The organism is Rathayibacter sp. AY1B4 (genome assembly GCF_002932815.1).
GTDB lineage: Bacteria > Actinomycetota > Actinomycetes > Actinomycetales > Microbacteriaceae > Rathayibacter.
The window spans coordinates 43,971-101,641 of the sequence record NZ_PSWN01000011.1 but is presented as its reverse complement, the minus strand read 5'-3'; the positions used below and the strand labels follow the sequence as shown (position 1 = coordinate 101,641).

Below are 57,671 nucleotides of genomic sequence, written 5' to 3'. Positions count from 1 at the left end.
AGGAGAAGGGCGCGCTCCTCCCGCGCCCGGCGGAGGGCCGCCACGGCGAGGAGGAAGTCCTCCGCGGGCGCGGCGGGCAGCGGGGAGACGTGGACCGCGGTCTCGTCGGCCAGCGCGGCGGCGAGCTGCGAGCGCGCGGGCTCCGTCATGCCGTGGCGCTGACGGAGGAACTGCGCCAGTCGGCGCGCCAGTGCGTCGGGGAGGCGCGCGGTGTCCGCCGTGACGGCCCAGCCCCGCAGCGGCTCCGGGATCTCGACGACCAGCGGCTCCGCGCGGGGAACGCGCTCGAGCTGGCTGTGCGTGCCCGCGAGGACGTCGCCGAGACGGCGCGATCGGCGCGAGAGGAGGCCGACGACCGCGGCGAGCCCGCCGAAGGTCATCAGGATCTCGAGGACGCCGGTGAGGCCGCGCACGAGGGCGTGCCGGAAGCCGATGGAACCGCCGTCGTCGCGGACGACGCGAGCGCCGACGGTGAGCTTCCCGAGCGAGCGGCCGCGACTGGCCGTCTCGACGGTGACCGGCACGATCACCACGGCGATGACGAGGGCCGCGATCGCCATGGCGGCCGAGGCGGCGGGGTCCAGGCCGCCGTCCCCGGAGAGGGAGGAGACCAGCAGGAACAGGCCCAGCGCGAGCAGGAGCTCCGCGATCAGGTCGATGATCGCGCCGACCGCGCGGAGCACGAACGAGGTGACGGGCACCTCGAGCGCGATCGCCTCGCCGGTGATCAGGTCGGCGTCGTCGAACTCGGTGCGCTGCTCCTCCACGGTGCTCCTCCCGGATGCTCGGCCTCGGCGGCGTGCCTGGCTATCCTGTCAGGAGATGGACATCGACGCTCTCTCGGCCGCCCGCACTGCGCAGTGGACCCGCCTCGACGAGCTCTCGCGCAGGCGCCGCCTGACCGGAGCCGAGGCGGACGAGCTGATCGAGCGCTACCAGGCGGCATCCGCGGACCTCGCCACGATCTCCTCCACCGCCGGATCGACAGCCGTCGGCACTCGGCTCGCCGTCTCGCTCTCGCGGGCTCGGGGACGCCTGACCGGCACGCGAGACGAGCCGCTCGCCGCGGTCTCCCGCTTCGTCGTCCTCTCGCTCCCGGCCGCTCTGCACCGGCTGCGCTGGCTGACGCTCGCCGTCGCCCTCGCGACCGCGGTGGTGGCGACGCTCTACGCGCTCTGGATCCTCGGCGACCCGCGCCTGCTCGCCGCGCTGGGCGACGACGAGGAGCTGCGGCGCTTCGCCCGAGGCGACTTCATCGACTACTACTCCGAGAACCCCGCCGCCTCGTTCGCCGGGCAGGTCTGGACCAACAACGCCTGGATCGCGGCGCAGTGCGTGGCCTTCGGGATCGTCGGCGTCTACGTGCCGTACATCCTGCTGCAGAACGCGCAGAACCTCGGCACGTCGATCGCGGTGATGTTCCACGTCGGAGAGGGCGACACGTTCTTCCTCTACATCGCGCCGCACGGCCAGCTCGAGCTGACGGCCGTGTTCGTCGCCGCGGCCGCGGGCCTGCGGATCTTCTGGGCCTGGATCGCTCCCGGCGCGCGCACCCGCGGCCAGGCGCTCGCCGAGGACGCGCGGAGCCTGTTCACGGTGGCGATCGGCCTGGTCTTCGTGCTGCTCGTCTCGGGCGTGATCGAGGGGTTCGTCACTCCGGCGCCCTGGCCCTGGTGGCTCAAGATCGGGATCGGGGCGCTCGCCCTCGGCGCGTTCCTCTTCTACATGATCGTCGTCGGCGGGCGCGCGGTGCGGGCGGGGGAGACGGGCGACCTCGACCGGTTCGAGGCGGGGTCGCGCAGCATCGCGGCCGGCTGAGCCGAGCCGGACGAGCGCGGCCGTCGGAGCGGGGCCGTCGATCAGCGCTCCCGGGACCGACGACGGCCCCTCTCGCAGGTCAGAGCCGTCCGGCCGCCTTGAGCGCGAGGTAGCGGTCCGCGAGCGCCGGCGGGAGCGCGGAGGGGCTGCCGAGCACGACGTCCCCGCCGAGACGGCGGACGGCGGCCGAGAGCCGGTCGACGTCCGCGAGCGAGCGCTCCGCGGCGGCGGCGGAGTAGACCGCGGCCCGGTCGCTCCGGTCCTCCGCCATCCGCTGCAGCTCGGGGTCGAGCGCGCAGGCGACCACGACCGTGTGCACGCGGGTGAGCTGCGGGAGCACCGCGAGGAGCCCCTCCGCCGAGCCGACCGAGTCGAGCGCGGTGAGGAGGACCACCAGCGAGCGCTGGGAGGCCAGGGTGCGCACCTGCGCGGGGACCGCCGCCCAGTCGGTCTCGATGAGCTGGGGCTGCACGGGGGCGAGGGCGTCCACGACGCGGGTCAGCACCTCCGTGCCGGTCGCGCCGTGCACGCGGGCTCGCCGGGTGCGGTCGAACGCGAGCACGTCGACCCGGTCGCCGGCCGAGGCCGCGAGGGCCGCCAGGAGGAGCGACGCCTCGATCGCCGTGTCCAGGCGCGGCTCGTCCTCGATCCGGGCGGCGGACGTGCGGCCCGTGTCGAGCACGACGATCACGCGCCGGTCGCGCTCCGGGCGCCAGGTGCGGACGACCGGCTCCCGGCGCCGCGCGGTCGCCCGCCAGTCGAGCGAGCGGACGTCGTCGCCGCGGACGTACTCGCGCAGGCTGTCGAACTCCGTTCCCTGCCCGCGGATCATCACGCTGGTCCGCCCCTCCAGCTCGCGCAGCCGCGCCAGGCGCGAGGGCAGGTGGCGGCGGGAGCGGAAGGCGGGCAGCACCCGGACGACGGCCGGCGCGGCCCGCGTCGCCTGGCGGCCGGCCAGCCCGAGCGGCCCGCGGGAGCGGATGGTGACGTGGAGTGCCCGGCGCTCGCCGCGGCGGAGCGGCTCCAGGACCGTGGTCACCGCGCGGCGCTCGCCCGGCGGCAGACGCAGGGACGACCGGGTCTCGAGGGCGCCGGCCGAGGGCTCCCAGGCGTCGCGGAGGACCCCCGTGATCCTCCTGCGGCCGGTGCTCGTGACCAGAAGGGTCGCCTCGGTCCGCTCGCCGAGCCGCACCCGGTCCGGCACCCGCCGCTCGAGCACGACGGCCCGGGGCGAGCCCGCGACCGCGACGTCGATCCCGACGAGGACCGCCCAGGCCAGGAGCCAGAGGCCGAGCACGGCGAAGGCGACCTCGGGGCGGCCGCCCAGGAGGACGACCGGCACCAGGCCGACGAGGAGGACGAGGACGCTGCGTCCGGTGAGGTGCACGGCTCAGACCGGGACGCGGACCTGCTGCAGGATCCCGCCCAGGACGGCCTCGGTGCGGACGCCCTCGAGCTCCGCCTCCGGCTCCAGCTGGATGCGGTGGCGCAGCACGGGCAGGACCATCGCCTGCACGTGGTCGGGGGTGATCGAGCCGTAGCCGTTGAGCCAGGCCCAGGCGCGGGACGCCGCGAGCAGGGCGGTCGAGCCGCGGGGGCTGGTGCCGAGCTTGACGCTCGGGCTCTCGCGGGTGGCTCGGGCGAGGTCGACGATGTAGCCGAGGACGTCGGGGCCGGCTCCGACGCGCCGGGCCGACGCCTGGGCGGCGCGCAGACGAGCGGCGTCGAGCACGGGGCGCACGCCCGCGGCGTCGAGATCGCGCGGGTCGAAGCCCGCGGCGTGGCGCGAGAGCACCTCCACCTCGACGTCGCGCGGCGGGATGTCGAGCACGAGCTTGAGCAGGAACCGGTCCAGCTGGGCCTCCGGGAGCACGTAGGTCCCCTCGTACTCCACCGGGTTCTGGGTGGCGGCGACGAGGAACGGGTCCGGCAGAGGCAGGGTGCGCCCGTCGACGCTGACCTGGCGCTCCTCCATCGCCTCGAGGAGCGCGGCCTGGGTCTTCGGCGGCGTGCGGTTGATCTCGTCCGCCAGCAGGAGGTTCGTGAAGACCGGGCCCTCGCGGAAGGCGAAGCCGGAGGTGGAGGCGTCGTAGACGAGGGAGCCGGTGATGTCGCCGGGCATCAGGTCCGGCGTGAACTGCACCCGGCGGGTGTCGAGGCCGAGCGAGACGGACAGGGCGCGCACGAGCAGCGTCTTCGCGACTCCGGGGACGCCCTCGAGCAGGACGTGGCCGCCCGCGAGGAGGGCGATCAGAAGCCCGGAGACGGCGCCGTCCTGGCCGACGACCGCGCGGCCGACTTCGGAGCGGACCCGGTCGAGCTCGGCGCGCAGGTCGTCGTCGGAGACCGGCGCTCCGTCGCGGGCGGAGGGGGTGGTGTCGCTCATCGGGAGGGGCCTTCCGGTCGTCGGGCGGTCGTCGGGGAGAGGGCGGCGCGGAGCGCGCTCTCGAAGCGGAGGAGGTCGTCGGATGCGGCGACGAGGGCGGCGTCGTCGCCCGGCAGGTCATCGACGAGCAGACGGCGCAGCGCGGCCTGATCGCGGCCGAGGCGCTCGGCGGCGACGGCGACGATCTCGTCGACCCCGGTCGCCGGAGCGAGTCCCAGGAGCGCGGCCGTCCGCCGGAGGGTGCCGATGCGCAGTGCGTCGAGGGCGCGGGGCCGCAGGGCTCCGCGCGCGTAGAGCCGCGCGCGGCCGCGGGCCGTCTCGCTCGCATGCACGACGACCGGCAGCGGCTCGACCGCGAGCGGGCCGAGCCGGCGGCCGCGCCAGACGGCGGAGGCGACGAACACGGCCACCAGCAGCAGGAGAGCCGGTGTCACCCAGCCGGGGGCGAGGTCGGCGGGTGCAGGGGTGGTGCTCGCCGAGTCGGCGGCTCCGGCGCGGTACCAGACCAGCCGGTCCTCACCGCCGAGCAGTCCGAGCGCGAGAGCGGCGCGGCCGTCCTGGCCGATGGTGCCGTTGCGGAGGAGGTCGGCGTCGCCGATCGCGGTGACCTCGGCGCCCTGTGGGAATCCGGTGCTCACGAGCAGGAAGCCGTCGTCGCCCGAGGGGAAGCAGCCGACGGCGTCGCCGTCGTCGAGGATCCGGTACGTGCTCCCTCCGGCGGGGAGCGTCCCGGCGCGCTCGGCCGCCGGGAGCGGGCACTCGGGGCGGAAGGGGCCGTCGCCGGCCGGGGAGCCGGCGAAGCGGACGTCCGGCAGCAGGGCGTCGAGCGCGGCTCCTCCCGGGGTCACCAGGACGAGCGAGGTCGAGGCGCGGGCGAGCCGGCGGTACTGGGCCTCGTCGAGGGCCACGTCCGGGTCGTCGACGAGCAGTGTCGCGTCGGGGGAGGAGGCGGCGAGAGCGGAGTCCAGGTCGTCGGCGCGGACGACCTCGACGCCCTGATCGCGCAGCACCTGGGCGAGCGCGCGGGCGCCGTCCGGGGTCGCGCTGTCGACGTCCAGGTCCGGGGCGGCCACCCGGGTCCCGGTCGCGACGGTGAGCAGCAGAGTGCCGACCGCGACGATCACGAGGAGGAGCACCCACACCCGTCCGCGGCGCAGCAGTGCGCCGAGGGTCGGGCTCGAGACCGTGTCGGCGCTCACCGGGGCGCCGCCAGGGCGTCCAGGACCGGCGAGGCCGCGGCGAGCTCGCGGTCCAGAGCCGCGACCCGCTCGTACTCGGCCGGGCCGCAGGGCTGCCCGAGGTAGCGCACGCGGTCGAAGTCGTCGGCCGTGCGGCGCAGCGCGGCGGCGGAGGAGGGGAAGGCCGCAGAGGCGCGCGACGCCAGGCCGAGCGCGGTCGTGCCGGGCGAGACCCGCAGGACGGTCCGCTCGTCGAGGGAGCGCACCAGGGCGCGGAAGCGCTCGACGAGCGCCTCGTCCCAGTCCCCGCGGGCGGCCGCGGCCTCGGCGAGCGAGCGGAGGGTCGCGGCCGAGCGGGTGTCGTCGTCGGCGAGCACCGCTCCCGTGACGGTGCTGCGGCGACCGGCGCGGGGCCGTCCCGCGATGACGAGCGCGGCGACCACGAGCGCCACCAGCACCAGCACACCGATCACGGCGGCGATCGGAACCGGCGGGCCGTCGCCCTGCAGCGTGAGGGAGGCGAACCAGTCGCGCACCGCCTGCACCACCCGGTCGAAGAGGGTCGGCTCGGCCGCCCGGTAGCGCGGGTCGGCGAGCTCCTCGAGGAGGAGTCGGCGCGCCTGCTCCGCGTCGGGCTCGAGAGGGGCCGCGGCGAGGATCACGGGCGCTCCGGCACGGGGAAGGGATCGGGGGAGGGGCGGCCCGCCGCGCGCTCCTCGACGTGGCGCATCAGCACCAGGTCGAAGCCCTCGCGGCGCATCCGTCGGTCGAGGTAGACGAGGCCCGTCACGGCCGACTGGAGCACGGTGCCGACGGCGCCGATCACGAAGCCCACGGCGACGGAGGCGATCGTCACCACGAGCGAGGTGACGAGCTGCGCGTCCGGGTCGGTCGGGGCGATCAGGGCGCCGGCGATCGGGATGAGCAGGCTGAACGGCGTGGCCACGATCTGGCCGGCGACCTGGATGATCACGGTCATCAGCGCGAGCGCGCCGAAGGTGCGCCAGAAGCCGCCCGCCACCAGCCGCCAGGAGCGCGCAACCGCACGGCGCAGCGGCAGCCGCTCGACGACGATCAAGCTCGGAACCAGGGCGAGCTTCGTCGACAGCCAGACTGCCAGCGCGAGGGCGACCAGGCCGGAGCCGACGAGCACCAGGATCCCGCCGACGATCGCGCTCGACGTCCCGTCCATCGCTCCGATGACGAACAGCGGCACGGCGAGCGCCACGGCGAGGAGCACCAGGAGGAGGTAGCCGACGCCCTGCAGGACCGTCCAGCCGATCAGCGCCCAGAAGCGGCCCCGCAGCCGGGCGAGCAGCTGTCGGAAGGTCGCCCGCTCGCCGAGGACGCCGCGGGTGACCTCGAGCACGACCACGCCCTGCACGAGGGCGCCGCTGGCGAGCGAGACGGCGAGGGGGATGAGGGCGGCCAGGACCACGACCGCGAGGGAGCCCGCGCCGACGGCGTCGCGGTCGGCGGACTCCGCCTGCGCGATGCGCCCGACGGCGAGCACCGCGATCAGGCCGTAGACCGCCAGGGCGAGCACCGACCCGAGGCCCTGCACCAGCAGGGCGACGCCCAGGGTCGTGCGGGGGCTGCGGCGGAGGACCTGGAACGGGGCGCCGAGCAGGGTGCCGAAGCCGAGCGGGCGCAGCGGCACGAGACCGGGCTTGGGCGGGGGAGTCCAGCCGGGCGCTGGGCGTCCGGGCGACCAGGGGCCGGCGCCGGCGGGCGACCAGGAGCCCCCGGCGGGACCGGGTGGTACGGGGCCTGCGCTCGGCGGCGCGGGCGACCAGGCCGGGGCGACGGGAGCGGGCAGCGGCCTGCGCCGGTCGCCGTCCTGCGCCGGGACGGCCGCGTCGTCCGGACGCCCTGCGGGCGGGGGCCACTGAGCTGCGTCGGTCATCCCCTCCATGCTGTCACAGGCGTGCGGGCGGGGTCCTCCCCCGAGCGGACCCCCTTCTCCCGCAGAGCCCGCTCCCCGCCCACGGAGAGGTGCGTCGGTTAGCCTGGGTCGGGTCACCGTGCGCGCCGTGGGCGGGCGCGACCCGAGACGAGGAAGAGCAGACCGATGAGCGCGCGCATTCTGGTGGTCGACGACGACGCCGCCCTGGCCGAGATGATCGGCATCGTCCTGCGCGCCGACGGGTACGACGTCTCCTTCTGCGCGGACGGCTCAGGCGCCCTCGAGGCCTTCCGGCGGGCCCGGCCGGACCTGGTCCTGCTCGACCTGATGCTGCCCGGGATCGACGGGATCGAGGTGTGCCGCGCGATCCGCGCCGAATCCGGTGTCCCCGTCATCATGCTGACGGCCAAGTCCGACACCTCCGACGTCGTGCAGGGCCTCGAGTCCGGCGCCGACGACTACATGGTCAAGCCGTTCGACCCCAAGGAGCTCGTCGCGCGGATCAGGACGCGCCTGCGTCCCGCCACCGCCGCCGCGAACGCGGTGCTGCAGGTCGGGGACCTGAGCCTCGACGTCGCCGGCCACGAGGTCCGCCGCGGCGAGACGCGCATCGGCCTGACCCCGCTCGAGTTCGACCTCCTCCTCGCCCTCGCCTCCAAGCCCCAGCAGGTCTTCACCCGCGAGATGCTGCTCGAGCAGGTCTGGGGCTACCACTACAAGGCCGACACCCGCCTCGTGAACGTGCACGTCCAGCGCCTGCGCGCCAAGGTCGAGAAGGACCCGGACGACCCCCGCATCGTGATGACCGTGCGCGGCGTCGGCTACCGCGCCGGCGCCGTCCTCCCGGGCTGACCGTGCCCCGCCTCGCCGCTCCCGACGTGCGCCGGTGGCCCCGCCGCGTGCTCGGGGTGTGGCGCACGTCGCTGCAGTTCCGCGCGGTCGCGATCACGGTCCTGCTCAGCGGCATCGCCATCGGCTCGACCGGCGTCTACCTCTCGTACAGCATCAGCGACAACCTGTTCCAGTCGCGGCTGACGCAGGTCACGGGCGACACGTCGCGCGCGACCCGGGCCGCGCAGGGCTACCTCGACGCCGCCACCGTCTCCACCCGCCAGGACATGGAGGAGGTGATGAGCTCGGTGCGCACCGCCGTCCGGGACGCCTCCTCCTCCGCGCTGATCGCCGTCGTGCGCTCGCCCGACCAGGAGGCGTCCTCGCTGGCGCCTCAGGACATCTACAACCGCGAGCTGCAGAACGGCGTGATCAGCGACGCGCTGCGCGAGCGGGTGCAGGCGGGCTCCGACGGGCAGTACTGGCAGTCGGTGACGCTCGACGCCTCCGGTCAGCAGCAGCCCGGCATCCTCGTCGGCTCGACCCTCGAGCTGCCGAGCTCGGCCGGGCGCTACGAGCTGTACATCGGCTACTCCCTCGCGGACGCGGAGCGCACGCTCCAGTTCGTGCAGCAGGTGCTCAACGTGGCGGGGATCCTGCTCATCCTGCTGATCGGAGCGGTCAGCTGGGTCGTCGTGCGGATCGTCGTCGCCCCGGTCCGGGTCGCGGCCGAGACGAGCCAGCGCCTCGCCGCCGGCGACTTCGACGTGCGGATCCCCGAGCGGGGCCAGGACGTGATCGCGACCCTCGCCCGGTCCTTCAACGGCATGGCCGACAGCCTGCAGGACCGGATCAGCGAGCTCGCGACGCTCAGCCAGGTCCAGCAGCGCTTCGTCTCGGACGTCTCGCACGAGCTCCGGACGCCGCTGACGACGATGAAGCTGGCCGGGGACGTGCTGTACGACCAGCGCGAGGACTTCGCCCCGGTCGCCGAGCGCACGGTCGAGCTGCTGCACAGCCAGATCGACCGCTTCGAGAGCCTCCTCGCCGACCTGCTCGAGATCTCCCGCCACGACGCGGGATCGGCCGAGCTCGAGCTCGAGCCGGTCAACCTGGTGAAGCTGGCCGGCGACGAGATCGAGGCGATGCGCGGGATCGCGGAGGCGAACGGTTCCCGGCTCACTCTCTCCGCCCCGGGCGGCTACTTCGACGCCGACCTCGATCCGCGCCGCATCCGCCGGATCGTCCGCAACCTGCTGGGCAACGCGATCGAGCACGGCGACGGCCGCGAGGTCGTCGTCACCGTCGACAGCAACGCCAGCGCGGTCGCCCTCGCGGTGCGCGACTACGGGCACGGCATGAGCAGCGAGGAGGTGGTGCGCGTCTTCGACCGCTTCTGGCGCGCCGACCCGTCCCGCCGCCGCACGCTCGGCGGCACCGGCCTCGGCCTCTCCATCGCGCAGGAGGACACCGCCCTGCACCACGGCTGGCTGCAGGTCTGGTCCGTGCCCGATCGCGGCGCCTGCTTCCGCCTGACCGTGCCCCGGCACCGCGGCGAGCGGATCGAGGCCTCGCCGCTCCCGCTGCCCCCGGTCGACGCGGGCGAGCAGGCCTACAGCGGCCCGATCGTCCTCCCGCCGCTGCAGGCTCCTCCGGTCGGGGCCGCGGGGGTGCTCCCGTGAGGCGCGGCGTCCTCCGCGCCGTCGCGGCCGCCGCGCTGCTCGCGTTCGGGCTGGCCGGGTGCGCCGGCATCCCGCGGGACGGCGACGTCGGAGTCGGACGGCCCGACACCGCGCCGCAGGACCTCCAGTACGACTTCCTCCCGTCGGGACCCGCCGTCGGTGCGTCGCAGCGCGACATCCTGACCGGCTTCATCGACGCCGCGTCGAGCCCGCAGAACAACTACAAGATCGCCCGCGAGTTCCTCTCCACCGGAGCCGACTGGACGCCGGGCGAGCACGTGACGGTCGACGAGGGCCAGCGCTCCGCCTCGCCGCAGTCGGGATCCACGCTCTCGCTGACGATCACGCCCGTCGCCGAGGTCGACGCGACCGGCGTCTACACCGACGTCGCCACCACGGCCGGCCTGACCCTCGACTACGGCTTCGTCCAGGAGAACGGCGAGTGGCGCATCAGCGCGCCGCCGAGCGGCGTGGTGATCGACCGCACCACCTTCGAGCAGGTCTTCTCGACGCACGCGCTCTACTTCTTCGACCCCGGATACCAGTACCTCGTGCCGGACCTGCGCTGGTTCGCCTCGCGCGCCGACAGCTCCACCAGCACCACGATCGTCACCGAGCTGCTGCGCGGCCCCACGCCGTGGCTGCGGGACTCCGCCGCCGTCGTGTCGGCCTTCCCGACCGGGACGACGCTGGCGGCCGAGACCGTCCCGGTCGAGTCGCAGCGCGCCGTGGTCGACCTGAACCCGGCCGCTCTCGAGGCCGATCCGGCGCAGTGGCGGCTGATGGCCCTGCAGCTGAACCGGAGCCTCGCGAACGTCTCGAACGTCACCGGAGTCGCGCTCTCGGTCGAGCAGAACCCGATCGACGTCCCCTCCGAGGTCACCGGCCTGCCGACCTCGCCCCGCGTCGACACCCGGCCGCTCGTGCTGACCGACGACGCCTTCGGATTCCTCGGCTCCTCCGGGCTGGCCGGCCTCGGGATCTCGGATCGGATCGAGGCGCTGCAGCCGCGGGCCGCGGTCCTCGGCGAGCAGCGCGGGGCCGACTCGGACGCGTCGGCCGCCGTGCTCACCGCCGCGGGCGTGAGCCTCGTGGAGCCCGACGGCGCCGACGTCCTCCTCGACGCGCGGTCGGGCCTCGTCGCGCCGACGATCGATCCGCTCGGGTACGTGTGGTCCGTGCCGTCGGCCTCGCCCGGGCAGCTGGTGGCGTACTCCGCGGACGGCTCGCGCTCGATGCAGGTCGCGACGGCCTGGAGCGAGGTCGAGTCGCTCGCCTCGATCGCCGTGTCGCGCGACGGCACCCGGATGCTGGCGCTCGCCCAGGACGGGCAGCAGGCCACGGTGCTGGTGGCCGGCATCACCCGCTCACGGGACGGCGACCCGGTGGCGGTCGGCGAGCCGGTCGTCCTCCGCTCGACCCTGGGGACCGCGGTCGCCGCGGCCTGGACGGACGAGCTCGACGTGGTGTCGGTCGTGCGCGGCTCGACGGGGGAGGACGCCGTCACGATGAACCTGCTCGGCGGAGGCGCCACGGCGCTCGGCACGACGACGGGCACGGTCCAGATCGCCGCGGGCAACACCTCGACCCAGGTCCGCATCCTCGCCGAGGGCGGGGAGCTCCGGCAGCAGCGGGGCTCGGCCTGGCAGACGACCGCGACGGACATCCGGCTGCTCGCGACGCAGACCGGCATGGGGTCCTGACGGGTCCTGTCGGCGACGACGAGCCCTGTCGACGACGGCGCTCCCCGGATGCTCCTCCCCAGGCGCGTCGGGCGGGCGGATCGTCCCGATCCGACGGATCCACCCACCGCGCCGCGGCCCGGACGGCGAACGTGGAGGCATGCTCTCCGATCACCTGCTCGACGCCCTCGCCGTCCTCCTCCCGCTGGAGTGCCCCGCCTGCGGAGAGCCGACGAGCCGGGCGCCCTGTCCGGACTGCTCGGCCGACGCGGCCGCCTCGGCCTGCCTGCTGACCCGCGTCGTCGGACCGCCGGACGATCCGCTCCTCGTCGTCACCGGTGCCCCGTACGAGGGCACGGTGCGCCGCCTCGTCGTCGCGCTGAAGGAGGAGGGCCGCACGGCCAGCCTCGCCCCGCTCGGCGCGCTGCTGCGTCCCGCTCTCGGGGCGGCGCTCGCCGGCAGCCCCGCGATCCTGGTCGTCCCGCCCGGCTCCTGGCTCGGCCGCGTGCGGCGGGGCGCCGATCCCGTCGCGCAGCTGGTCGCCGCGGCGGGAGGGCGGGCGGCGCGTCCTCTCCGGCGGTCGCGGATGGTCCGCGACCAGGTCGGGCTCGGCCGCGTCGAGCGGCGCGGCAACCTCGACGGGGCGTTCCGCGCCCGCCGTCCGCTCTCGTCGTGGCCGCCGGTGGTCCTCGTCGACGACGTGGTCACCTCCGGCGCGACCCTGCTCGAGCTCCGGCGCGCCGTGCGTGCGGCCGGCGGGACGGTCCGGGCCGCGGCGGCCCTGGCCGGCACCGCGCAACGAGGAGGGAACGTAGCAGCAGAATCCGGACGAACTCCCGGTGACGATCCGGTGGCCGGGGTCTACGGTGGGGGCACGGCGTGAACGGTCCGCCCCGGAGAAAGGCGGCACGCCGTACTCGACTGGGAGGTTGTCATGGACATCGACATCACAGGACGCAACATCGACATCACCGATCGCTTCCGCGCGTACGCGACGGAGAAGTCGGACAAGGTGGCGCACCTCGCCGATCGTGCTCTCGCACTCGAGATCAAGGCGAGCAGGCACGCCGAGGGCAAGGGCTCGGCCGGCGGCGACCGCGTGGAGCTGACGCTGATCGGCAAGGGGCCCGTGGTCCGGGCCGAGGCGAGCGGAGCCGACAAGTACGCGGCGTTCGACGTCGCCATCGGCCGGCTGCTCGAACGGGTGAGACGCGCCAAGGACCGGAAGAAGGTCCATCGGGGCCAGCATCGGCCGACCTCGCTCCGCGACGCGGCCGCCGACGACTTCAGCGTCGTCGCCATCCAGCCGGCCGACGCGGCGGTGCTGGAGCAGCTGAGCACGGGCGTCATCCCCGTGCAGGAGGCGCCGGAGCCGGTGGAGGACGAGGTCGAGGAGCCGTACTGCCCCGTCGTCATCCGCAAGAAGGTCTTCGCCTCCGTCTCGATGACCGTCGACGACGCCGTCGACTACATGGAGCTGGTCGGACACGACTTCTACCTCTTCATCGACTCCGACACGAACCGCCCGAGCGTGGTCTACCGCCGCAAGGGCTGGGACTACGGCGTCATCGGCCTCGGCGACGAGGCCGACGAGCTCGCCGAGCAGGCCGCCGGCTGAGATCCGACCCCGGGCCCCGGAGCATCCGCTCCGGGGCCCTCCCCGTGCCCAGGCAGGGAGTCCGCCCAGGGCGGACGCGTCGCCCCGACCGCTCGCCGCCCGCCCCGGCTAGGCTGGTCGCGGTCCGCGCTCCGGCGCGCGACTCCTGTCTTCTACTTTTTTGGAGTACCCCGTGGCCTCTGTCCTCGAAAAGGTCCTTCGCGTCGGGGAGGGGCGGGTCATCCGCCGCCTCGAGAACTACGCGAAGGCCGTCAACGCCCTCGAAGAGGACTTCACGCACCTCAGCGACGAGGAGCTGAAGAACGAGACCGTCGAGCTGCGCGAGCGCTACTCGAACGGCGAGTCCCTCGACGACCTGCTGCCGGAGGCGTTCGCCGCCGTCCGCGAGGCCTCGCGCCGGACGCTCGGCCTCCGCCACTTCGACGTGCAGCTCATGGGCGGCGCCGCCCTGCACCTGGGCAACATCGCCGAGATGAAGACCGGAGAGGGCAAGACGCTCGTCGCGACCCTCCCGGCCTACCTCAACGCGATCGCCAGCCGCGGCGTGCACATCGTCACGGTCAACGACTTCCTCGCGTCGTACCAGTCCGAGCTGATGGGGCGCGTGTTCCGCGCCCTCGGCATGACGACCGGAGTGATCCTCTCGGGCCAGACCCCGGAGCAGCGCCGCGAGCAGTACTCGGCCGACATCACCTACGGCACGAACAACGAGTTCGGCTTCGACTACCTCCGCGACAACATGGCGTGGCAGGCGCAGGACATGGTCCAGCGCGGCCACTTCTACGCCATCGTCGACGAGGTCGACTCGATCCTCATCGACGAGGCCCGCACCCCGCTGATCATCTCCGGGCCGGCCTCGGGCGAGGCGAACCGCTGGTTCGCGGAGTTCGCCAACCTCGCCAAGCGCCTCGACGAGGGCGAGGACTTCGAGGTCGACGAGAAGAAGCGCACCGTCGGCGTCCTCGAGCCCGGCATCGAGAAGGTCGAGGACTACCTCGGCATCGACAACCTCTACGAGTCGGCGAACACCCCGCTGATCTCGTTCCTCAACAACGCCATCAAGGCGCGCGCGCTGTTCAAGAAGGACAAGGACTACGTCGTGCTGAACGGCGAGGTCCTGATCGTCGACGAGCACACCGGCCGCATCCTGGCCGGACGCCGCTACAACGAGGGCATCCACCAGGCCATCGAGGCGAAGGAGGGCGTGCAGGTCAAGGCCGAGAACCAGACCCTGGCGACCGTCACGCTCCAGAACTACTTCCGCCTCTACGCGAAGCTCTCCGGCATGACCGGAACGGCCGAGACCGAGGCCGCCGAGTTCATGTCGACCTACAAGCTCGGCGTCGTCCCGATCCCGACGAACCGCAAGATGCAGCGGATCGACAACGCCGACCTCGTCTACAAGAACGAGCAGGTCAAGTTCGCCCAGGTCGTCGAGGATATCGCGGAGCGCCACGCGGCCGGGCAGCCGGTCCTCGTCGGCACGACCAGCGTCGAGAAGAGCGAGTACCTCTCGCGCCTGCTCGCCAAGAAGGGCGTGCGCCACGAGGTCCTGAACGCCAAGAACCACGCGCGGGAGGCGGCCATCGTCGCCCAGGCCGGCCGCCTCGGCGCCGTCACCGTCGCGACCAACATGGCCGGTCGAGGCACGGACATCATGCTCGGCGGCAACGCCGAGTTCCTCGCGGTCTCCGAGATGACGGCCAAGGGCCTGAACCCCTCCGAGACCCCGGAGGAGTACGAGGCCGCGTGGGACGAGGTCTTCGCCGCCGTCAAGGAGAAGGTGGGCGAGGAGGCCGAGAAGGTCCAGGCCGCCGGCGGCCTCTACGTGCTCGGCACCGAGCGCCACGAGTCGCGCCGCATCGACAACCAGCTCCGCGGACGCTCGGGCCGCCAGGGCGACCCGGGGGAGAGCCGCTTCTACCTCTCGCTCACCGACGATCTCATGCGCCTGTTCAACTCCGGCGCCGCCGAGGCGCTCATGGGCCGGGGCAACGTCCCGGACGACATCGCCATCGAGTCGAAGGTCGTCTCGCGCGCCATCCGCAGCGCCCAGTCGCAGGTCGAGGCCCGCAACGCCGAGATCCGCAAGAACGTCCTCAAGTACGACGACGTCCTCAACCGCCAGCGCGAGGCGATCTACTCGGACCGCCGCCACATCCTCGAGGGCGACGACCTGCACGAGCGCACCCAGAAGTTCCTCGTCGAGGTGATCGACGAGATCCTCGAGGTGCACACCGGCGACGGCAACGGCGACGACTGGGACTTCGACGCCCTCTGGACCGAGCTGAAGACGCTGTACCCGATCAGCCTCACCATCGACGAGGTGGTGCAGGAGGCGGGCAGCCGCGGCCGCATCAACAAGGAGTTCATGCGCCGCGAGATCCTCTCGGACGCGCAGCTCGCCTACCAGCGCCGCGAGGAGCAGCTGGGCTCTCCCGCCATGCGCGAGCTCGAGCGCCGTGTCGTGCTCTCGGTGATCGACCGCCGCTGGCGCGACCACCTCTACGAGATGGACTACCTCAAGGACGGCATCGGCCTGCGCGCGATGGCCCAGCGCGATCCGCTGGTCGAGTACCAGCGCGAGGGCTTCGCCCTGTTCCAGCAGATGATGGGGCAGATCCGCGAGGAGACCGTCGGCTTCCTCTTCAACCTCGAGGTCGAGGTGACCCAGAAGCAGGGCGAGGTCGCCGGAGTCGCGGCCAAGGGCCTCGCTCAGCCGGTCGCTCCGGCCGAGAAGCTCAGCTACTCGGCCCCGAGCGACACCGGCGGCGTCGAGGTCCGCGACCAGCGCGGACAGGTACAGCAGGCGGCCACCGCGAAGGCCCGCGCCGAGGAGGCCCGCAAGGCGCTCCCCGAGGGCGAGGCGGAGGAGACTCCGACGACCGGCGCCTTCGGCCAGAAGCCGGGCGGCTCGGACGCCCCCGCCAACCGCGAGGAGCGACGCGCGCAGTCCAAGCGCCGCTGAGTCCTCCCCGGACGACGCCCTCGGCCCCGGTCCCGCAGCAGCGGGGTCCGGGGCCGTCGGCGTTCCTGCGGAGGCTCGGAGCCCGGCCTCGCCTGCCGTCAGGACTCGCCGCGCGCGAGGGCCGAGACGAAGCCGCCGGCGAAGGTGTCGCCGAGGCCGATCGTCGTCGGCCGGTCCGTCTCGAGGACGAGCCCGGGGACGCAGCAGGCCTCGAGCGTCGACTCCACCGCTGCGCACACCGCTTGCGAGCCGGGCTGGGGAGGGAGTCCGCCGACGCGGTCGTAGTCGGCGGCGGTGAAGCCGTCCCCGAGGAGGTAGCGGAGCTCGGTCGCGCGGATCATCTCGTCACCGACGCCCCGCCGCCCCCGAAGCTCGAGGAGGCCCTGCGCGACAGGGGAGTGGAGATCGTGCGCCCGGCCGGTGCGGCCGCCCGGGAGCGCTGACCCGCTCCTCACAGCACGTTGATCGCGGTGGCCCGCCAGCGGGCGTCCGTACCCTCGAGCCGGATCGCGACGGCCCGGCTCCGTGCGCGGTGATGCACCAGGACCACTCCCTCGACGACGCCGTCCCGCGGCTCCGTGACGATCACCCGTCCGACCGTGAACGGGACGCGCTGCGCCGTCCGCTTCCGCAGGCTGCGGGCGCGGGCCGCGGGCACGACCCGCTTCTGCAGGTGGTGGTAGACCTCGTCCGTGATGATCCGTGCGAAGAGACCTCACGACTGTATGTTGTCCAACGTGACCTCCGCAGATGGCAAGGCTCCGTTTAAGAGCGTATTCGTGATCTCACCGATCGGGAAGGTCGGCTCTGATTTGCATCGCAAGCACCTGCAGACGCTGACGTACGTGATCAAGAAGGCGCTGCCTTCTCCTGACTTCGACGTGCTCCGAGCTGACGACGAGAGCTCCCCGGACTCGATCACAGGAGCGGTCATCCGGAGGATCCACGACTCAGACCTGATCGTTGCGGACCTCACGGGGCACAACCCGAACGTGTTCTATGAGCTGGCCGTCGCCCACGGATATGGAAAGCCCACGATCCACCTCCTCGAGGAGGGGGAGACGATGCCATTCGACATCGCTGACCAGCGAGCAATTTTCTACGACCTCAAAAATCCCGCTTCGGTCGATGCGGCGATTGAGAGCATTGCTCAGGCACGTGAGTACTTGGAGGGCAAGCCGGACGGGTACCAGAACCCGCTTACTTCGATCAGCCGGTTCGAGACGATTGCGAGCGGCTCGTCCGGGAATGACGCTGGTGAGCAGGTGGCGCTTGCGCTCGAGGGGCTTGGAGAGCGGCTCGGCCGGATGGAGCGCGCGCTGCAGTCCAGCGCCAGTCCCGAGAACGCTCAAGCAGACGCCGTCGCGCGCGCCTCTACGTTGACGAGATGGATCAGTGAGTTCATCCAGAACGAGAGTCTGCTCGCTTCGGCGAAGACGGATGACGAGCGCCTGAAGTACAAGTCTCGATCCCGGACACTCCGCCGTCGGCTCGGCGGGATGGGGGTGGACCTCGACTCGGACGAGGTTCAGACCGTCGGCGGACTCAGGTTCAGCTTGCGTCCGATCGATGCGGCAGATCCTACGGACTAGAGGTCGCATTCGACGGTTCGTCGTCTGTGTCAAGACGCGCGAGCATGACCTGACAAGCCATGTGGTCAGGTACCAGTACCCTGGCGGAAAGTCAGGGGGAGGCTACGTTGGCCGAAGTCAAAAAGACCGTGCGCTTCTACGAAACTCGGGTGTACGACGAGAACGAGCAGCTGGTCACCATCAGCGGCGAATTCTGGGAACGGCTGATCGCCCAGATGGGTCGATGGGATGCGAGCCGTCGCCGCTTCCCGATCGGTGGCGTGCAGTTCACGGGGGAGGCGATCCAACCCCGCCGCCCTGCGTTGCCGCACGTGCAAGTTGGACGGCTGCGCGACCTTTCCGAGCACCTGAACCGCCACAATCTGCAGTCAGGCGAGACGCTCCCCCTGACCTTTGATGACCCCGACGACCGGGTCGCTGAGCCCACCTTCATCGTGCCGTTCGGGCAGTCGAACCGCGTAGCTATCATGAGCCCTGCCACGCGGGGAACCCGTTCGGAGACGCTCGCCCGCTGGGTGACCGGAGTGTGCCACCTGGCTCCCCAGGGTCGATCACTGCGTTTCGTTCCGATCGTCGACGAGGGTGTGCTCGAGAAGATCCTCGAGTCGTCGGGTGCTCTGATGCTCGACGTCTCAGTGCAGAGCGGAGCAAATATCCCAGATGGTGGCGGGGCCTTTGGAGATGCCTTCAGGCTTGCAAGCGAGCAAGCGGTAGAGGACATTAGGATCCGCATGCGCTGGTCGTACGGGCACGCGTCAGGGTCGCCCTCCGGGCGGGAAGCCCTGAGAGCGGGGGCGCTTTGGGTCGCGCAAACCGCGTTTACGACGACGGCAGAGGTCAGCATCCTCGAAGAGGACGAGGAGGGCTTGGTGTCCCGCGAGACGCACTCGATCTTCAACGATCGGATCGCCCAGAGCGTTGCCTTTCACGTCCCGGAGGGAGAGATCGCCGACGACGAGACGATCCTCACCTCGATCGGCGAAGCGATCACTGATTTTGTGCGCGCCGCGCGAGCGTAGACAACTCAGCGGGAGGCGATGTCGGAAGGTCGGCGTAGCGTAGGAGTCATGGGAGGACGGTGATCGCATGAACGAAGCTCAGCGCTCGCAGAAAAACCGGCTCGCGCGCATCCCGACCGTCCTAGTAGACCGGCCGGCGGTTGTCACCATACTGATCTGTGCCCTCGTTGGGGTGCATCTCCTCATCGCGCGACACGTACCCGTTCTCAACGTCGCGTATGCACTCTCGCAGACCGTAGCGAGCGACCCGAGGGATATCTTGACGTCGCTGTCACTCGGGGTCGCCTCCGTCGCGTCCCTCGTCGGCGGTTTTGCAGGCGTAGTGGTTGTTTTCGGTCTCGGTACAGAAAATGATCGATTTCGCCTTCTGCGGCGAGCCGGAGGCCGCAAACTGCGAGCGAGCTGGATCTCGGTCGTCCTCAGCTCCTTCTCGGCGGCGTTTGGATCGGTTGTAGCGGCAGTGGTCGTCGTTGCGTTCTCGATGCAGGTGGGGATGTGGATTCTTGAGGCCTTCATCCTTTTCGCCGCTCATGGCGCGCTGCGCCTGACAGCGTTGCTAGGGGGCCTCGCGAAGATCGTCGACAGTTCTGACCGCGATGCCGCAGCGGCTTCAACCCAACTCGCCGCGTCGTCCCTCATTCCGGAGGACTAGCGAGGACTGGTCTCTTCGGGATGGACGTCGTCGCTCAGCCACCGCGCGATCTGGTCGATCTCGCGGGAGCCCGCCAGGATCTCGATCACGAGGTGCGTGAGCCGGGCGAGCAGGGGCTCCGAATCGGGCAGCTCCGCGCGGGTCGCGGGCTGGGGGGCAAAGAACTCCGCGATGGTGAGCGTCTCCGCGGCCGCCGCGGGGTCGAGGGGGAGGGTGCGGTAGTCGAAGGCGTGGAGGGGAAGGCTCATGGGGCGATCTCCTGGGGCAGGACGGGCTGTTCACGGGTCCGGGTCTCCTCTCTGCTCGACGGGCGGGGCGCGCTGGGCCGGCGCGCGAGGACCACCTCATCGAAGCAGTCAGGGATGCTCACGGAGCGCACGCGCGTAGATCGTGAGCCCTCGGGCGACGTGAATTGTGGACTGTGAGGGCGGCGTGCTCCGCCCGGGAGTGTTGACCCGCTCCTCACAGCACGTTGATCGCGGTGGCCCGCCAGCGGGCGTCCGTGCCCTCGAGCCGGATCGCGACGGCCCGGCTCCGTGCGCGGTGATGCACCAGCACGACTCCCTCGACGACGCCGTCCCGCGGCTCCGTGACGATCACCCGTCCGACCGTGAACGGGACGCGCTGCGCCGTCCGCTTCCGCAGGCTGCGGGCGCGGGCCGCGAGCACGACCCGCTTCTGCAGGTGGTGGTAGACCTCGTCGCTCAGCCACCGCGCGATCTGGTCGATCTCGCGCGAGCCCTCCAGGATCTCGATCACGAGGTGCGTGAGCCGGGCGAGCAGGGGCTCCGGGTCGGGCAGCTCCGCGCGGGTCGCAGGCTGCGGAGCGAAGAACTCCGCGAGGGTGAGCCGCTCCACGGCCGCCTCGGGGTCGAGGGGGAGGGTGCGGTAGTCGAAGGCGTGGAGGGGAAGGCTCATGCGGCGATCTCCTGGGGCAGGACGAGCTGTTCACGGGTCCGGGTCACCTCTCTGCTCGACGGGCGGAGCGCGCTGGGTCGGCACGCGAGGACGACCTCATCGAAGCAGTCGAGGGATGCTCATGGAAGGCAGAGGCGCAGACTGTGGATAATCGTCGGCCGTCCCGAGCTGTGGACAGCGAGCCCGGCGTGCACCGCCCGGCCGCGCCCTAGGCTTGTCGGGTGTCGACCCTCAGTGACCTCGTCCTCTCCCACGGCCGATCCGACGAAGCGGACGTCGAATGGCTGCACCTGCTCGTCGGCGACCTGCAGCTGCTCGCCGACCTGGCCTTCGCCGACATCGTGCTCTGGGTGCCCACGGCCGACGACAGCTTCGTCGCCGTCGCCCACGCGCGCCCCAGCAGCGCGGCGACCCTCTTCTACCGCGACTTCGTCGGGCAGAGGATCAAGTCGGAGTGGCGCGCCCAGGTCGTCGAGGCGTTCGAGACGGCGCGGATCGTCGACACCTCCGCCCCGGACTGGTTCGAGGAGACGCCCACCCGCGTGCGCGCGGTGCCCGTCCTGCGCCGTCTGGGAGCCTCCGACGGCGGCACGACGGACCGCCCCATCGCGGTCGTCACGCGCCACACCAACCTCAGCGAGACGCGCACGCCGAGCCGGCAGGAGCTGACGTTCAACGACTGCGCGAACGACCTCTTCTCGATGATCGCCTCGGGCGACTTCCCGGACCTGGGCGCGCCGACCGGTCCTCGTCGCGGGGCGCCGCGCGCGTCCGACGGACTGATCCGCCTGGACGTCGACGGCGTCACCACGTTCGCGAGCCCCAACGCCCTCTCGGCGTTCAACCGCATCGGCTTCGCCGACGAGCTCGAGGGGGAGTCGCTCGCCGAGGTCACCACGAAGCTGATCGCGGGGAAGGTCGTCATCGACGAGTCGCTCCCGCTGGTCGTGACCGGCCGGGCGCCGTGGCGCACCGACATCGAGGCCCGCGGAGTGACGGTGTCGCTGCGCGCGATCCCGATCCGCGACCGCGGCGAGCGGGTCGGCGCCGTCGTCCTGTGCCGCGACGTGACGGAGCTGCGCCACCAGGAGCGGGAGCTCATCACCAAGGACGCGACGATCCGCGAGATCCACCACCGCGTGAAGAACAACCTGCAGACCGTGGCCTCGCTGCTGCGGATCCAGGCCAGGCGCACCCACTCCGACCTCGCCCGGGAGGCGCTCACGCAGGCGATGCGCCGCGTCGCCGCCATCGCGGTCGTGCACGACACGCTCTCGGAGGGGCTGAACCAGAACGTCGACTTCGACGCGGTCTTCGACCGGGTGCTGCTGCTGATCGCCGAGGTCGCCTCGACCCACAACACCACGGTGCACCCGAAGCTGACGGGGAGCTTCGGCAACCTGCCCAGCGAGTACGCGACTCCGCTCGCGCTCGCCCTGACCGAGCTGGTCACCAACGCCGTCGAGCACGGCCTGGCCGGACGGGAGGGCGACGTGGAGATCGTCGCCTCGCGCAGCGACGACGAGCTCACGGTGAAGGTGCGCGACACGGGCGTCGGGCTGCCGGAGGGCAAGGTCGGATCGGGCCTGGGCACGCAGATCGTGCGCACGCTCATCCAGGGCGAGCTCGGCGGCACCATCGACTGGCACACGCTGGTCGGGCGCGGCACCGAGGTCACCATCGAGGTGCCGCTGCGGTGGCTGGAGCGCGCCCGCTCCTGAGCCCGGAGACGACGCGACCCCCGCTGCCGAGAGGCGACGGGGGTCGGGGTCGTTCGTGCCGCCGAGCGGCTCGTGCGCCTAGGAGGCGCGGCGTGCGCGGGCGGCGCGGCGCTTCAGGGCGCGACGCTCGTCCTCGCTGAGGCCGCCCCACACGCCCGAGTCCTGGCCGGTCTCGAGGGCGTACTGGAGGCAGACCTCGGTGACGGTGCAGCGTGCGCACACCGACTTCGCCTTCTCGATCTGGTCCACGGCCGGGCCGGTGTTGCCGACCGGGAAGAAAAGCTCGGGGTCTGCGGTGAGGCAAGCGGCCTTGTCGCGCCAGTCCATGCGGGTGCTCCTTGTGTGAAGGCGTGCGTGGAGGAACCACGCAGTGTTCGGGTGGGATGATCGATCCACGCCGACGATCCCGACCAGTACTCGACCTCCGCGCCCTCACCGGCGCACGCCACGAGGCCCCGTGCTGGAGCGCGGGGTGGATCGGGGTGGTGGACGGGAGAACGCTCGGTTCTTGCCGGTGCACTCGACGCGATGCGCGAGCACTGCGTCGGCCACCCGGCTCCAGTGCTGGTCATCCGGCTCGCCCCCGTGCCTGACGGCGCGGCGGGATCGGATGTTCACATCGGCGGAAACCCACGACCCTGTGAGCGGTGAAACGAACTGGACTAGCCTGTCACGGGGATGAGCCCGAATCAAGAGTCCTGGATGGGATGTGCCTGTGACCGCTGACGCGAACGGGTCCCGCGGACCGCGCCCGACCGCCTCCCGGCCGCTCGGTCTGGTGGTGCTGATCGCGGTCCTGGCCCTCGAGACGCTCGCCGTCGCCGGGGTAGCGGCATGGCTCGTGCTCGAGCTGCTGACGACCCGGGCCGACACGGTCGGCGGAGGGATCGCCATCGTCGTCCTCGCGCTGATCGCCGTGTGCTGGGCCGCCGCGACGACGCTCGGCGCCGTGCGACGGCGCGGCTGGATGCGCGCGTCGGCGCTGACGATCCAGCTGGTGATGATGGCCGTGGCGCTCGGCGCCTTCCAGGGCCAGTACGCCGTGCCCGACATCGGCTGGGCGCTGCTGGCGCCGGCCGTGGTGGCCGTCGTCGCGCTGTTCCTCCCGAGCGTGGTCGCCGCCACTCGTCGCGATCCGGCCGTGTAGCCGGACGGCTGGCGCGCCGCCGCTCGCGGGTGCGACGCTGGAGGGACCCCCTCCTCGACACGGAAGCGACGCGCATGGACTCCACCCGACTCGGCTCCAGCGGCCTGCAGATCTCCTCGATCGTCCTCGGCTGCATGAGCTTCGGCGCTCCCGACCGCGGGGCCCACGGCTGGAGCATGGGCGAGGAGGAGTCGCGGACCTTCCTCCGGCGGGCGCTGGACCTGGGGATCACCACGTTCGACACGGCGGACGTCTACTCCGACGGCACGAGCGAGGAGTTCGTCGGCCGGGCGCTCGCGGACTTCGCGGTCCGCGAGGAGGTCGTGATCGCCACGAAGGTCCACGGGCGGATGCGCTCCGGCCCCAACGGCGGCGGCCTCTCGCGGCGGCACATCCTCAGCGCGATCGACGACAGCCTCCGGCGTCTCGGCACGGACTACGTCGACATCTACCAGATCCACCGCTGGGACCCCGAGACGCCGATCGAGGAGACGATGGAGACGCTCCACGACGTCGTCCGCTCGGGCAGGGCGCGCTACATCGGCGCCTCGAGCATGTGGGCGTGGCAGTTCGCGAAGGCGCAGTACACCGCGGATCTGGGCGGCTGGACGCGGTTCGTCTCGATGCAGGACCAGTACAACCTGATCCAGCGCGAGGACGAGCGCGAGCTGCACCCCTTCTGCGTCGACCAGGGAGTCGGCGTGATCCCGTGGTCGCCGCTCGCCCGGGGCCGGCTCACCCGCGACTGGGACGAGACCACGGCGCGAACCGAGACCGACGTCTTCGGCGGCACCCTCTACCGCCAGCAGGAGGAGGCCGACCGGCGGACCGTCGCGACCGTCGCACGCATCGCCGAGCAGCGCGGCGTGCCCCGTGCGCAGGTGGCGCTCGCCTGGGTCCGGCAGCAGGAGGCGGTCACCGCTCCGATCGTCGGAGCCACGAAGCTCCACCACCTCGACGACGCGGTCGCGTCGCTGGACGTGGAGCTGACCGCCGACGAGCTGGAGGCGCTGGGCGCCGACTACGCACCGCGCGCCAACGAGGGGTTCTGATCCGGCCGATGCGCCACCGCTGATCCGCCCGAGCGGTCTCCGCTACGCTTCCTCTCGAAGATGACGGAAGCTCGGAGCGGGAGGCGGCATGGCGAGGAGTGCCGGGGATCCGCTGGGGGCGCGCTACCGCCTGCTCGAGCGGATCGGCTCGGGCGCCGCGGGCGAGGTGTGGCGCGTCGCCGACGCGCAGGGGCCGGACCGCGCGGCGAAGCTCCTCCGCGGTGAGCACGTGCACGACGCGGGCCTGGTCGAGCGCTTCGTTCGTGAGAGGTCGGTGCTCACCCGTCTGCGGCACCCGCACGTCGTGGAGGTGCTCGACCTCGTCGTGGAGGGGGAGACGCTCGGGATCGTGATGGAGCTCGTCGGCGGCGGATCGCTGCGGGAGCTGCTGCGGGACGAGGGCACCCTCCCGGCGGTCGATGCACTGCCCGTGGCGGCCTCGATCCTCGACGCGCTCGCCGCCGCGCACGCGATCGGCACGGTCCACCGGGACGTGAAGCCCGACAACGTCCTGCTCGCGGAGGGTGCGGACGATGCGGGCTCCGCCGTCCGCGTCTCCGACTTCGGCATCGCTCACGTGGTCGCCGAGGGGCCGCGCGCGACGATGGGTGTCATCGGGACGCCGGAGTACCTCTCGCCCGAGATGCTCGCCACCGGAGCGGCCGGCCCGCCGAGCGACGTCTACTCGACGGGGATCCTGCTCTACGAGCTGCTGTGCGGCCGGACCCCCTTCGCCGGTCCCGGCGCCGACGTCGCGGTCGCCTACCGGCACGTCGCGATGCTCCCGCCGCCGCTGGATCTGCCGCCGCGGCTCGCGTCGCTCCTGGACCGGATGCTCGCGAAGGATCCGGCGTCGCGGCCGACGGCTGCGGAGGCGGCGGGGATCCTGCGACGCCTCTCCCCGGCGCTGGCCGGGCTGCCGGCGCTGCCGCTCGCGGCGGGCGCTGCGGAGTTCGAGGAGGCCGAGCGCCCGGGCACGGTCCTCCGCGGGATGGCGGTGGAGATGTCGTCGGAGCCGGTGGAGGAGGGGCCCGCTCCCGAGCTCGGCCCGTCGTCGCAGGCGACCGTGCTCCGCCCGGTGCCGCGCCGCGAGCAGCGCCTGGTGGAACGGCCGTTCGAGGCTCCAGCTCGGCGGGGGCGCGGCGGACGTCTGCGGATGATCCTCGCCGCCCTCGGCGCCGGCATCCTGCTCATCGGGGCGGTGCTCCTCGCCGTCCAGCCGCGCGGCGGCGGAGCACCGGCCTCGGCACCGGATGCCGACCTGTCGGCCCGGCAGCAGGACCGGCCGCTGCCGACGGGTCTCGGAGTGACGCGATCGGCCACCTGGGACGCGGAGCGACGGGCCGTGGTCGTCGAGATCTCCTACTCCGCCCAGAGCGCGCCCCTCTCGGGGTCCTTCCTCGAGGTGCTGCCGGGCCCGGACGCCGCGGCGGCGTGCCCCGCGGCCAGCTGGTCCGGAGTGACGGCGGTGCGCAACCGGCCGAGCGTCACCGGAGTCGGAGTCGGCTGCGGTTGGAGCCTGACGGACCTGGACGTCCCGGCGCAGGGGATCGTCGACGTCACGGCGACCGTGCCGATCGCGGTGGCCGAGCAGAGCGCCCTGGACGGGTGGCTGGCGGCGGCAGCGTCTGCGACGGCACAGGCCGTGGCCGACCCTGCGGTCACCGGGACGGCGTATCCCGTGCAGCGGCTGCGGGATGTGCGGATCGAGACTCCCGCGCGGACGGTCGGCCGGACCCCGCTGCCGGTGACGCTGGTGCCGGTCTGGCCGAGCGGGGCCGACCCCGTGAACCCCCTGCTCGCGACGCCGTCGTCCGCGCCGGCGAGCAGCATGCTCGAGGCGATCGCGGGCGGAGTGGAGGGCGTTCGCTTCAGCGACGGCTGCAGCGGCGCGGTCGCCGTGTCGTCCGACGGGCTGACGGTGACCGCCCTCACGGTGACTCCGTCCTGCGAGCTGCGCGCCCGAGTGGGCGCGTTCTCGGACCTCTCGAGCAGTCCCTTCGCGATCACCACTCGCGAGTGAGTCGACCTCCCGCGCCAGTGTCGAGCCGTCGACGCCACGCGAGCCGTCTGTGCTGTCTTGCCTTCTACCATGACGAGACATCCTCATGAAACGACGGTGGAGTGGGGAGCGGGCGGGACGGTCCCGTCCGCAGGGGTAGAAAGGTGTGATCCATGTCACGTGTTCTCTCGACCGACGAGGCGAAGTCCGCGATCCAGCAGATCCAGTCGATCGTCAACGGCGGCCTCGCCGATCAGATCAGCCGGCTCGACGCACAGGGGCGGACACTGTCCGATCCGAACGTCTGGGACGGTCCGCTGGCCTCGCAGTTCCGCTCGTCGACCTGGCCGGAGACGAAGTCGGCCCTCGAGAAGGCCAAGCAGGAGCTCGAGGAGCTGCGCAGCCAGCTGGCGACGATCTCGCAGAACATCTTCGCCGCCGGCGGAGGGAGCTGACCGGCCGTCCCGCCCCTGCGTGCTCCGGCGAGCGGGGGCGGGACGTGCTCGTCGTCTCCGCGCTCCTTCCTCCGCGCTCCTCCATCGGTGCGTCTCGGGGTCGTCGGAGCGCTCTCGAGGAGGACGCGCCGATCGACTCGGTGGCGGAGGCGCGATCACCCGCCCGAGGGCTGATCAGCCGCCGTCCGCCGGCGTCGGCGAGACCGACTGCACGAAGTGGATCTCGCCGTCGAGGCTGACGAAGCCGCGGCCCATCGTGGGCGGGACGGGGAAGCGCCGCGGGATCTGCGCGCCGAGGAGAGTGCCGTCGTTGTCGACGTCGGGCTGGAGCAGCAGCACGGAGCGGGAGGCCGCCGCCTTCTTCGTCCAGTTCCCGAAATGGCTGCGGAGCTCGCTCGACCGGCCGGCCAGCACGACGCAGAGTCCCGGGCGACCCGACGAGACCAGCCTCATCAGCGCCTGGTCGGTGTCGTCCCAGCGCTCGGCGTCGTCGAGGAGGAGCAGCACGGGGCCCTCCTCCGTCGACAGCGACGCGAGGAGGGTGCGGAGTTCCTCCGCGCCCACGGCGAGTCGGTCGAGGTCGGCGCCCCTCAGCGGGGAGCGTCGATCGCACACTCCCCAGACGGCGACCGAGCCGGCGGCCCGCGCCGCCTCGGCCAGGGCGAGCAGCACGGTCGACTTGCCCGATCGGGCGGGTCCGGCGATGACGACGTGCTCGCCCTCGAAGACCTCGAACGCCAGCGGGGCGAGGTCCGACTCGCCGAGGCCGATCGGGAGCAGCCACGGCTCGCGATCGAAGCGGGCCTCGATACCGAGCGCGCTCACGGCGACCCTGTCGGGAAGCGTGCCGACCGTGTTCGTCCTGCGGCGCGCATCCGGCCAGGCGGCCGCGAGCTCGGCGATCGCGTCGTCGAGACCGGCCCTCGGAGTCGCGACCTGCGTCTGCAGGAGCGACGAGGTGAGAACGCAGCGCCCCGGCACCGCTGCCGGCGCCTGCACCGGCTTCACCCCGGCGGCGGCGTAGTCCTGCGGGTCGGCGAGGCGGAACAGCCACTTCTGCGTCGTGACCTCCTCCATCACCGCGGGGACCGCCCTCGCCCGGGTGCTCGTCACCGCGAAGTGCAGGCCGAGCTCCGGTCCGTCGGCGTAGGCGCGGGTGAACGCCTCCAGCAGGGCCAGGCCCTCCCAGTCCTGGAACTCGTCCTTCAGAGTCGCGAGACCGTCGATGAGCACCAGCGCACGACGGTGGCCCCCGGGCGATGCTCGGCGCCTGCGCACCTCGTCGCGCAGGTGACGGAGGAACCGGGTCTGCTTCTCGTGGGATCCGCCACCTGCTCCGGCGTAGGAGACGGTGTGCGGGAGTCGCGCGAGCGGGGCGGAGTCGCGGGAACCGGCATCGAGGACGTAGAGGTCGAGCTCGTCCGGGGGGAAGTGGCGTGCGGCCGTCAGTGCGATCGACGCGAGCGCCGTGCTGGTGCCGCTGCCGGGGATGCCGATGAGGAGAAGGTTCCCCTCGCCCAGATCCCAGCCGGTCGGAGACCGGCGCTGCCGGTCGGGGTCGTCCGAGAGTGCGATGTAGAGGACGTCGCCGACGACGCGACCGAGGTCGGACTCCTCCGCGCCGAATCCGCTGAGGGCCACGGTGTCCTCGAGCGGCTCCGGCCAGATCGGGCGGGGAGGGCCGAAGCCTGAAGCGGCGTCCGCCTCGACCACCGCGTCGATCAGGAGGTCGAGATCGGTCGGGGCCGTCTCGTCGGCGGCGACCGGGGAGGGGCCCTCGACGGGGACGCCCGTGGGTCCGACCGGGCGGACCTCGATCGCCTCGACGGCCGCCGCCTCCGCGCGACCGGTGACCAGCGCCGTCTGGACGGGCGAGATGTCGTTCTGGCCCCGCTTCACGTACGCCCGGCCGGTCTGAGAGCGGGAGATCCCGGCCGCGCTCGCGACTCCGATCACGTCGGCGGAGTCGTCCCGGCTCTGCACCCGGAGGGCGACGCGGAGGTTGGTGTTGGCGAGGATGTCGTCGTTCACCACTCCGGCCGGACGCTGGGTGGCGAGGATCATGTGCACGCCGAGCGTCCGGCCGACCGCGGCGACGCTCACGAGGGACGTCAGGACGTCGGGATGCTCCTTCGCGAGAACGGCGAACTCGTCGACGACGAGCAGGAGCCGCGGCATCGGCTCCGGCGGCGAGGTGGCCCAGTACGCGTCGAGGTCGTCGACACCCTCGCCGGCGGCGGCGAAGAGCCGCTGACGACGCCGCATCTCGGCCTCGAGCGAGCGCAGCGCGCGGTCGGCGAGCTGGGCGTCGAGATTGCTGATGGTGCCGATCGTGTGCGGGAGCCGCTCGCAGGACGCGAACGCTGCACCCCCCTTGAAGTCGATGAGCACGAAGGTGAGGCGCGTCGGATCGTTCCAGGCCGCGAGGCCGGCCACGAAGGAGCGCAGGAACTCGCTCTTGCCCGAGCCCGTGGTGCCGCCGACGAGGCCGTGCGGGCCGTCGGCGACGAGATCGAGCACGAGCGGACCGTGCTCGGACGAGCCGACGGGCGCGCGCACGCCCCGGGCGCTCGACCACCACCCCCGGACGTCCGCGGCGGTCGGACGATCGGCGCCCAGCAGGGGCGGCAGCCGCACGAGCGCGGGGAGAGCCGCCCCCGCGGTGACGAGCTCCGGGTCCTCGAAGCGCGCCAGGTCGCGCGCACAGCGCTCGGCCGTGGAGGAGGCGAGACCGGCGAGCACCACGTCCTCGACGGTGATCCGCTCGTCGGGCCGGGAGAGGACCGCTGAGGCGTCCGCTCCGACCCGGACGACGACCGTGCAGGAGGCGGGGAGCTGCTCCTCCGACGCCGCGAGCACGAGGCCGGAGATCCGGATCGCCGCCTCGCGCTCGCCGCGGCCGAGTCCGAGGAGCTCGCGCGCCGGAGCGGCGCGTCCCTCGGTCAGCACGTCGGAGTCGAGCACCAGGAGCACGCGCGGCGATTCCTCCTCGCGGAGGGCGCGGAGGAGCTCGGAGCTGCGGTCGCGCCGGTCGGAGAGTCGGCGTCCGCCCCCGGGCAGACGCGTGTGGGGGAGCCAGGAGGCCCAGCTCCAGTCGGAGTCGCGTCGCCGGTCGCCGAACACCCCGATCGCCAGGTCGGCCGGACCGCAGTGGACCGCCGCCTGGCAGAGCAGGCTCCTCGCCAGAGCGAGGCCGCCCTCGCGGTCGCCGACGATTCCGACGACGCCCGAGTCCGCGAGATCGATGGACACCGGCGCGCTCGGGACGACGCTCACCGCCAGGATCGCGCGCACCTCCTCCTCGAGCCGCGGCACTCCGCGCTGATCGAGCGGGGGAGACCACGGGACGTCGCCGACGCCGATGTGCAGGCGGAGCACATCGGCGGAGGTCGCGCGCCGCTGCCACAGCGACGTGGCGGGCAGCGCCGCCCGGCGGATCGTCGTCGCCGGGTCGGGCGCGTCCTCCTCGAGGCGGGCCCGTTCGACACGCGCGGAACGGGCGATGTCGTCGCGGAGCGTCTGCAGCGCCTCGCCGTAGCGCTGCTCCTCGGACCGGGTCGCTCGGGCGTGCCGGTGCCGCTGCTCGAACCACAGGCCCACTCCGGCCACGGGGCTGAGCGCGGCGAAGAGGGCGTAGCGCGCATCGCCCATGATGAGGACCATCGCGAAGGCGAGGACGAGCGGCGCGGCGACGGTGATCACGCTGAAGGTCGTGGCGGAGGCGATCTCGAGGCGGGCCGGCGGGACGACCGCCTCGCCGGCCGCCGGACGTCCCGGTCGCGGCGGCCGGTTGAAGGGCACGGTCGCCGTCGCGGAGACGTTGTCCGCGCTCCCCGGCTCGGGCGCGAGGAGCTCGGGGGGCGCGGGGCGCAGCAGGAGGGCCGCCCCACCGGCGATCACGACCGCGGCGTCGGAGACGAGGACCCCGTCCCCGGTCGCGGAGACGCCGTCGACCAGAGTGCCGTTGGTGCTGTCGGCGTCGCGCACCCGCAGGCCGTTGCCCTCGCGGGTCACCGAGAAGTGCTCCCAGGAGGCGCTCGCCGTGTCGAGGACGACGTCGGCGTGCGGGGAGCGGCCCACGATCAGCGCGCGGGCCCGCGGGATCTCGACCACGGCTCCCGCGCCGAGACCGCCCGACAGCACGGCCGTCCACCCGCGGGCCGCGGCAGGTCGGGGCAGGGGGGAGCGGGCGATCCGCGTTCCCTCGAGCAGCAGCAGATCGGCCAGCCGGGTCTCCACGGGGTGCAGGGCGGTGTCGACGGCGAGGGCCGTCCCGGGCGGGAGGCGGTGCCCGGTGGCGGTGGCGATCAGCTCGCCGAGTGTCGCGGAGTCGCGGTGGCGGCCGAGGTCGATGTCGGAGCGGGTGCCGTCGAGGTCGAGGAGGAGTCGCACCGGGGGCTCACGGTCGGGGCTGTCCGGCGAACCAGAGCAGCGGCGGGTCGGCGGGCCGCAGGCCGAGGCGCTGCGGCGAGGAGTGGAGGGGGAGTGCCGGGACGTCCAGAGCGTGCGCGGCGCCGAAGTCGAGCGGCGGACCGGCGAGCCCGTCCGCCGGTCCGATCGTGGATCCCCGGAGTGCGGCGGCGACCGCCGAGGGTGCCCTGCTGCCTGCGACGGCCGCGGCTCGCACGAGCGCCACGACGGCGTCGTGGCTGGGGGCGTCCGCGACCGCGGCGAGATCGCGGAACGCGCGGTCGCCGAGGAGGGTCGCCCGCGCGGCATCGTCGGCGGTCATCCGCACGGCCCCCAGGAACGCGGAGGCCGCGCGTCCGCGCTCGTCGCCGCGGAGGGCGACCGCGTCGCCGGAATCCGTGCCGATCGTCGTCAGATCTCCCGAGAGGGTGCCTCCGGCCGCGGCCAGGGCGGGAGCGAAGGCGGGGCTCAGCGCGTCGGGCGTGAGCAGGATCGGGACGGACGCCCCCGCCGCCTGCAGAGCGGCGACCGCCGTCGCCTGCGCCGCGGCGGGGCCGGACACGACGACGCGCTCGACCGCCGGCTCGCCCTCGAGGTGCGGGCGGGCGGCGGTGATGATCACGTCCGCGGCGGCGCCCGGATCGGCGGTCACCGTCGCGGCGGGCGAGAGACCGGTCGGGGTGCCTCCACCGGTGTCGACGAGGAGTACCCGGGCGCCTCCGCCGGCCTCCTCCACGAGTGCCGCGTCGGCCGAGGCGGTGTCGGGTCCGAGGGACCAGACGCCGTCGCCGGGCAGGGCGGGGCCGCCTCCGTACGGGAGGACGGCCGCTGTCCCCGCTGCCCGAGCGGCGTCCACGGCCGCAGCGGTATGGGTGCCGTGGGTCGCGAGGACGAGGCCGGACACGCCCTGCCCCGTCAGCTCCTCGACGGCGGCGCGGGCACCCTCGGGCGTCCCGTGGTCGTCGACGGCGACGAGACCGATCTCGCAGCCGCCCATCGCTGACCGGTGCGCTGCGACGACGGCACCGTTCGCCGCGTCCTTCCACTCCGCGCCCTCGCCCGGAGCCGAGCTGAGCGAGACCACCACCCCGAGCGTCAGCCGCTCGGGCACCCGGGCGCACGAGAAGCCGACAGGCAGAGCGGCGACCTCCGTCATCGGAGCCGACTGCGGCGGCAGGAGGGAGACGAGGGCGCCGCTGACGCCGAGGAGGGCGACGGCGCCGCCGACCAGCATCGGGCTCCGTCGGGCGGTGCGGGGGTGCTGCGCCGCGCGCCTGCCCAGGCGGGTCATCGCTCGTCCCCGATCCGGAAGGAGTAGACCGTCCGGGTCCGCGTGCCCTCGGGCAGGTCGAGATGGAACGCGGGAAGCGCATCCCCGGCCCGGAGGGAGGCCCGCTCCTGGGCCTGCGCCAGCAGGATGCCCGAGACGTCCTCGGACCGCACCGCGGCGTAGCCCCGTGCGCTCTGCGAGGCGAAGGCGAGCTGCACGTCGGCGGTGCCGACCTTCGCGGCACTCGTGGTCATCGATCCGAGCAGGCCGGAGCCGCCGACCGTCCGGTCGCCGAGGTCCAGGAGCACCTTGTGCAGATCGGCTGCGAGGAGCGCGGCGGCCGCGTCGGTGTCGCGGGTCGAGGCGTCGATCGTCGTCGCGATGCCGGCCAGGGAGGCGCGCGTCCGCTCGGAGACGGCCCCGCCGATCCGGGCCTCCGCGGTGCGGAGAGCCCGGTGCCCGGCGTCCACCGTCGCCGCACCGTCGGAGCGGATGCCGGAGGAGGCCGTGCGCAGACTCGAGACCGACCGGTCGAACATCGCGACGACCGCGTCGGCGTCGGCGCCGGAGCGCGTCGAGATCCGCCGCACCTGCTCGTCGAGGAGTGCGGTGACCGCGGAGGCGGCTGCCGTGTCCGCCTCGGCGAACGCCTTCTGGATCGCCGGTGCGAGAACGTCCTGCTGGGCACCGAGAGCGTCGATGCGGGTGCCGAGTGCGTCGCGCTGAGCGGTCAGCGCGTCGACGCCGGTGCGGAGGGAGGCGAGCAGGCCGGTGAGGCGCGTGTCGTCCGAGCCGGCCGTCGCGCCGGCCTCGGCCACGCCTCCGCGGACCGTGGCGAGCGCGGCGCGCAGGGCGGCGAGGTCGGCGCTAGCGCCGGTGCTGCCGACGGTGGAGGCGACGGCGGTCCACGCGCGGACCTGGTCGCTCAGCCGGTCGGCCAGGGGGGCCGGATAGCCGTCGGGAGCGTTGAGGCGGCCCGTGCCGGAGCAGGGCGTCGCGGTCAGGTAGGCGCGGAGCTCCTCGACGGAGCCCCGCGTCACCTCCACGGGTGCGCGCGTCGGTCGCGCGGTCGGCGTGGGTGCGGCAGCAGGGGACTGTGTCGCCGGCGACAGCTCGCAGAGCCGATCGGCCAGCTCCTGGTTCTGCGCCGACAGCGACCCCGTGCTGGTCGGCGTGCCGAGCTCGTCCAGGGCCGTCGTGGCGGCGGCGCCGACCGAGGCGACCGTCGTCTCCAGGCCCGCGGTGTCCGCGTCGAGCCCGTCCAGCGTCGCCGACAGGGCGGCGAGCGCCCGGGGGCCGGATCCCTCCGGGTCGGCCAGGGTGGCCACCGAGGCCGACGCGGCGTCCACCCTGCTCGAGAGGGCGGCGAACCCGGCCAGCACGCCGTCCATCAGCTCCGGCTGCAGGGAGTCGACGAGGTCCTGCCCGCGATCGAGCATCCCGAGCAGCACGGTGTCGACGGCGGCTCCGGAGGCGGCGAGGGAGCAGGTGGTCGAGGGTGCCGTGCAGGTCTCGGCGGAGGGCTGTGCCGGACCCGCGGCAGCACGGACAGCCGCGACGACCTCGTCGCGGCAGGACTCGGCCGCCGCTCCGTACGCGTCGAGCTCGGCCGTGAGCCGTAGCAGCTCCGAGTGGATCGAGCCGGAGCGGCCGCCGTCGACGGCGACTCCGCATCCGCTGCCCGAGACCGTCGGCGGCGGCACCGCGGCCGATGTGTCGCCCAGCAGGGCGTCCACCGCGTCGATCGCCTCGGACAGCTGCGCCAGCAGGCCGGACTCGGTGCCCGAGACCGTCGACGACAGCTGCGCCCGGAGCGCGCCGAGCTGCCCGGAGAGGCTCTGCATCGAGGCCGCCGTCGAGGCGGCGCCGGCCCGCAGCTCCTCGGCCGTGCGGACACCGAGAGTCTCGGAGGTCGCGTCGAGCGAGGCCCGCACCTCGGCGACGGTGGTGCCGGCCTGGGTCAGCAGGTCGTCCACCGCGGTGACGACCTCGATCGTGCGGCGCTCGAGGGCGAGCGGCGAGGCGTCGGAGGAGTCGAACGCGGCGCCCAGCGCCCCCTCGGTGGTCGGGTCGGTGCTCAGGCCGGGCTGGACCGCCAGGTCGAAGGCGGGGACGGCGAAGTCGGCGACGTCGGCGACGAGGGTCAGCGTCGCCGTCGCGCCACCGCCCGGGGGAGCGAGGAGAGCGGCCCACTGCACGACGGCGTCTCCGTGCTCGTCACGGCTGAGCACGCCGTTGGTGACGGCACCCGACTCGCTCTCGGTGACGACGCGACTCGGCGAGACGCCCGGCAGGACCGCGGAGGCTGCGATCGTCAGCGGAGCGCCGACGAGTGCACTGCGGCGGGCTGCACGACCGGCCGCGTCGAACGCGACCTCCTCGGGCCGGACCGTCAGGTTCTCCACCGCGAGCGAGATCTCGATCCGACCCGAGCGCCCGGCGAGGTCGGCCGGATCGGTGCCCGAGGCGTCGGCGGTGCGCCACGAGGGCCGGACACGGACCGGCAGGTCGGCGGCGACCTCGGGGGGATCGTAGACGGTGGTGGTCGCCGAGGTGTCGGACGGGTCGTCGCCGACGGCGAGGGCCGTCCCCTCGATCGCACGGACACCCCCGTCGGACGAGACGGCGACGGACACCGCCTGCAGCACCCTGGCGGCGGTGAGCGCCGGCTCCGGTGGCGTGCAGCCCGCCAGTACAGCGGCCACGACCGCGATCGCCGCTCCGGCCGTCGTCCTGCGAGCATTCGAGCGCACCCTGACCACCCCTCGTCCCGACGGGGCACCGGGCGGTGCCGCTCACGTCGACATGAGAGATGCTCGCAGATGAGGGGAACCCCGAGAGCCGGTGGCGCGCGATGACCTGCACCGCGTGCCCCGGGGTCAGACGAGCTTCAGCTTCTTGCGGAGCGCCTGCACGTGCCCGGTCGCCCGGACGCCGTACTGCGCGAACTCGAGCGCTCCCTCGGCTCCGACGACGAACGTCGAGCGCAGCACGCCGACGACGGTCTTGCCGTAGAGGCTCTTCTCGCCCCACACCGCGTACGCGCGGTGCACGGTCATGTCGGGGTCGCTCAGCAGCGGGTACGCGATGCCCTGGGCGTCGGCCCAGCGGCGCAGCGCCTCCGGAGCGTCCCGCGAGATCCCGAGGACCTCGTAGCCGGAGTCGCGGAGGGACGCCGCGTTGTCGCGGAAGTCGCAGGCCTCCGTGGTGCAGCCGGGGGTGTCGGCCTCGGGGTAGAAGAACAGGATGACGCGCCGTCCGCGGTAGTCCGCGAGCGAGACGGGCTCGCCGTCCTGGTTCGGCAGCGTGAACTCCGGAGCGGAGTCGCCGGCGGCGAGGCGCGCCTCGGCGGGGAGGGGGGAGAGGTCGGTCATCGTCTGCTTCCGTCGGTCGTGGCGAAGGTGGTCAGGAGGCGCTGGAGCGAGTCGAGGCGCTCCGGTCCGCTGGCGCCCAGCAGTCCGCCCTCGACCGCCTCGATGATGGCGCAGTCGGGGGAGTCGGGCAGGTGCGTGCAGCCGCGCGGGCAGTCCCGCGCGATCACGGCGAGGGTCGTGAACGCGCCGAGGATGTTGTCGGTGTTCACGTGGCCGAGTCCGAACGAGCGGACGCCGGGGGTGTCGATGACCCAGCCGTGCCGGTCGCCGCGCTCCACGCGGAGCGAGACTGTGGAGGACGAGGTGTGCCGACCGCGGCCCGTCACGGTGTTCACGCGCCCGATGGCCCGGTGCGCGTCCGGGACGAGCTTGTTCACGAGGGTGGACTTGCCGACTCCGGAGTGCCCGACGACCACGGTCTCGTGGCCGAGGAGGGCGTCGGCGATCTCGTCGACCGGCGGCTCGTCCTGGCTCGAGAGGAACACGCGGAGGTCGAGCCCCTCGAAGTTGCGGAGGAACGGTGCCGGGTCCGCGAGGTCGGTCTTGGTGATGCAGAGCATCGGAGTGATCCCGGCGTCGAAGGCGGCGACGAGGTAGCGGTCGACCAGCCGGGTCCGGGGCTCGGGGTCGGCGGCGGCCACCACGCAGAGCATCTGGTCGGCGTTGGCGACGATCACGCGCTCGATCGCGTCGGTGTCGTCGGCGCTGCGGCGGAGGAGGGTCGACCGCTCGCGGATGCGGACGATGCGGGCGAGCGTCCCCTCGTCGCCGCTGGAGTCCCCGACCACGTCGACGCGGTCGCCGGCCACGATCGCCTGGCGCCGCAGCTCGCGGGCCCGGGCCGCCGTGAACTCGTGCTCCTCGGGCGTCCCGTCGCCGATCATCACCGTGTAGCGACCCCGGTCGACGCCGAGCACCATCGCGATCTCGGCGTCCTCGTAGGCGGGCCTGTTCTTGGTCCGGGGCTTCGTGCCCTTCGGGTTCGGGCGCACCCGCGCGTCCGACTCGTCGTACCCGTCGAAGTCGTCGAGAGCACCGTCGGCGTCGAGGCCGCTGTCCGTCCACCACGACACGGGTCAGACCGATCCGGCGAGGGTCGTCCACAGCTCCGGGAACTGCGGGAGGGTCTTCGCTGTCGTCGCGACGTCCTCGATCACCACGCCGGGGACCACGAGGCCGATCAGAGCGCCGGCGTGGGCCATGCGGTGGTCGGAGTAGGTGCGCCAGCGGCCGCCGTGGAGCTCGGCCGGCTCGATGCGCAGACCGTCCTCGAGCTCCGTGACCCGGCCGCCGAGGCCGGTGATCTCGGCGGCGAGGGCGGCGAGGCGGTCCGTCTCGTGGTGGCGGATGTGGCCGATCCCGGTCAGGGTGCTGGGAGTGGAGGCCAGCGCGGCGAGGGCGGCGAGGGCGGGGGCGAGCTCGCCTCCCTCCGACAGATCGAGGTCCACGCCCAGGATCTCGTCGCCGCCGGTGACCACGAGGTCCTCGCCGTCCCGCTCGACCCGGGCGCCGAACAGCGGCAGGATCCGCTCGAGGTGCGCCCCGACCTGCGTGGTGACGGTCGGCCAGTGGCGCAGCCGGACGCGGCCGCCCGTGACGAGGGCCGCAGCGAGGAACGGCGCGGCGTTCGAGAGGTCGGGCTCGATCAGCACGTCGGCGCCGGCGATGGGCTGCGGCGCGACGGTCCACTCGCCGTCGGCGGGCGTGCCGACCTCGACGCCCCGTGCCGCCAGTGCGGCGACGGTCATGTCGATGTGGGGCCGGGAGGGGACGGCGCTGCCCTCGTGGCGCAGGTGCAGTCCCTCCTCGAAGCGGGCGCCGGCCAGCAGGAGCGCCGAGACGAACTGGCTCGACCGCGAGGCGTCGACGACGACCTCGCCGCCCCGGACGGCCCCGGAGCCGTGGACGGTGAAGGGGAGCGCGCCGCGGCCGTCGTCGGCGACGTCGACGCCGAGCGCGCGGAGGGAGGCGATCGTCGCCCCCATCGGCCGCTTCGCCGCGTACGCGTCGCCGTCGAAGGTGGTGGGGCCGAGCGCGAGGCCGGCCAGCGGCGGGACGAAGCGCATCACGGTGCCCGCGAGCCCGCAGTCGATCGTCGTCGAGCCGAGCAGCTCCTCCGCGGGCTCCACGACCAGGTCGGCGCCGAAGCCGCCGGTCGAGCCGGACTCCCGGATCGTGGTGCCGAGCGAGCGCAGCGCCTCGATCATCAGGGCGCTGTCGCGGGAGTGCAGCGGCGCCCGCAGCGTGGAGGGTCCGTCCGCCAGAGCGGCGAGCACCAGCTCCCGGTTGGTCAGCGACTTGGAGCCGGGCAGGCCGACCTCGGCGTCGAGAGCGCCGGCCGCGAGGGGTGCGGGCCAGGCGTCGTCGCCGGGGAGCGCACGGGCGTCGCCGTACGGATCGAACTCGGGGGCGGAATAACGCGAGAAGACCATCGGTTGTCAGGATAGTCGGCGCGCAGGGCGTCGTCAGGAGCGTGACGGAGGCGGAGCATGACGGCAGCACCCCCGGTCCTCCGGAGCAGCAGGCCCGTCGCCCGGAGGCGCCCTCGCGCCGCAACCCCGGTCGTCCGCCGCGCCGCCGCTCTAGAATCGCTCGTGATGACTCGCGACGACGAACCCCGCACCACCCCCGCCGACGAGGCTCCCGAGCCCGCCGACGCGGAGCAGACGATCGTGGAGACCGTCGAGGAGTCGCTGGACGACGCCCCGGTCGAGGCTCCCGTCGATCTCCGCTCCCTCTTCGAGCAGCAGGCGCTGCCCTTCATCGACCAGCTCTACGCGGCCGGTCTGCGGATGACGAAGAACCCCTCCGACGCGCAGGACCTCGTACAGGAGACGTTCGCGAAGGCGTTCGGCGCGTTCCGCCAGTTCGAGCAGGGCACCAACCTGAAGGCCTGGCTCTACCGCATCCTCACGAACACGTTCATCAACTCGTACCGCAAGAAGCAGCGCGAGCCCTACCAGAGCGCGATCGACGAGCTCGAGGACTGGCAGCTGGGCGGCGCCGAGTCGACCACGGCCACTTCCAGCCGCTCGGCCGAGGCGGAGGCGATCGACCACCTCCCCGACACCGCGGTGAAGGAGGCGCTCCAGGCGATCCCGGAGGACTTCCGGCTCGCCGTCTACTTCGCCGATGTCGAAGGCTTCTCCTACCAGGAGATCGCGGACATCATGAAGACCCCCGTCGGGACCGTCATGAGCCGGCTGCACCGCGGCCGGCGCATGCTGCGCGAACGACTCACCGACTACGCACGCGAGCGCGGATTCCGCGCCGCATTCACTTCCGGGAGCACGAAATGACCGACAGCGGCTGCACGAAGGCGAAGGCCGAGCTCGAGGAGTACCTCCACAACGAGCTGTGCAAGGAGGACGCCGCCGACATCCGCGAGCACATGGCGGGATGCGTCGACTGCGCCGACGAGGCGAAGGTCGGCGTGGTGCTGACGGTCGCCGTGCAGCGGGCGTGCAAGGAGACGGCGCCGGAGGACCTCCGCGCCCAGGTGCTCGGCATGCTCCGCGACGAGCACGCCGCGCACTCGCAGGCGCCCGCCCGCCTCTAGGCGCCGCACGACCCGGGGAGCCCCGGCCGTTCGAGACCTCCCGCGCACCGCGGGCCCTCGAGGGGCCGGGGCTCCGTCGTGTCCGGCGGCCTCCGGTCGCCGCAGCACCCGCACGTCGCGAGCGCTTCTGCCGGTCTCTGCGGGCCTGCGGTCAGGCACGGTCCGCCCGCAACGCGACGGGCCCGCCGGAACACGAGGTTCCGACGGGCCCGACCGCGTCGTGCGGACCGCGGGTCAGCGGGTGAGCGCCCGCGACAGCAGGTCGGCCTGCTCGGAGGCGTGCCGCTTGGCCGAGCCGGCCGCGGGGGAGGCCGCGGACGGGCGCGAGACCACGCGCATCGACCGGCCCAGCTTCGGAGCGACCTCGAGGGCCATGAACGGCCAGGCGCCCTGGTTCTCGGGCTCGTCCTGCACCCAGACGAGCTCCGCGTCCGGGTAGCGCTCGGCGATGCCGCGCAGCTCCTCGATCGGCGCCGGGTAGTACTGCTCGACCCGGACCAGCGCGATGCCGTCGTCGGGCTTCTTCTCGAGCTCCGCCTTGAGGTCGTAGTGGACCTTGCCGGCGTGGAGCAGGACGCGCTTCACGGCGGAGGCGTCCTGGATCCGCGCGTCGTCGATCACCGGCTGGAAGCGGCCCGAGGTGAAGTCCTCGACCGGGCTCGAGGCTCCGCGCAGGCGCAGCATCGCCTTCGGGGTGAAGACGATCAGCGGGCGGCGGGGCCGGGAGTAGGCCTGGCGGCGCAGCAGGTGGAAGTAGGACGCCGGCGTCGACGGGCGCGCGACGGTCATGTTCCGCTCCGCGCACATCTGCAGGTAGCGCTCGATCCGGGCCGACGAGTGGTCGGGGCCCTGGCCCTCGTAGCCGTGCGGGAGCAGGAGCACGAGCGACGAGCGCTGCCCCCACTTCTGCTCGGCGGAGGAGATGAACTCGTCGATCACGATCTGGGCGCCGTTCGCGAAGTCGCCGAACTGCGCCTCCCACAGCACGAGCGAGTCGGGCCGCTCCACCGAGTAGCCGTACTCGAACGCCATCGCCGCGTACTCCGAGAGCAGCGAGTCGTAGATCCAGAGCCGGGCCTGCTGCTCGGACAGGTTCATCAGCGGCAGCCACTCCTGGCCGTTCTCGCGGTCGTGGAGGACAGCGTGGCGCTGGACGAAGGTCCCGCGGCGCGTGTCCTGGCCGACGAGGCGCACCGGGGTGTCCTCGAGCAGCAGCGAGCCGAGCGCGAGCAGCTCGCCGAAGGCCCAGTCGATGGAGCCGGAGCGGCTCATCTCCTGGCGCTTCGCCAGCAGCTGCTGGAGCTTGGGGTGCACGGTGAAGCCCTCGGGCGGCGTCGTGAACGCGTCGCCGATGCGGGTGACGACCTCGGTCTTCACGCCGGTCACCTCGGGCTCGCCCGGATAGTCCTCGCCCTGCTGCGCGTCGGGCAGCTCCAGGTCGGCCACGGAGTCGCCGTCGGCGGTGATCACGGGGATCGCGCCGGTCTGCGCGGCGTGGGTCTCGGCGAACGCGCGCTCCAGGCGGTCCTGGAAGTCCTGGTGGGCGCGGTCGTACTCCTCCTCGGTGATGTCGCCGCGGCCGACGAGCGCCTCGGTGTACAGCTTGCGGACCGAGCGCTTGGCCTCGATCAGGCTGTACATCAGCGGCTGGGTCATCGAGGGGTCGTCGCCCTCGTTGTGCCCGCGCCGGCGGTAGCAGATCAGGTCGATGACCACGTCGCGGTGGAATCGCTGGCGGTACTCGAACGCGAGCTGCCCGACATGGACGACCGCCTCGGGGTCGTCGCCGTTCACGTGGAAGATCGGCGCCTGGATCGTCTTCGCGCCGTCGGTCGAGTAGATCGAGGTGCGGGCCTCGTGAGGGGGAGTCGTGAACCCGACCTGGTTGTTGATGTTGATGTGGATCGTGCCGCCGGTGCGGTACGCGCGCAGCTGCGACATCTGCAGGGTCTCGACCACCACGCCCTGGCCCGCCATCGCGGCGTCGCCGTGCACGAGGATCGGCAGCGTGGTGAAGGTGCCGATGGGCTTGCGGTCCTGCTTGGCGCGGACGATGCCCTCGAGCACGCCGTTCACGGCCTCGAGGTGCGAGGGGTTCGCCGCCAGGTAGACCGGGATCTCCTCGCCCGCCGCGCCGCGGAAGGTGCCCTCGGTGCCGAGGTGGTACTTCACGTCTCCGGAGCCCTGGACCGTGCGCGGGTCCTGGGTGCCCTCGAACTCGCGGAAGATCTGGCCGTAGGTCTTGCCGGCGATGTTGGTCAGCACGTTCAGGCGGCCGCGGTGGGCCATGCCGATCGCGACCTCGTCGAGGTGCTCGTCGGCCGCGCCCTGCAGGACGGCGTCGAGCAGCGCGATGAGCGACTCCCCGCCCTCGAGCGAGAAGCGCTTCTGGCCCACGTACTTGGTCTGCAGGAAGGTCTCGAAGGCCTCGGCCTCGTTGAGCTTGCCCAGGATGCGCAGCTGCTCGTCGTGGCCCGGCTTCTCGTAGCCGCGCTCGAGCTTCTGCTGCATCCAGGCGCGCTGCTCCGGGTCCTGGATGTGCATGTACTCGACGCCGACGGTGCGGCAGTACGAGTCGCGGAGGATCCCGAGGATGTCGCGCAGCTTGAGCTGGCGCTTGCCGCCGAAGCCGTCCGTGACGAACTCGCGGTCGAGGTCCCAGAAGGTGAGGCCGTGGCTCTCGATGGCGAGGTCGGGGTGCGAGCGCTGCACGTACTCCAGCGGGTCGACGTCGGCCATCAGGTGCCCGCGGACGCGGAACGAGTTGATGAGCTCCTGCACGCGGGCGGTCTTGGAGACGCGCTCGGCGAGGTCGACGGCGATGTCCGTGGACCAGTGGATCGGGTCGTAGGGGATGCGCAGCGCGGCGAAGATGTCCTCGTAGAAGCCGCGGCCGCCGAGCAGGAGCTCGTGCACGATCTTGAGGAACTCGCCCGAGCCGGCGCCCTGGATGACGCGGTGGTCGTAGGTCGAGGTCAGGGTGATGGTCTTGCCGATGCCCAGCTCGACCAGCGTCTTCTCGGACGCGCCCTGGAACTCCGCCGGGTACTCGAGGGCGCCGGCTCCGATGATGCAGCCCTGGCCCTTCATCAGGCGGGGGACGGAGTGCACCGTGCCGATGCCGCCGGGGTTCGTCAGCGAGAGCGTGGTGCCCGCGAAGTCGCCGGCGACGAGCTTGTTGCCGCGCGCGCGCTTGACCAGGTCCTCGTAGGCCGAGAGGTAGGCCGTGAAGCTCAGCGTGTCGGCGCGCTTGATGCTCGGCACGAGCAGGGCGCGCGTGCCGTCGGGCTTCGGCATGTCGATCGCGATGCCGAGGTTGACGTGCGCCGGGGCGACGACCGCGGGCTTGCCGTCGACCTCGTCGTAGAACACGTTCTGGCTCGGGAAGTCCTTGAGCGCGCGGATGAGCGCCCAGCCGATCAGGTGCGTGAACGAGACCTTGCCGCCGCGGGTGCGGCGCAGGTGGTTGTTGATGACGATGCGGTTGTCGATCATCAGCTTCGCCGGGATCGTGCGGACGCTCGTCGCGGTGGGGATGCTGAGGCTGGCGTCCATGTTGGTCGCGAGGCTCTTCGCCATGCCGCGGAGCGGGGTGACGACGTCCTCGTCCGGCGTCGAGTCCTCGGCGGAGGGCTTGCTCACCGGAGCGTCGGCCGGGATCGGCTGCGCCTTCGGCTGCTTCGACGTGGTGCGGGAGGCGGGGGTCGACTCGGAGGAGGAGGCCGCGGCGGGATGGGTCACGGCGCCTCCGCCGCTCGACGAGACGCGCTCGGCGGCAGCGGCGGGCTTCGAGGCGGCGGGCGCGGGGGCCGCGGCGGGAGCCGGAGCCGGAGCGTCCTTGCCGGAGTTCGCGAGCTGGGCGCCGTAGCGCTCCAGGATGGGCCACCAGGACTCGTCCACCGAGGCGCGGTCGGTGCTGTACTGCTCGTACAGCTCCTCCACGAGCCACTCGTTGGCTCCGAAGTCCTCCGCGCCCTGCTCTGTTCCTGCTCCGGTCAACTGGCTCGACACAGCCGATCGCCCACTCTCTCCGTTGATTCGTCCTCGATCATCCGGACGGGCCCGTCGCATCCCTCGGCGCCTGCCACCGCGGCGGAGGAGGTCGTCCTCGCACCAGCGGGAACCGGTGCCGTCGCCTGGTCCCGTCCCGGTCGCCAAGCCTAGCCCCGTTCCCTGCACGGCCGACCCGGGGCCGCGCCGGAGTAGCGTTTCCCCCATGCGTTTCTCCGGCGGAACACCCTCAGGCGACCTCACCTACTCGGACGTCTTCCTCGTCCCCGGCCGCTCGTCGGTGACGAGCCGCCTCGACGTCTCGCTCGCCCCGGGCGACGGCACCGGGGCGACGATCCCCGTCGTCTCCTCCAACATGAACTCGGTCACCGGTCAGCGCCTCGCAGCGACGCTCGCGCGCCGGGGCGGGCTCGGCGTCCTCCCGCAGGACATGCCCCTGCAGGCGCTGGACGCCGCGATCCGCTGGGTGAAGCGCCAGCCGGTCGCCTTCTCCGGCGCCCTCACCGCCTCGCCGGCGACGACCGTGGAGGAGGCGCTGCGCATCCTGCCGGCCGTCGCCGGCCACGGCTTCGTGGTGCAGGAGGAGGGCGGCGCGATCCTCGGCTGCGTCCCGGCCGCGCGCCTGGCGACCGCGCTGCCGGACGCGCGCCTCGGCGACCTGGTGCACTCCGCCACGCCCTCGATCGACGCCGACGACGTGCCCACCGCGCGGGCCGCCTTCGACCTCATGGTGGCCGCCGACCTCGACTTCGCCCCGGTGCTGCACCACGGCGCCCTGGTCGGCACGCTGTCGCGCACCGGCGCCCTCCGCTCCACCGTCTACGACCCGGCGCTCGACGCGGACGGGCGTCTGCGCGTCGCGGCGGCGATCGGCATCAACGGCGACGTCGAGGCGAAGGCGCGCGCGCTCGTCTCCGCGGGCGTCGACGTCCTCGTCCTCGACACCGCGCACGGCCACCAGGAGGGGATGCTCCGGGCGCTCCGGACGGTCTCCGCGCTCGATCTCGGAGTGCCGATCGCGGCGGGCAACGTCGTCACGGCCGACGCGGTGCACGACCTCGTCGACGCGGGAGCGGACATCCTCAAGGTCGGCGTCGGCCCCGGCGCGATGTGCACCACCCGGATGATGACCGCGGTCGGCCGCCCGCAGTTCTCGGCCGTCCTCGAGACGGCCGAGCGCGCGCACGAGCTGGGCGCCCACGTCTGGGCGGACGGCGGGGTGCGCTACCCGCGCGACGTCGCCCTCGCGCTGGCCGCGGGCGCCGCCTCCGTGATGATCGGCTCCTGGTTCGCCGGCACGATCGAGGCGCCGGGGGAGCTGCGCAGCGACGCGGCCGGCCGGGTCTACAAGGAGAGCTGGGGCATGGCCTCGGCCAAGGCGGTGCAGGAGCGCTTCGACCGCCTCGACGCCTACGAGCTCGCCCGCAAGCGCCTCTTCGCCGAGGGCATCTCCTCCTCCACCATCTACCTCGACCCGTTGCGGCCCTCGGTCGAGGACCTGCTCGACATGATCACCTCGGGGGTCCGCTCGTCCTTCACCTACGCCGGCGCCCGGAGCGTGGCCGACTTCCACGAGCGGGCGCACGTGGGCCTGCAGTCGGCCGCGGGCTACGAGGAGGGCAAGGCGCTGCCGGTCAGCTGGTGAGCGGGCGCCGCGTGCTAGAACCGAGCCCATGACCATCGTCGACAACGCCGTGTACGTCGACGGCCGCCGCATCCGGAACCCCGACTCGCTCGAGGACACCTTCGAGCTGATGCGCGACGAGCACGGCATGGCCTGGATCGGCCTCTACCGCCCGACGCGCGAGGAGGTCGAGGCGGTCGCCGAGGAGTTCGGGCTGCACCCGCTCGCCGTCGAGGACGCGCTCAGCGGGCACCAGCGGGCCAAGCTCGAGCGCTACGACGACGGGCTCTTCGTCGTGCTGCGGCCGGCGCGCTACGCGGACGCCGCCGAGACGGTCGTCTTCGGCGAGCTGCACGTCTTCGTCGGCCCCGACTTCGTGGTCACCATCCGGCACGCCGACTCCCCGGACCTCGCCCGCGTGCGCCGCCGCCTGGAGGAGGATCCGGCCCTCCTCGCCCGCGGGCCCGAAGCGGTGCTCTACGCGATCCTCGACCAGGTCGTCGACGAGTACGCGCCGGTGGTGTTCGGCGTCCAGGGCGACGTGGACGAGATCGAGGACCAGCTCTTCGGCGACGACTCGGACGACGGGCTCTCCGAGCGCATCTACCGGCTCTCGCGCGAGGTCATCCACTTCCAGCGCTCGGTGCAGCCGCTGACCGCCCTGCTTCACGAGCTGCTGCAGGAGTCGACGCCCGTGGAGGGGGAGCCCTCGCCCTCGCCGGAGCGGATCGAGCTGCGCCGCTCCCTCCGCGACGTGCTCGACCACACCATCCGCGTGACGGAGGCGGTCGACTCCCTGCGCGCGATCCTCGACAAGGCGCTCACGGTGCACTCGACGCTCGTCTCGCGCCGGCAGACCGAGACCGGGCTCGCCCAGAACGACGTGGTCCGCAAGATCTCCTCGTGGGCGGCGATCCTCTTCGCCCCGACCCTGGTGGCCGGCATCTACGGGATGAACTTCGACGACATGCCGGAGCTGCACTGGCGCCTCGGCTACCCCTGGGCGCTGGGCCTGATGGTGCTGTTCGGCTTCGCGCTCTACGCGGTGTTCAAGCGGAAGAAGTGGCTCTGAGCCGCCGCGTCGGAGCACGCCCGGCGGCGCTCCGCGGCGGGTAGACTCGGCGCCACAATGGACGACCCTCCCTCTGCGCATCCGGCCTGTTCCGCTCACTGCCGTGCTCCTCGGACTCCCGTTCGACGCTCCGGTGCCGCCGCTCCGCCGGCCCGCACCGTCCGGCCCTCCTCGCACCACCCTCTCGTGACCGGGGGCGACCACCGTGGGAACTGAGTGGCTCCTCCTCGGCGTCGGCCTGCTGCTGACCCTGGGCACCGGCGTCTTCGTCGCCAGCGAGTTCGCGCTGGTGAACCTCGACCGGGCCGACCTCGAGGCCCGTCGTGACCGCGGCGAGACGCGCCTGGGGATGACCATCGCGGCCCTGCGCGTCACCTCCACGCACCTCTCGAGCGCGCAGCTGGGCATCACGCTCACGACGCTGCTCACCGGCTACACGATGGAGCCCGCCCTCTCGACGCTGCTCCAGGAGCCGTTCAGCGGACTCGGCATCCCGGAGGAGGCGCTCGCGCCGGTCATGACGGTGGTCGCCATCGTCATCGCGACCCTGCTGTCGATGATCCTCGGCGAGCTGGTCCCCAAGAACTTCGCCCTCGCCCTGCCGCGGGCGACCGCGAAGCTCGTCGTGCCGCTGCAGACCGCGTTCACGACGGTGTTCCGCCCGGCCGTCGCCCTGCTGAACGGCAGCGCGAACGCCCTGCTGCGCCTGGTCGGCATCGAGCCGAAGGAGGAGCTCTCGGGCGCCCGCAGCGCCGAGGAGCTCTCGAGCCTCGTGCGCCACTCCGCCAGTGCCGGACTGCTCGAGGAGGACACGGCCGACCTGCTCGGGCGCACCCTCCGCTTCTCCGCCCTCACCGCGGGCGACGTGATGACGCCGCGCCTGCGCCTGTCGACGGTCGAGCGCGCGAGCACCGCGCAGGACGTGCTCGACCTCGCCCGCACCACCGGGTTCTCGCGCTTCCCGATCACGGACGACGACATCGACGACATCGTCGGAGTCGTGCACGTCAAGCAGGCCGTCGCCGTGCCCCGCGGCAAGAGGTCCGACGTGCCGGTCACGGCGCTGCGCTCCGAGCCGCTCCGCGTCCCCGAGACCATGAAGCTCGACGTGCTGCTCACCGAGCTGCGCGGACGCGGCTTCCAGCTCGCGGTCGTCGTCGACGAGTACGGCGGGACGGCGGGCGTCGCCACGCTCGAGGACCTGGTCGAGGAGCTGGTCGGCGAGGTCGCCGACGAGCACGACCGCTCCCGGGCCGACGTGGTCAAGCTCCCCGGCTCCACCACCTTCCCCGGCATGCTCCGCCCCGACGAGGTCCTCGACCGCGCCGGCGTGCACATCCCCGAGGAGGGGCCCTACGAGACGGTCGCCGGATTCGTGATGAGCGAGCTCGGCCGCCTCCCCGCCGTCGGCGACCGGGTCGACGTCGAGGGCGGCTCGCTGCGCGTCGAGCGCCTGGACGGCCGCCGCATCGACCGCCTCCGCTTCACGCCCGACCCCGACGCGGATCCCGACGGGATCCCCGACCCGCTCGCCGACGTCGCCCGCGGACACCGCGGACGGAAGGAGTCCGACGATGAGTGACTGGGCCGGAATCGCCTGGCTCGTGGTGCTCCTCGCCGCGAACGCCTTCTTCGTCGGAGCGGAGTTCGCGGTCATCTCCGCGCGCCGCTCCCAGATCGAGCCCCTCGCGGAGAGCGGACGCCGCAGCGCGATCACCGCGCTCGCCGCGATGGAGCACGCCACACTGATGCTCGCGACCACGCAGCTGGGCATCACCGTCTGCTCGCTGCTGATCCTCAATGTGAGCGAGCCGGCGATCCACCACCTGCTCGAGGTGCCGCTGCACGCCGTCGGCATCCCCGACGAGCTCTCCGGCACCGTCGCCTTCGTCATCACGCTGCTGATCGTGTCGTTCCTGCACGTGGTGCTCGGCGAGATGGTCCCCAAGAACATCTCGTTCTCGATGCCCGACCGCGCCGTGCTCCTCCTGGCGCCGCCGCTCGTCGCCATCGCCCGGGTCCTCCGCCCGATCATCGTCGCCCTCAACGCGGTCTCGAACGGAGTGCTCCGCCTCTTCAAGGTGGAGCCCAAGGACGAGGCGAACAGCACGTTCACGCTCGAGGAGGTGCAGACGATCGTCGACCAGTCCACCCGCGAGGGCACACTCCGCGACTCGACCGGGACCCTCCTCGCCGCGTTCGAGTTCACCGAGAAGAAGGTCCACGACGTCGCCCTGCCCCTCGACGGGATCGTCAGCCTCCCCAGCGGAGCGACCCCCGCCGACGTCGAGCGCGCCGTCGCCAAGCACGGCTTCTCGCGCTACGTGATCCTCGGCGAGGACGGCACCCCCGAGGGCTACATCCACCTCAAGGACGTCCTCGACCTCGACGGCGACACGGAGGGCGCCAAGTTCCGCCTCCCCGTCCCCGCCAAGCGCATCCGCCAGCTCGCCTCGATCTTCGAGGCCACCGACCTCGAGGACGCCCTCGCGATCATGCGGCGCACCGGCGCCCACCTCGCCCGGGCGTTCGACGAGCAGGGCCGCGCCACCGGAGTGCTGTTCCTCGAGGACATCATCGAGGAGCTCGTCGGCGAAGTCGACGACGCCACCCGCCGCTAGGCGCGGGCCGCGGAGCGGCCGTCTGCGGCGTTGTCGTCGGGCGCGATACCGCCGGTATCGCTTCCTCCTCCGCCTTGCATCCGACCCCTCCGCAGCCCGCGCCCGCGGGTGCTGGAGGGGCCGTCTGCGGCGTTGTCGTCGGGCGCGATACCGCCGGTATTGCTTCCTCCTCCGCCTTGCATCCGACCCCTCCGCGGCCCGCGCCCGCGGGTGCTGGAGGGGGCGTTCGCGGCGTTGTCGTCGGGCGCGGTACCGCCGGTACCGCTTCCTCCTCCGCCTTGCGACTGCCCCCTCCAGCACCCGCGCCCCTCTGGAGCAAGGGGAGAGGGGTGCGGCTGCGCCGGCACCAGTGCGCTGCGCCGGCACCAGTGCGGCTGCGGCGGCACCAGTGCGCTACGCCGGCACCAGTGCGGCAGCGGCGGCACCGGGCGGCTCCGCCGCAGGGCGACGTAGGGTGGCGGGATGGGTGAGCGGGTCGGGACGGCGGAGGCGGCGCGGAGCATCAGGGTGCCGCGGGAGGACGACGACAAGTACACGCGCGGGGTGCTGGGGATCGCGACCGGGTCGGAGCGGTACCCGGGAGCGGCGGTGCTCGGCGTCGAGGCGGCGGTGCGGACGGGAGTCGGCATGGTCCGCTACCTCGGACCGGAGCGGCCCGCGGGACTGGTGCTCGCCCGGCGGCCGGAGGTCGTGACCGCGGTGGGATGCGTGCAGGCCTGGCTCGTCGGCTCCGGCACCAGCGCCGAGGACCGCAGCGACGAGGAGCGGCGCACCCTGATCGAGCAGCTGCACTCGGGAGTCCCGGTGGTGCTCGACGCGGGCGTGCTCGACCTGATCGACGAGGCCGCAGGCCCGGTCGTCATCACGCCGCACTACCGCGAGCTCGCCGGAGTGCTCGGCCGAGCGGGTCTGGACGCGGACGCCGCGACGATCGCCGAGGCCCCGGGGGAGTGGGCGCGCCGGGCGGCGGACCGCCTCGGAGTCTGCGTGCTCCTCAAGGGCGGCACCACCCACGTCGTCGCGGGCGGCGTCGAGCTCGAGGTCTCCGGATCCACGCCCTGGCTGGCGACCGCGGGCAGCGGCGACGTCCTCGGCGGCGTGCTCGGCGCACTCCTCGCCGGTCGGGCCGCGGACGCCGAGGCGGCCGGGGAGACTCTGACCGCGGAGGACCTCGCCCCCGTGGCCGCCGCGGCCGCCGTCCTGCACGCGGAGGCCGGACGGAGCGCCTCTGCCGGGGGCCCGATCGCCGCGCTCGACATCGCGGAGCACCTGCCCGGAGTGGTCGCCGCACTCCTGCGCTGACACGCCCGTCGGACGAGCGCTGAACCGAACCGGGACCGCCGCCGTTGTCCTGGAGGAAGCGACGCCCGCGGCCCGGCTCACCGGCTCCGCACCGCCGCCTCATCGGGTGCTCGAAGCGAGCACCTCTACCGTCGGATCCGCCGCGTCCGCCTTGACCAGGAGAACAGACATGACCGCGAAGACCACGACTCCCGCCCGCTACGCCCTGACCCTCCTCGCCGGCGCCGGCACCCTCGCCGCGCTCGCCGCCTGCTCCAGCACCACCACGACCGGGAGCGACGCCGCCGACGCGGCGACCACCACCGCTCCGAGCACCGCCACCAGCTCCGCCCCCGAGGCCACCGGCGCCGCGTCCTCCGCCGCGAGCGGCAGCAGCTACGCCGACGGCACCTACGAGGCAGAGGGCGCCTACACCTCGCCCGGAGGGAACGAGAAGGTGGGCGTCTCGCTGACCCTCGCCGACGGCGTCGTCACCGACGTGACCGTGACCCCGGAGTCGGAGAACCCCACCGGCCAGCAGTACCAGTCGCGCTTCGCGGGCGGCATCGCGGGCGAGGTCGTCGGCAAGCAGCTCGACGAGCTGAAGGTCTCCAAGGTGTCGGGGTCCTCCCTCACCTCCGGCGGCTTCAACGACGCCGTCGAGACCATCAAGGCCGATGCCACGGCCTGACGCCCCGACGGTCCTCGGCGACGCGTGGCGGTTCGACGCGATCGGCACCGGCTGGCAGATCGACACCGCCGAGCCGCTCGGGCCCTCCCACCGCTCGCGGGTCGAGGCGCGCATCGCGGAGTACGACCGCACCTGGTCGCGGTTCCGTGACGACTCCGCCGTCTCGCAGCTGCGGGCCGGAGGCGAGCACGTCTTCCCCGACGAGGCGGTCGACCTCTTCGCACTGTACGACGTGCTCGACGAGCTGACCGGCGGGGCGGTCACCCCCTTCGTCGGCGGCTCTCTCGAGCAGCTCGGCTACGACTCCGCGTACACCCTCGTCCCGCGCGGACCCGCCGTCCCGGCTCCCTCCTGGGCCGCCGCCCGACGCGGGGCGGCGGGACTGCGGGTCGAGCCCGGGACCGTCGTCGACGTCGGCGCCGCGGGCAAGGGCCAGCTCGTCGACCTCGTCCTCGAGGAGCTCGACGGAGTCGGGCCCGCCGTCGTCGACGCGAGCGGCGACCTCCGGGGCATCGGAGCCGGACCCGTCCGGGTCGGCCTCGAGCACCCGTGGGACCCGAGCAGCGCACTGGGAGTGGCGGTGCCCGGCGACCGCGCGCTCTGCGGCTCGGCGAGCAACCGCCGCGCCTGGGGCAGCGGCCTCCACCACGTCCTCGACGGGCGGACCGGAGCTCCGGTCGAGAGCATCGTCGCCGCCTGGGCGGTGGCCGACACGGCCCTCGTCGCCGACGGGCTCGCGACCGCGCTGTTCGTCTGTCCGCCCGAGGCCCTCGCCGAGCGCTTCGACTTCGAGTTCGTCCGCGTCCGCAGCGACGGCACCCTCCACTACTCGCCTTCCTTCCCCGGAGAGGTCTTCCGATGATCGGCACCTTCGACCGCGCCCTCGGCCGCGTCACCACCTACCGGCTGGTCTGGATGACGCTCGCCGCGCTCCTGCTCGTCGCCGTCGGCTACGCCGCAGCCGGCCTGATCTTCTCGACGCCGCTCGAGATCCTCGGCACGACGCTCGTCGCCGTCGCCTCGACGGCCCTGGTCAGCGCGGTCCTCGCGCGGCTGTTCCGCAGCCGCGCGCACCTGGAGTCCTCGCTCGTCACCGGTCTGCTGATCGCCTGCCTGCTCTTCCCGACGGCCGATCCTCGCGGGCTCGCCGTGATCGCGCTCGTCGGCGCGATCGCCGCCGCGTCCAAGTACGTCCTGGCCTGGCGGGGCCGCCACCTCTTCAACCCGGCCGCGGTCGCCGTGCTGATCATCGGCTTCACCGGGCTCAACGCCGGAGCCTGGTGGATCGCCAGTGGCGCGATCTGGCCGTTCGTCGTCGTGGGTTCCCTCCTGATCGTCGCGCGGGTCCGCCGCTGGGCCGTCTTCGCCGTCTTCGTCGTCGTCGCCGGCGGGGTGTCCGTGCAGCAGGCGGTGCAGAACGGCCAGGACCTCGGCGCCGCGGCGGCCCTGGTCCTCACGGCCTACCCCTTCGTCTTCGCCGGCGCCTTCATGCTGACGGAGCCGCTCACGCTCGCGCCGCGCCGCTCGCAGCAGCTGATCATCGCGGTCGTCGCAGCGCTCGTGGCGAGCGTCCCCTTCCACATCGGCGTCGTCTCCGCCACTCCGGAGCTGGGCCTCGTGGTCGGCAACGCCCTCGCGTTCGCCTTCGCGTTCCGCCAGCGTCGGCGGCACACGCTCGAGCTCGCCTCGACCCTCGTGCTGGCGCCGGGCATCGCGGAGTACCGCTTCCGCTCCCGCTCGCCGCTGACCTTCGAGCCGGGCCAGTGGCTCGAGCTCGACCTGCCGCACCGCGCCGACAGCCGGGGCAGCCGGCGCACCTTCTCGGTCTCCTCCGCTCCGTCCGACGGCGAGATCGCGATCGCCCTGCGGATGCCGGAGAAGGCGAGCAGCTTCAAGCGCGCCCTCGCCGCTCTGGAGCCCGGCGACTCGCTCCGGGCGACGAGCGTCGGCGGTGACTTCGTCCTGCCTGCCGATCCCGCCGTGCCGCTGCTGCTGGTGGCGGGCGGTATCGGGATCACGCCGTTCGCCAGTCAGCTCCGCTCGCTCGCGGACGGTCCGCGGCGCGACGTCGTCGTCGTGGTCGCCGCGCCGAGCCTCGCCGAGGTCGCGTACCGCGACCTGCTGCAGGAGTCGGGGGCCCGGGTCGTGCTCTGCTCGAAGGAGGCGCCGACCGACCTGCCCGCACGGTGGTCGCACGTCACAGGCCGACTGACCGCCGAGCTGCTCGCGGACGCGGTGCCGGACGCCGGCCGCCGTGTGGGCTACGTCTCCGGGTCGCCGTCGTTCGTCGACTCGGTCCGCGGCGCCCTGCGCGGTGCCGGGGCGAAGCGGATCCGCACCGACGCGTTCGCCGGCTACTGAGTTCGTCGGGTCGCGACGCCGTCTGCTGACGCCCGGCGGCGACCGACGCCGCCGGGGGACCGATGCCCGGCGGGAGCGGCGCTCCCAGGCGGGCTCAGGTGCTGCCAGGGTCCCGTTCAGCGGCCCCTCTACAATGACGCGGTGCCGTCCTCCCCTCCTCGAGCGTCCTCCCGCCCCCTCGCCCGGCTGCGCGAGAACCGCGACTCCGTCGCCGTGCTCTGGGGCGCCTTCGCGCTGGTGCACGTGGTGCTCTCCCTCCTGGCGCTGTTCGCTCCGGGTCTGCCGATGGGCGACGTCAGCATCGTCTACAAGGAGTGGATGAGGACCGCCGTCGAGGGCGGCGGCATCGCCGGGATCGACACGGGCTGGGTCTACCCGATCCTCGCCTGGGGCCCGATCGCCGCCTCCTGGCTCTTCGGCTCGGCGGGCTACGACCTGATGTGGCTCGTCCTCGTCGCGCTCGCCGACGCCGCCGCCTTCGCCCTGCTGCTGCGCGGCCGGTCGGCACCTCGCCTCGCCGCGGCGCGCTGGTGGCTGCTGTTCCTCGTCCTCCTCGGGCCGATCGCGATCGGCCGCATCGACGCCTTCACTGCGCCGCCGGCCATCGCCGGGATGCTCTGGGCGGCGACCCGTCCGGGCGTCGCGGCGCTGCTGCTGACCGTGGCCACCTGGATCAAGGTGTGGCCGGCCGCGATCCTCGCCGCTGCCGTGCTGGTCCTGCGCGGACGGCTGCGGATGATCCTCTTCCCCGCGGTCGCCTCCGTGATCATCGTGCTCGCGGTCGTCCTCGTCGGCGGCGGGGACCAGGTCTTCAGCTTCGTCACCGATCAGACCGATCGGGGCCTCCAGATCGAGGCCGTCGTGAGCACTCCCTGGATGTGGCTGTCGGTCCTCCCGGGATCGGGGAGCTACGTCTACTACGCCGCCGACATCAACACCTTCGAGATGCACGGGCCCGGCACCGAGTTCGCGGCGAGCCTGATGACCCCGCTGCTCGCTCTGGCCATGCTCGGCGTGGCCCTGCTGGGTGCCCGTGCTCTCGCCCGCCGGGCGGACCCCGCGAGGCTGTTCCCGCTGCTCGCGCTGACCTTCGTGGTCGTGTTCATCGACACCAACAAGGTGCTCTCGCCGCAGTACATCGTCTGGCTCGCGCCGCCGGTGATCGCCGGGCTGATCGCGTGCCGCGACGGCGCGTTCGACCGGCCCGCGAAGCTGTCCCTCGTCACTGCGGCTCTGACCCAGGTGGTCTACCCGTACCTCTACCTCTTCCTCCTCTGGTCGCACTGGTGGATGGTGCTCGTGCTGACCGTGCGGAACATCCTCCTCGTGGTGCTGCTCGGCTGGCTGCTGCGCGAGCTGTGGAGGATGGGGACGGCGCGGGTCGTCGCACCCGGCGCCACGACTTCCGCGTCGTCGCTGACCGGCGAGACCCGCCTGGCGCCACAGGGCTCGTAGGCTCGGAGGGCGCGGGGCCGGCACGCGGTGCGCGCAGTCAAGGAGGCTCCCATGCTCGTCGCATTCTCGGTCGCACCGTCCGGGGGCGAGGCGCCCGACGCGTCCGTCCACGACGCCGTCGCCGCCGCCGTCCGCATCGTCCGCGAGAGCGGCCTGCCGTCGCGGACGACCTCGATGTTCACCGAGATCGAGGGGGAGTGGGACGAGGTCTTCGACGTCGTCAAGCGCGCGACGGAGGCCGTCGGAGCGTTCGGGACGCGCGTGTCGCTCGTCCTGAAGGCGGACATCCGACCCGGCTACTCAGGCGAGATCGACGGCAAGATCGCCCGGCTGAACGACGCGCTGGGGGAGTAGCGGGTCCCCGCCGCGACCTCTCGTGTCCAGGCTTTCTCGAATCGATTCGACATCCGCCCGATCCTGAGTAGCCTTGAGCGGTGACGCTCTCGCCCGCTCGGACCCGCCTCGCCCTGCTCGCCCTCGCGATGGGGGGCTTCGGCATCGGCTCGACCGAGTTCGTCGCGATGGGGCTCCTCCCGCAGCTCGCCGCCGACCTCCTCCCCGGGGTCTGGGCCGTGAGCCAGGAGCAGGCCGTCTCGCAGGCCGGGATGCTGATCTCGGCCTACGCACTCGGCGTCGTGGTCGGCGCCCCCACCATCGCCGCCGCAGCGGCGCGCTGGCCGCGCAAGAGGCTCCTCCTGACCCTCCTCGTCGCCTTCACCGTCGGGACGATCGGCTCGGCACTGCTTCCGAGCTTCCCGCTCGTCCTCGCCGCGCGCTTCGTCGCCGCGCTCCCGCACGGCGCCTACTTCGGCATCGCCTCCCTGGTCGCCGCCGACCTGATGGGTCCCGGCAAGCGCGGCAAGGGAGTCGCGTTCGTCCTCTCCGGGCTCACGATCGCGAACGTCGTCGGCGTGCCCGCGATCACCTGGGTCGGGCAGATCGCCGGCTGGCGCACCGCCTACCTCGTGGTCGCGGTGCTCTTCGCGCTGACCGTCGTGGCCGTCCAGCTTCTGGTGCCCGCGCAGCCCGGGAATCCGGCGGCGACCGTCCGCAACGAGCTGCGGGCGTTCGGGCGCCTGCAGGTCTGGATGACCCTGCTCGTCGGCGCCATCGGCTTCGGCGGACTCTTCGCGATGTACAGCTACATCTCGCCGCTCGCGACCGAGGTGACGGGCCTGCCGCTCGGCGCGGTCCCGTGGATCCTGGTCGTCATCGGCCTCGGGATGACCGTCGGCAACCTCGTCGGCGGCTGGGCCGCCGACCGCGACGTGCGGCGGGCGCTGGTGGTGTTCTTCGCCGGCGTCGGCGTCTCGCTGATCGGACTCGCGCTGTCGGCCTCGTCGGTCGTCGGCCTGGTGGTGTTCGCGTTCCTCTCGGCGGGCTTCTCGGCCGCCGCGTCGCCCGCGATCCAGACCCGGCTGATGGACGTGGCGCGCGACAGCCAGACGATCGCTGCAGCGCTCAACCACTCCGCGCTCAACATCGGCAACTCGGTGGGTGCCGCGCTCGGCGGCCTGACGATCGCCGCCGGACTGGGCTACCTGTCGCCCATCTGGGTCGGCGTGGGCCTGACCGCGGCCGGAATCGTGCTCGCCTTCGGCAGCATCGCGATCGACCGCGCCCGGGGCACGGTCTACCCGGTCCACCGCGAGCCCGCCCAGCCGGGCACCGGCGGCATCCCGGTCGACGCACTGTAAGCAGAGCGCGGCCCGGGCCTCTGGAAGACTCTCGGCATGCGCGCCGTGAGCTACTCGTCCTTCTCCGCCCTCCCCGCGATCGTCGAGGTCCCGGAGCCCGTCTGCCCCGTCGACGGCGTCGTCGTCCGCGTCGCGGCGACCGGGGTGTGCCGGAGCGACTGGCACGCGTGGAAGGGGCACGACGACTCGGTCGTCCTGCCGCAGATCCCCGGGCACGAGTTCGCCGGGACGGTGATCGCGACGGGAGCCCAGGTGTCGCTCTTCGCGGTCGGCGACCGGGTCACGGCGCCGTTCGTGTTCGCCTGCGGCGACTGCGAGCAGTGCCGGGAGGGGGCGACGCAGGTGTGCCTCCGGCAGCAGCAGCCGGGATTCACCCTTGACGGGTCGTTCGCCGAGGCGGTGGCCGTGCCGGGTGCGGACCTGAACCTGGTGCGCCTGCCCGACTCCGTCGGCTTCGTCGAGGCGGCCGGTCTCGGCTGCCGCTTCGGGACCGCGTACCACGCCCTGCACGAGCGCGGCCGGGTCGCCCCGGGGGAGTGGGTCGCGGTGCTGGGCTGCGGCGGAGTCGGCCTCTCCGCGGTGATCGTGGCGCTCGCCGCCGGAGCCCGGGTGGTGGCGTCGGATGTCTCCGCTCCCGCGCGGGAGGCCGCGGCGGCGCTCGGGGCGGTGACCGTCCCCGGAGGCGAGGGTGCCGCCGACGCGATCCGCGCGGCGACCGGAGGAGGGGCGCATCTGGCGGTCGACGCCGTCGGCAGCAGGGTCACCGCGGAGGCGTCGATCGCCGCCCTGCGTCCGCGCGGACGGCACGTGCAGGTGGGTCTGCTCCTCGGGCCCGACGCCGCACCGGCGACCCCGCTCGGCCGGGTCATCGCCCAGGAGCTGGAGCTGCTGGGCAGCCACGGCATCGCCCGGAGCGGCTACACGGCCCTCCTCGACGACATCGTCGCCGGCCGTCTGCGCCCCGCCGACTCCGTCGGCCGCACCATCGCCTTCGAGGACCTGCCCGACGCCCTCGCCGCGATGGACGCCCCCGCCGCGACGCCCGGCATGACGGTCGCCGTCCTGGCCCCCTGACGCGGGCCCGCAGGAGCACGGGCAGTCCCGGTCCGGTGGGTCTCGATGCCGCGCGTCCCGCGGCCTCTCGACCAGCATCGACCCGTTGCCCGTGCCTGGTGGGTCTCGATACGCCGCGTCCCGCGGCTACTCGACCGGCACGACTCAGGCACGCCCGCCCTGCTCGATCGCAGGAGCAGGTGGCCGCCGCTCGACGAGGTGGAGCCCGCCGACAGCGATCCGCGTGCCAGCGGATCGATGCCGGGCGACGCACCTCGCTCCGCGGAACGCACCACGTCGTGAAGCCGATCGCGCCGTGGCGGGCGGGGACCGCCGCGCCCTCGTGGAGCCCGCCGACAGCGATCCGCGTGCCAGCGGATCGATGCCTGGCGACGCACCTCGCTCCGCGGAACGCACCACGTCGTGAAGCCGACCGCGCCGCGGCGGGCGGGGACCGCCGCGCCTTCGTGGAGCCCGCCGACAGCGATCCGCGTGTCAGCGGATCGATGCCGGGCGACGCGCCCCGCTCTGCGGATCGCACTACGTCGTGAAGCCGACCGCGCCG

At 73.1% G+C, this 57,671-nt stretch carries 47 protein-coding genes (1 of these 47 only partly in view); 29 read left to right on the top strand and 18 right to left on the bottom strand.

All coding sequences use genetic code 11. From position 1 onward, the window contains the following. Window positions 1–767 carry the 5' portion of an RDD family protein gene (locus C5D66_RS09655; RefSeq protein ID WP_258063845.1) on the bottom strand. Its footprint begins 73 nt before the window's first position, so 767 of the gene's 840 nt are visible here — the first part of the coding sequence; its start codon is at window positions 765–767; its stop codon lies beyond the left edge, outside the window. A gap of 55 nt (window positions 768–822) precedes the next feature. Here C5D66_RS09655 and C5D66_RS09650 point away from each other — a divergent pair, with 55 nt between their 5' ends. Beyond that, window positions 823–1,818, top strand: coding sequence for a stage II sporulation protein M (locus tag C5D66_RS09650; protein ID WP_104224139.1), 996 nt, complete (start codon window positions 823–825; stop codon window positions 1,816–1,818). Window positions 1,819–1,897: 79 nt separating this feature from the next. Here C5D66_RS09650 and C5D66_RS09645 read toward each other — a convergent pair whose 3' ends face one another. From C5D66_RS09645 to C5D66_RS09625, 5 genes are read right to left on the bottom strand one after another with little or no spacing between them, the layout of a single operon-like run. After that, a complete protein-coding gene (locus C5D66_RS09645; protein ID WP_104255250.1) occupies window positions 1,898–3,205 on the bottom strand; it encodes a DUF58 domain-containing protein in 1,308 nt (435 codons plus the stop codon). Window positions 3,206–3,208: 3 nt separating this feature from the next. Then, window positions 3,209–4,204: a MoxR family ATPase gene (locus C5D66_RS09640; protein WP_104224137.1), complete on the bottom strand. Its 996-nt coding sequence runs from the start codon at window positions 4,202–4,204 to the stop codon at window positions 3,209–3,211. Continuing rightward, window positions 4,201–5,403, bottom strand: a complete 1,203-nt coding sequence (locus C5D66_RS09635) for a DUF4350 domain-containing protein (protein WP_104326891.1) — start codon at window positions 5,401–5,403, stop codon at window positions 4,201–4,203. Before C5D66_RS09635 ends, C5D66_RS09640 begins: the two co-directional genes overlap by 4 nt. Continuing rightward, window positions 5,400–6,044 (bottom strand): DUF4129 domain-containing protein, encoded by a 645-nt coding sequence (locus C5D66_RS09630; RefSeq protein ID WP_104255252.1) that lies wholly within the window; start codon window positions 6,042–6,044, stop codon window positions 5,400–5,402. The genes C5D66_RS09635 and C5D66_RS09630 overlap by 4 nt, the downstream gene beginning before the upstream one ends. Further along, entirely contained in the window at window positions 6,041–7,288 is a 1,248-nt protein-coding gene (locus C5D66_RS09625; protein WP_146083150.1) for a hypothetical protein, read from the bottom strand. Before C5D66_RS09625 ends, C5D66_RS09630 begins: the two co-directional genes overlap by 4 nt. Window positions 7,289–7,453: 165 nt before the next feature. Between C5D66_RS09625 and mtrA the strand changes: the two genes are divergently transcribed. The 6 genes from mtrA to secA all read left to right on the top strand — a co-directional run bounded on the left by mtrA (window position 7,454) and on the right by secA (window position 16,069). Then, the gene (gene mtrA, locus C5D66_RS09620; RefSeq protein WP_104224133.1) at window positions 7,454–8,140 is read left to right on the top strand and encodes an MtrAB system response regulator MtrA; all 687 of its coding nucleotides are present in this window, start codon (window positions 7,454–7,456) and stop codon (window positions 8,138–8,140) included. Between the two features lie 2 nt (window positions 8,141–8,142). Continuing rightward, the gene (mtrB, locus tag C5D66_RS09615) at window positions 8,143–9,801 is read left to right on the top strand and encodes an MtrAB system histidine kinase MtrB (protein WP_244229464.1); all 1,659 of its coding nucleotides are present in this window, start codon (window positions 8,143–8,145) and stop codon (window positions 9,799–9,801) included. Next, window positions 9,798–11,504: an LpqB family beta-propeller domain-containing protein gene (locus tag C5D66_RS16785; RefSeq protein ID WP_104274167.1), complete on the top strand. Its 1,707-nt coding sequence runs from the start codon at window positions 9,798–9,800 to the stop codon at window positions 11,502–11,504. Before mtrB ends, C5D66_RS16785 begins: the two co-directional genes overlap by 4 nt. A gap of 139 nt (window positions 11,505–11,643) precedes the next feature. Then, window positions 11,644–12,366, top strand: a complete 723-nt coding sequence (locus C5D66_RS09605; RefSeq protein ID WP_104255254.1) for a ComF family protein — start codon at window positions 11,644–11,646, stop codon at window positions 12,364–12,366. 51 nt (window positions 12,367–12,417) lie between these two features. After that, window positions 12,418–13,101 carry a ribosome hibernation-promoting factor, HPF/YfiA family gene (gene hpf, locus C5D66_RS09600; RefSeq protein WP_104224131.1) on the top strand — a complete coding sequence of 228 codons (684 nt, stop codon included), beginning with the start codon at window positions 12,418–12,420 and terminating at the stop codon, window positions 13,099–13,101. A 172-nt stretch (window positions 13,102–13,273) separates the two neighbouring features. Beyond that, window positions 13,274–16,069 carry a preprotein translocase subunit SecA gene (gene secA, locus C5D66_RS09595; RefSeq protein ID WP_104255255.1) on the top strand — a complete coding sequence of 932 codons (2,796 nt, stop codon included), beginning with the start codon at window positions 13,274–13,276 and terminating at the stop codon, window positions 16,067–16,069. 98 nt (window positions 16,070–16,167) lie between these two features. Here secA and C5D66_RS09590 read toward each other — a convergent pair whose 3' ends face one another. Beyond that, complete coding sequence (locus C5D66_RS09590; RefSeq protein WP_104255256.1) at window positions 16,168–16,410, bottom strand: hypothetical protein; 243 nt, start codon at window positions 16,408–16,410, stop codon at window positions 16,168–16,170. A gap of 110 nt (window positions 16,411–16,520) precedes the next feature. Further along, entirely contained in the window at window positions 16,521–16,766 is a 246-nt protein-coding gene (locus C5D66_RS09585) for an Rv3235 family protein (protein WP_258061212.1), read from the bottom strand. 40 nt (window positions 16,767–16,806) lie between these two features. Between C5D66_RS09585 and C5D66_RS09580 the strand changes: the two genes are divergently transcribed. The 3 genes from C5D66_RS09580 (at window position 16,807) to C5D66_RS16780 (ending at window position 19,332) form a co-directional block, all read left to right on the top strand. After that, a complete protein-coding gene (locus tag C5D66_RS09580) occupies window positions 16,807–17,661 on the top strand; it encodes a hypothetical protein (protein ID WP_146079242.1) in 855 nt (284 codons plus the stop codon). A 107-nt stretch (window positions 17,662–17,768) separates the two neighbouring features. Then, a complete protein-coding gene (locus C5D66_RS09575) occupies window positions 17,769–18,680 on the top strand; it encodes a hypothetical protein (protein ID WP_146079241.1) in 912 nt (303 codons plus the stop codon). Window positions 18,681–18,747: 67 nt separating this feature from the next. After that, window positions 18,748–19,332 (top strand): hypothetical protein, encoded by a 585-nt coding sequence (locus tag C5D66_RS16780; RefSeq protein WP_146079240.1) that lies wholly within the window; start codon window positions 18,748–18,750, stop codon window positions 19,330–19,332. On the opposite strand, the gene C5D66_RS09565 is transcribed toward C5D66_RS16780, so the two are convergent. Together C5D66_RS09565 and C5D66_RS09560 are read right to left on the bottom strand one after the other, a co-directional pair. Next, window positions 19,329–19,580 (bottom strand): Rv3235 family protein, encoded by a 252-nt coding sequence (locus C5D66_RS09565; protein WP_104255261.1) that lies wholly within the window; start codon window positions 19,578–19,580, stop codon window positions 19,329–19,331. The two genes, C5D66_RS16780 and C5D66_RS09565, sit on opposite strands and share 4 nt — an antisense overlap. Before the next feature lie 214 nt (window positions 19,581–19,794). Next, window positions 19,795–20,250 (bottom strand): Rv3235 family protein, encoded by a 456-nt coding sequence (locus tag C5D66_RS09560; RefSeq protein ID WP_219812326.1) that lies wholly within the window; start codon window positions 20,248–20,250, stop codon window positions 19,795–19,797. Between the two features lie 221 nt (window positions 20,251–20,471). Between C5D66_RS09560 and C5D66_RS09555 the strand changes: the two genes are divergently transcribed. Next, window positions 20,472–21,971, top strand: coding sequence for a sensor histidine kinase (locus C5D66_RS09555; RefSeq protein ID WP_104224128.1), 1,500 nt, complete (start codon window positions 20,472–20,474; stop codon window positions 21,969–21,971). A gap of 78 nt (window positions 21,972–22,049) precedes the next feature. On the opposite strand, the gene C5D66_RS09550 is transcribed toward C5D66_RS09555, so the two are convergent. Next, window positions 22,050–22,298, bottom strand: coding sequence for a WhiB family transcriptional regulator (locus C5D66_RS09550; protein ID WP_055788231.1), 249 nt, complete (start codon window positions 22,296–22,298; stop codon window positions 22,050–22,052). A 388-nt stretch (window positions 22,299–22,686) separates the two neighbouring features. Here C5D66_RS09550 and C5D66_RS09545 point away from each other — a divergent pair, with 388 nt between their 5' ends. The 4 genes from C5D66_RS09545 (at window position 22,687) to C5D66_RS09530 (ending at window position 26,627) form a co-directional block, all read left to right on the top strand. Further along, complete coding sequence (locus tag C5D66_RS09545; RefSeq protein ID WP_104255262.1) at window positions 22,687–23,118, top strand: hypothetical protein; 432 nt, start codon at window positions 22,687–22,689, stop codon at window positions 23,116–23,118. Between the two features lie 74 nt (window positions 23,119–23,192). Continuing rightward, the gene (locus C5D66_RS09540; RefSeq protein ID WP_104255263.1) at window positions 23,193–24,170 is read left to right on the top strand and encodes an aldo/keto reductase; all 978 of its coding nucleotides are present in this window, start codon (window positions 23,193–23,195) and stop codon (window positions 24,168–24,170) included. Window positions 24,171–24,258: 88 nt separating this feature from the next. Then, complete coding sequence (locus C5D66_RS09535; protein ID WP_104255264.1) at window positions 24,259–26,193, top strand: serine/threonine-protein kinase; 1,935 nt, start codon at window positions 24,259–24,261, stop codon at window positions 26,191–26,193. A 152-nt stretch (window positions 26,194–26,345) separates the two neighbouring features. Next, window positions 26,346–26,627, top strand: coding sequence for a pyrophosphorylase (locus tag C5D66_RS09530; RefSeq protein WP_104224124.1), 282 nt, complete (start codon window positions 26,346–26,348; stop codon window positions 26,625–26,627). A 174-nt stretch (window positions 26,628–26,801) separates the two neighbouring features. Here C5D66_RS09530 and C5D66_RS09525 read toward each other — a convergent pair whose 3' ends face one another. The 6 genes from C5D66_RS09525 to aroA form a co-directional block, all read right to left on the bottom strand. After that, entirely contained in the window at window positions 26,802–31,019 is a 4,218-nt protein-coding gene (locus C5D66_RS09525) for an FtsK/SpoIIIE domain-containing protein (RefSeq protein WP_104255265.1), read from the bottom strand. A gap of 7 nt (window positions 31,020–31,026) precedes the next feature. Further along, window positions 31,027–32,328, bottom strand: coding sequence for a hypothetical protein (locus C5D66_RS09520; RefSeq protein ID WP_146083151.1), 1,302 nt, complete (start codon window positions 32,326–32,328; stop codon window positions 31,027–31,029). Next, a complete protein-coding gene (locus C5D66_RS09515; RefSeq protein ID WP_146083152.1) occupies window positions 32,325–35,060 on the bottom strand; it encodes a hypothetical protein in 2,736 nt (911 codons plus the stop codon). Before C5D66_RS09515 ends, C5D66_RS09520 begins: the two co-directional genes overlap by 4 nt. 126 nt (window positions 35,061–35,186) lie before the next feature. Further along, the gene (gene bcp, locus C5D66_RS09510) at window positions 35,187–35,681 is read right to left on the bottom strand and encodes a thioredoxin-dependent thiol peroxidase (protein WP_104232788.1); all 495 of its coding nucleotides are present in this window, start codon (window positions 35,679–35,681) and stop codon (window positions 35,187–35,189) included. Further along, window positions 35,678–36,754 (bottom strand): ribosome small subunit-dependent GTPase A, encoded by a 1,077-nt coding sequence (rsgA, locus tag C5D66_RS09505; protein ID WP_104224119.1) that lies wholly within the window; start codon window positions 36,752–36,754, stop codon window positions 35,678–35,680. Before rsgA ends, bcp begins: the two co-directional genes overlap by 4 nt. A 3-nt stretch (window positions 36,755–36,757) precedes the next feature. Then, a complete protein-coding gene (gene aroA / locus C5D66_RS09500) occupies window positions 36,758–38,113 on the bottom strand; it encodes a 3-phosphoshikimate 1-carboxyvinyltransferase (RefSeq protein ID WP_104255268.1) in 1,356 nt (451 codons plus the stop codon). A 165-nt stretch (window positions 38,114–38,278) separates the two neighbouring features. On the opposite strand from aroA, the gene C5D66_RS09495 reads away from it, so the two are divergent. Continuing rightward, window positions 38,279–38,980 (top strand): sigma-70 family RNA polymerase sigma factor, encoded by a 702-nt coding sequence (locus C5D66_RS09495; RefSeq protein WP_104224117.1) that lies wholly within the window; start codon window positions 38,279–38,281, stop codon window positions 38,978–38,980. Further along, a complete protein-coding gene (locus C5D66_RS09490; RefSeq protein WP_104224116.1) occupies window positions 38,977–39,240 on the top strand; it encodes a zf-HC2 domain-containing protein in 264 nt (87 codons plus the stop codon). The genes C5D66_RS09495 and C5D66_RS09490 overlap by 4 nt, the downstream gene beginning before the upstream one ends. Before the next feature lie 234 nt (window positions 39,241–39,474). Here C5D66_RS09490 and C5D66_RS09485 read toward each other — a convergent pair whose 3' ends face one another. Further along, entirely contained in the window at window positions 39,475–43,251 is a 3,777-nt protein-coding gene (locus C5D66_RS09485; RefSeq protein ID WP_181067883.1) for a multifunctional oxoglutarate decarboxylase/oxoglutarate dehydrogenase thiamine pyrophosphate-binding subunit/dihydrolipoyllysine-residue succinyltransferase subunit, read from the bottom strand. Between the two features lie 205 nt (window positions 43,252–43,456). On the opposite strand from C5D66_RS09485, the gene C5D66_RS09480 reads away from it, so the two are divergent. The 12 genes from C5D66_RS09480 (at window position 43,457) to C5D66_RS09425 (ending at window position 57,127) form a co-directional block, all read left to right on the top strand. Further along, window positions 43,457–44,896 carry a GuaB1 family IMP dehydrogenase-related protein gene (locus C5D66_RS09480; protein ID WP_104246650.1) on the top strand — a complete coding sequence of 480 codons (1,440 nt, stop codon included), beginning with the start codon at window positions 43,457–43,459 and terminating at the stop codon, window positions 44,894–44,896. A gap of 28 nt (window positions 44,897–44,924) precedes the next feature. Next, entirely contained in the window at window positions 44,925–45,947 is a 1,023-nt protein-coding gene (gene corA, locus C5D66_RS09475; protein WP_104224113.1) for a magnesium/cobalt transporter CorA, read from the top strand. Window positions 45,948–46,152: 205 nt separating this feature from the next. Then, window positions 46,153–47,529 (top strand): hemolysin family protein, encoded by a 1,377-nt coding sequence (locus C5D66_RS09470; RefSeq protein WP_104225499.1) that lies wholly within the window; start codon window positions 46,153–46,155, stop codon window positions 47,527–47,529. Beyond that, window positions 47,522–48,568 carry a hemolysin family protein gene (locus C5D66_RS09465; protein ID WP_104224111.1) on the top strand — a complete coding sequence of 349 codons (1,047 nt, stop codon included), beginning with the start codon at window positions 47,522–47,524 and terminating at the stop codon, window positions 48,566–48,568. Before C5D66_RS09470 ends, C5D66_RS09465 begins: the two co-directional genes overlap by 8 nt. A 462-nt stretch (window positions 48,569–49,030) precedes the next feature. Beyond that, window positions 49,031–49,870: an ADP/ATP-dependent (S)-NAD(P)H-hydrate dehydratase gene (locus C5D66_RS09460; protein WP_104255270.1), complete on the top strand. Its 840-nt coding sequence runs from the start codon at window positions 49,031–49,033 to the stop codon at window positions 49,868–49,870. Window positions 49,871–50,039: 169 nt separating this feature from the next. After that, window positions 50,040–50,540 carry an FMN-binding protein gene (locus C5D66_RS09455; RefSeq protein ID WP_104224453.1) on the top strand — a complete coding sequence of 167 codons (501 nt, stop codon included), beginning with the start codon at window positions 50,040–50,042 and terminating at the stop codon, window positions 50,538–50,540. Continuing rightward, window positions 50,527–51,402, top strand: a complete 876-nt coding sequence (locus C5D66_RS09450; RefSeq protein WP_104255271.1) for an FAD:protein FMN transferase — start codon at window positions 50,527–50,529, stop codon at window positions 51,400–51,402. Before C5D66_RS09455 ends, C5D66_RS09450 begins: the two co-directional genes overlap by 14 nt. Continuing rightward, window positions 51,399–52,901, top strand: a complete 1,503-nt coding sequence (locus tag C5D66_RS09445) for an oxidoreductase (protein WP_104255272.1) — start codon at window positions 51,399–51,401, stop codon at window positions 52,899–52,901. Before C5D66_RS09450 ends, C5D66_RS09445 begins: the two co-directional genes overlap by 4 nt. Before the next feature lie 141 nt (window positions 52,902–53,042). Next, complete coding sequence (locus C5D66_RS09440; RefSeq protein ID WP_104255273.1) at window positions 53,043–54,356, top strand: glycosyltransferase 87 family protein; 1,314 nt, start codon at window positions 53,043–53,045, stop codon at window positions 54,354–54,356. Window positions 54,357–54,407: 51 nt separating this feature from the next. Then, a complete protein-coding gene (locus C5D66_RS09435; RefSeq protein WP_104224449.1) occupies window positions 54,408–54,710 on the top strand; it encodes a thiamine-binding protein in 303 nt (100 codons plus the stop codon). Between the two features lie 128 nt (window positions 54,711–54,838). Then, window positions 54,839–56,053, top strand: a complete 1,215-nt coding sequence (locus C5D66_RS09430; protein ID WP_104255294.1) for an MFS transporter — start codon at window positions 54,839–54,841, stop codon at window positions 56,051–56,053. Between the two features lie 36 nt (window positions 56,054–56,089). Continuing rightward, complete coding sequence (locus C5D66_RS09425; protein ID WP_104255274.1) at window positions 56,090–57,127, top strand: alcohol dehydrogenase catalytic domain-containing protein; 1,038 nt, start codon at window positions 56,090–56,092, stop codon at window positions 57,125–57,127. The last annotated feature ends 544 nt before the right edge of the window (window positions 57,128–57,671 follow it).

Bases quoted from the DNA above. Each gene is read 5' to 3' on its own strand.
- C5D66_RS09425 (WP_104255274.1), top strand. From the start codon at position 56,090: ATGCGCGCCGTGAGCTACTCGTCCTTCTCCGCCCTCCCCGCGATCGTC.
- C5D66_RS09465 (WP_104224111.1), top strand. From the start codon at position 47,522: ATGAGTGACTGGGCCGGAATCGCCTGGCTCGTGGTGCTCCTCGCCGCG.
- C5D66_RS09550 (WP_055788231.1), bottom strand. From the start codon at position 22,298: ATGGACTGGCGCGACAAGGCCGCTTGCCTCACCGCAGACCCCGAGCTT.
- C5D66_RS09480 (WP_104246650.1), top strand. From the start codon at position 43,457: ATGCGTTTCTCCGGCGGAACACCCTCAGGCGACCTCACCTACTCGGAC.
- corA (WP_104224113.1), top strand. From the start codon at position 44,925: ATGACCATCGTCGACAACGCCGTGTACGTCGACGGCCGCCGCATCCGG.
- C5D66_RS09450 (WP_104255271.1), top strand. From the start codon at position 50,527: ATGCCACGGCCTGACGCCCCGACGGTCCTCGGCGACGCGTGGCGGTTC.
- C5D66_RS09520 (WP_146083151.1), bottom strand. From the start codon at position 32,328: ATGACCCGCCTGGGCAGGCGCGCGGCGCAGCACCCCCGCACCGCCCGA.
- C5D66_RS09535 (WP_104255264.1), top strand. From the start codon at position 24,259: ATGGCGAGGAGTGCCGGGGATCCGCTGGGGGCGCGCTACCGCCTGCTC.
- C5D66_RS09495 (WP_104224117.1), top strand. From the start codon at position 38,279: ATGACTCGCGACGACGAACCCCGCACCACCCCCGCCGACGAGGCTCCC.
- C5D66_RS09590 (WP_104255256.1), bottom strand. From the start codon at position 16,410: ATGATCCGCGCGACCGAGCTCCGCTACCTCCTCGGGGACGGCTTCACC.
- C5D66_RS09490 (WP_104224116.1), top strand. From the start codon at position 38,977: ATGACCGACAGCGGCTGCACGAAGGCGAAGGCCGAGCTCGAGGAGTAC.
- C5D66_RS09460 (WP_104255270.1), top strand. From the start codon at position 49,031: ATGGGTGAGCGGGTCGGGACGGCGGAGGCGGCGCGGAGCATCAGGGTG.
- C5D66_RS09455 (WP_104224453.1), top strand. From the start codon at position 50,040: ATGACCGCGAAGACCACGACTCCCGCCCGCTACGCCCTGACCCTCCTC.
- C5D66_RS16780 (WP_146079240.1), top strand. From the start codon at position 18,748: ATGAACGAAGCTCAGCGCTCGCAGAAAAACCGGCTCGCGCGCATCCCG.
- bcp (WP_104232788.1), bottom strand. From the start codon at position 35,681: ATGACCGACCTCTCCCCCCTCCCCGCCGAGGCGCGCCTCGCCGCCGGC.
- C5D66_RS09605 (WP_104255254.1), top strand. From the start codon at position 11,644: ATGCTCTCCGATCACCTGCTCGACGCCCTCGCCGTCCTCCTCCCGCTG.
- C5D66_RS09540 (WP_104255263.1), top strand. From the start codon at position 23,193: ATGGACTCCACCCGACTCGGCTCCAGCGGCCTGCAGATCTCCTCGATC.
- C5D66_RS09530 (WP_104224124.1), top strand. From the start codon at position 26,346: ATGTCACGTGTTCTCTCGACCGACGAGGCGAAGTCCGCGATCCAGCAG.
- C5D66_RS09565 (WP_104255261.1), bottom strand. From the start codon at position 19,580: ATGAGCCTTCCCCTCCACGCCTTCGACTACCGCACCCTCCCCCTCGAC.
- C5D66_RS09650 (WP_104224139.1), top strand. From the start codon at position 823: ATGGACATCGACGCTCTCTCGGCCGCCCGCACTGCGCAGTGGACCCGC.
- C5D66_RS09640 (WP_104224137.1), bottom strand. From the start codon at position 4,204: ATGAGCGACACCACCCCCTCCGCCCGCGACGGAGCGCCGGTCTCCGAC.
- C5D66_RS09445 (WP_104255272.1), top strand. From the start codon at position 51,399: ATGATCGGCACCTTCGACCGCGCCCTCGGCCGCGTCACCACCTACCGG.
- hpf (WP_104224131.1), top strand. From the start codon at position 12,418: ATGGACATCGACATCACAGGACGCAACATCGACATCACCGATCGCTTC.
- C5D66_RS09625 (WP_146083150.1), bottom strand. From the start codon at position 7,288: ATGACCGACGCAGCTCAGTGGCCCCCGCCCGCAGGGCGTCCGGACGAC.
- C5D66_RS09430 (WP_104255294.1), top strand. From the start codon at position 54,839: ATGGGGGGCTTCGGCATCGGCTCGACCGAGTTCGTCGCGATGGGGCTC.
- C5D66_RS09435 (WP_104224449.1), top strand. From the start codon at position 54,408: ATGCTCGTCGCATTCTCGGTCGCACCGTCCGGGGGCGAGGCGCCCGAC.
- mtrA (WP_104224133.1), top strand. From the start codon at position 7,454: ATGAGCGCGCGCATTCTGGTGGTCGACGACGACGCCGCCCTGGCCGAG.
- C5D66_RS09560 (WP_219812326.1), bottom strand. From the start codon at position 20,250: ATGAGCCTTCCCCTCCACGCCTTCGACTACCGCACCCTCCCCCTCGAC.
- aroA (WP_104255268.1), bottom strand. From the start codon at position 38,113: ATGGTCTTCTCGCGTTATTCCGCCCCCGAGTTCGATCCGTACGGCGAC.